The organism is Tritonibacter mobilis, assembly GCF_001681715.1.
Lineage (GTDB): Bacteria > Pseudomonadota > Alphaproteobacteria > Rhodobacterales > Rhodobacteraceae > Epibacterium > Epibacterium mobile.
The window spans coordinates 1-55,634 of sequence record NZ_LNWY01000010.1 but is presented as its reverse complement, the minus strand read 5'-3'; the positions used below and the strand labels follow the sequence as shown (position 1 = coordinate 55,634).

Below are 55,634 nucleotides of genomic sequence, written 5' to 3'. Positions count from 1 at the left end.
GAAGTCATCCAGTGGCATGAGGAGATTTGCGGCGAACTCGTTCGCTTCTTTCTCGATCTGCCGATATTTGCTGTCCCAGCGTTCCATGTCCTCGGTGCTGCACTGGATACCGTCAGGATGATCCTGCCTGTGCAAGAGGTAGTGCCCGAACTCGTGGGCGAGGGTAAAGTTGATGCGCCCCGGCGATGCTGTGTCCGAATTGTAGAAGATGCCCCAGCCCATTTCGCCAGGCGGGGCCTTCATCAAGGCGCCCTCGAATCCCTTCAGCGGGGCACCCTGCACAAGACTTATCGGATCGTCAGGAAAGCGCTGCTTTGAAAAATCGTAGGCAAGCGCTTCAACATTGACCGGAAAGCGGTCGTCGCCACCCAAGGTGTTCAGGATGATGGTCAGGTCGTATGCCCATCGTTGCGGCGACTTCGGCTTGGTCATCCGGGTTTCCCCCACAGCTTTACCATCTCGCGGATTTTTTCTTTGGTATCAGGGTCCATGTGTTTGTATTCACGATAGAACTGCGCATCGACGGCGTCTTCCTCGGTTATCGCCTGCTTTTCATCGAGCAGGTATTCAATCGTGACACCAAGTACTTCTGCAATCTTGGCCAGCTTCTCCGCCGATGGACGCGGCGGGTTCTTGTTCTCCAGTTCCCATATGTAGCTTTTGCTGGAGCCGGTGAGCTCGGCAAGTTTGTCAAGCGTGAGCTTTTGCTCCTTCCGTAAGCGGCGAATCTTCTCTCCCAGGCTGTTGGTCATGTGGCGGCCTCCCCGTCGATCTTATTGTTCGGTAAAGACGTACTTTACGTGCTTGACTTCTGACTTTCAACAAATATATGATGTTCGGAGTAGTCATACTTTTTATGCCTGCAACCCTAACGAACAGGAGGTATGGAAACCATGAGTAAGGGACCGAAGACCCATCACGTCGTGCCGAACCCGGCAGGCGGATGGGATGTGAAGCGTGGCGGCGCATCCCGCGCCAGCAGCCACCATGAAACCAAGCAGGACGCCGTTGATCGCGGACGTGAAATCAGCCGCAACCAGCAAAGCGAACTGCGTATCCACAACCGCGACGGACGGATCGCCAGCAGTGACAGCCACGGTGGCGACCCGTTCCCGCCGAAAGGCTAAAAAGAAAGGACCTGGCCATGCCGAAGGACGAAAAAGGCAAACCGGAAAAAGAGTACACGATTGTTGTGAACGGCCGCGAGAAGACGGTGACGGCGACAGAACTTGGCGAGGACGATCTGGTCGCGCTTGCTTACGAAAACCCGCCCAAGGGCGAGTTGATCTGCTTCACCATTACCTACCGGCGCGGCCAGGGCAACAAGCCCGAGGGCACGCTGGATGAGGGCGATACCGTGAAGCTGAAGGAGGGCATGATCTTCAATGTCACGGCAACTGATAAGTCGTAACGCCGATCTCAAGGCCCTCGAAGAAGGCGGATACGAGGTGGCTGTGAAAAGTGGCCACCTCGTGATCTCCAACGTGCCCTACGTGAACGCCAATCGCGAGGTAAAGCTTGGCACGCTCGTTTCTGTTCTGCAGACGAACGGTGGCGAGACGATGGCGCCGAGCGACCATAAGGCGTACTTCGTGGGCGAGCATCCTTGCGATCACAATGGCAAGACACTCGAAGGCATCAGGCACTCCAGCAAACGCCAGAGCCTCGGCAAAGACATCACGGTAGACCACATGTTTTCGGCCAAGCCAAAAGAGGGCTACCGCGACTACGAACACAAAATGACCACCTATGTGGAGATGATCGCATCGCCCGCGCGGAAAATCGATCCGACGGCTGATGCGCGCACCTACGTCGTCGCAGACTCCGATGAACCTGATCCGGTATTCAACTACCAGGACACAGCCTCGACACGGGCCGGGATCGGCGGTTTTTCCGAAAAGCTGGCGATGAACAAGGTCGCCATTGTTGGCCTCGGCGGAACAGGCTCTTATGTGCTCGATCTGCTCGCTAAGACGCCGATCCGCGAGCTGCATCTTATCGACGGTGATGATTTCCTGCAGCACAACGCGTTCCGTAGCCCGGGCGCACCCAGCATTGAAACACTGCGGGAACGGAACAAGAAGGTCGATTACTTCGCAGCGCTTTATGCGCCTATACGTAAAGGGATCGTCCCGCATCCAGTCTATCTCGACGAATCCAACGTGGACCTGCTGAACGAGATGGATTTCGTCTTTGTGTGCGTTGACTCCGGCGCCGCCAAACGCCCGGCTGTCGAACACCTCGAAGAACAGGGCACCCCCTTCATTGATGTTGGTATGGGGATCGAGATGGGCGACGATGCCCTGGTGGGTGTGCTGCGGGTGACGCTGAGCACCGCCGAACAGCGAGAGCCGCTTCGTCGCCGCGTCGGCATGGGCGAGGCGGACGTAGATGATGCTTACGCCACCAACATCCAGGTGGCTGACCTGAACGCCCTGAACGCGACGCTCGCGGTGATCCGGTGGAAGAAGCTTGTAGGGTTTTACGCCGATTTTGAGGGCGAGCATTCCAGCAACTACACGATTGATGGCAACACGATAAACAACATGGACGGGCGCGATGACGATTAAGAAGATTACCCACAAATTTGTAGATGCGATCCCCGAGCAGACCGAGGAGGGCGTTCTGTACCTCGCCATGGATTACGCAACGGCCGTTCACAAATGCGCCTGCGGCTGTGGCAGGGAAGTCGTCACGCCCTTAAGCCCGACGGACTGGAAGATGGGCTATGACGGTGTGTCGATCTCGCTCTCGCCGTCCATCGGGAACTGGAGCTTTCCTTGCCGGTCGCATTACTGGATCAAGCACAGCAATATCCGGTGGGCAGGTGATATGAGTGATGAACAGATTGCCGCTGGACGGGCGCACGACCGTCGCGCCAAAGGTCGGTATTACGATGCGCCGGAAGCCCCCGCATCAATGGCGAATGCGGATGTGCCACAAGGTCTTTGGCAACGTTTCCGGCGGTGGCTAAGCGGCAAGTAATGGTTAGTACCGACGCCGATATCCTTACCGCGAGAGCAGTTTTGCCCCGAATCCCTTCCGTTGGATGATGTATGGCGGCTGCCCCTACGGCAAAAGACGGTTTATCCAGATGCGCACGCAGCATATGTATCTCCACCCGCCGCCAAAACCCGCAACTTTGCGAAGTCCACTTCCTACGCATCGCTGCCGTTCGTCCAAGGCGCAGCGAATGACTGGCTCCCGCCCATCACGTCCAATGCCCGGAAAAGCAATCACTATAGTCGGCAGCAGCGTCGCCAGCACATCAACCTTGGGCTAAGCCTTGCGGCCTCCCCAGCTCGGCTTCGCGTGTCGCAGGGGAGAACGGCCCTTCGGTCCGTCGCGCATTCGGCCATGCGGCCTCACCGCGGCGTCGCGCTTGGCGTCCCGGTTTGCCCGCCTCGCGAGCACGTCTCTCCCTGGCCGCTCCGCCGGATTGCGCTCTGGTCTGTTTTGGCCGAGGCCAAAACGATCCCGCCGCTTCATCCGTCTCCCGCGTCCGGTCGGGCCGTTTGCCTGCTCGGGTCGGGCAAACCTACCGTCAAAACACACACACACATGAGCGTGGAAGCATATCCTCCGGATGGCCCCCAAATCAGCCCGCCTCAAGGATCGCAAAACTTTTCGGCGAGGGCAGGGCCTTTGGCGCGGGGCGGTCCCGTGCGTGAGCGCGGGCCTGTGTCGGGTGCTGCGCTCGGAAAACTTTTGCGCCCGGCAAGCCGGCGGCTGCGCCGTCCCTGACCCGGACAGATTCGGAAACCAGGCATTCGGCCATGCCCCCACACTCCCGTGGTGGCTCTACAACCGAATACTGGAGACCAGACATGGCGTACGATCAAGCGAACACTTACGAGACCATCGAGCTTCTCGGGCTGACGGAAAAAGACGCACAGCTGCCGATCCCGGACGACCACATCCTGACCGACCGCATCATCCGCGAGAGCTTCGAGGCTCTTCTCGGTCAGCTGCGCGGGATCGGGCTCGAGGCAGAAATCGAACCGCTGGCCCATGGGCTCGCGACGATCCTGCAGCGCCGCAAGGTGGCACTTGGCAAGGAGGTGGACCGCACCGCCGACAAGATCGGGGCGCTGGCAAAATCCCATGACGGATCGGAGATCGCCGAGACCGCGCTGGAAGAAGCGCAGGTACGCTTCCTGCAGCTGCGCGAGATCGTCAGCGCCATCGAGGTGATGAGCGAGGCAGCGGCGGAATGCTACGAGATCGAGACCGGTCACGCCTTCATCCCGGCCGCCGGGTCGCGCGCAAGCGTCCGGGCGCAAGAGACCGGGGCGGTCTTCGAGGCGCGGCAGCTGCTGGAGCAGCACGACCGCGAAACCGCCGAGAAGTCGAAAGTCGAGGGGGTGCCCCTGATCGTCTCGGGCGCCACCGACTGGACCGATGTCGATGTGATCTTCAATACGCTCGACAAAGTTCGCGAACGGATCAAGCAGAACCGCAACCAGGAGATCTTCCTCTGCCACAAGGGAGGCAAGCACGGGGCGGAGATGATTGCGGCCCGGTGGGCGCGCGCCCGCGGGGTCGCGCAGGCGCGCTTCGATCCGCGCTGGTCCGCGCACGGGCGGGCGGCACCGTTCAAGTGCAACGACGAGATGCTGGACGACAAGTTCGCGGCGACGGGGGTTGTACTCTTCGGCGGCAACGGGGTCGCGCTGAATCTCGGGCAGAAGGCGGAAGCGAAAGGCCTGACGGTCATGCGGGTTGCGGACCCGGCGAAGAAGGCGTCGCAGGATTGAAGAGAGAGGGTCGTGCTTGGCGCGGCCCTTTCGTCATGTCTCATGGCGCGTGCGATCGGTCACACTTTTTCAGCAACTCGCGGCGGCCAGCACCGTCATCCCTCTACCCAGCCCGTCAGAGTTCGGCCCATCCGCATCGATACGGGCTGGGGATGGTGCGCACCTCGCACATCATCAGCAGCGCAAGACCGAGGGGGCGAAACGTCGCACATGAGGCTGAAGACCTGCACAACCCTCGGGTGGTGTTTCGGAACATCGCATCCACGCGGGCGGGCGTCATCAGCACTCCGGCCAGGTTCGGCAGGACGTGGACGCGGATGGTGGCGACTGCGTGATGGCACAGGTCAATCGGGTCCCTCCTTTTTGCTATGCATGTGGATCGCACGGGGTCGGCCCGTTCGTGCCCTCAGCTCACGCTTCGGCAAGCACAAATACGGCTTCCACGGCTGGCCGCGGACCCTCCGCATTTGCGCTTGCGACCGGGCCTCTTGCCCCCGTGCCGGGTGATCCCCATCGCAACAAGGAGTAACCCAAATGACCAACCACTACGTCGCCACCGTCCCCGTCAAGTTCACCGATACCGATGGCCAGGAGCGCACCCGTTTTCAGCGCGTGGGTGCGATGTTCCGCAACACCCGCAACGGGGACGGCTCGGAGTTCTTCAGCCTCAAGCTCGACTTCCCGGTCGCGGTCTCGGAGCTGGTGATGTTCCCACCGAGCGCGAAAGATCCCCAGGACTGAATCCTCTGACGAGGATGGGCCGCCCCGGGACGATCTTGGGGCGGCCCTGTCCCTGTTCCAGGGATGCCGGTCCCTGCGCGTTCAACGGACGCACTCCCCCCGGAATGATCAGGTCGCGACAGACCGGCCAGTCAGCCTCAAGGGGGCCATCCACAAAAACCTATCGGCCAGGGCCTCCCGGTTTTTGCGGCAGAGATTTGGGGACCCAAATCTGGCCCTCCTTGACCCTGCCTGTCCGCCCTGTCGGTGGGGTTTGCGCCCGCCCGCGGTTCCGTCCGAACACGTGGCGTTCGGCCAGGCCGTCGGGCGGGGCTGGCGGACGGAACCCCAAGGACAGGTGGGTTGCCCGGTGGTGAGGGCGGCAGAGCCGCGTCCCTGCGGGCCGCGGCGTGAAGCGGACACCAAGGCTGCCTGAGCCTGAATGCGACGTAAGTATATAATTGACAGCGCGGTATATTATCGTAAGGTAGGGGCAGCCTTGGTGGAAGGTGGCAGGAAATAGGGGGTCTTTCTTCGCATGTCGCGCTCAAAACGTCTCACAGATGCGGACCGCATGGAGATCGTTCGCGAAGCTGCGGAAGGTGTGTCTACATCCGTGTTGGCGGAGCGGTTTGGCGTGTCGCCCCGGGCGATCCAGTACACGCTCAAAGCTGATGCCGAGCGCCAGACGGATGCCGCGATCCCGGTCTCCGCTGTCAGCGTGAAGGTGACGGCTGCGGAGCTTGAGGCGCTCGATGAAGTGTTGGCCGCGGCGGGGATTGAGAGCCGGGCCGAGGGTCTGCGGCGGCTCATCCAAGCGGCTGGCGGAGTGTTCGTTCCGGACGTACAGATAGCAACAGAGATGGCGCGCTACCGCGCCTCTCTGCACGAGGTCGGCAATGGGGTCGCGCAGATCGCCAAGCAGATGACGCGGGCCAACCGGATGGGGCAGGGGGCGGTGGGGGGCACGAGTGCCGAGTTCTCCGAATTGCGCCTCGCGCAGATGCGCGGGCTGGCGCGGTTCATTCTGGATTCCGCTGACGAGATCGACCTGCTCCTGCGCCGCCGTCGCGATGCCATGCAGCTGCAGGCCACGGCCGCGCTGAGGGAGTTTGCCCATGCGGCTGAATGATGCTGTCCATGCCGTTACGGGCGAGGTCTTCCGGGATGGCTGGAGCCGCGTCCGGGGCTCGATGCAAGGGCTGCACGTGGCCAAGCAGAGCCAGCTTGTGCGCGCGGCTGCGGGGCATCGGCCAGCGGTCTTCAAGGCGATCCGGGGCGGGGGCACGCATACCAAATCGCAGCTCGCAAACCAGCTCGATTACCTCACCACCAAGTCCACCCATATCGTGGACAGTAGCGGGTTCCTGGATGGCAAGACGAAGCTCGAGGCGGGCGACATCAAGGACCTCACCGAGCGCTTTGCGAAGCGCTGGGATGCGGGCTTCAAGCCCAAGCTGGGCCAGGCGACCCATATGCTCATGTCGTTCCCCATCGGCACGCGCGGGGAGGATGTGCGCGACATCGCGACGGATGTGGCCGAGCGGTTCTTCCAGACCGACGCGGGGCATTTCGACTACATCATCGCGGTGCATGAGGACCGCGATCACCCCCATGCGCATCTGGTGCTGAACCGCCGCTCGCAAGAAGGCGAGTTCTTCTTCCTCGGCCGCAATCACCGCTTCAACTATGACGACTTCCGCCTCGCCATGGTCGAGGAGGCCGAGAAGTATGGCGTGCGGCTGGAAGCCACGCGCCGGGTGGATCGCGGGGTTGTGCATTACCCAGCCCGGACCAGCGAGGTCTACGCCGCGAAAGAAGAGGGGCGCGCACCCCGCGAGCGGGAACGTGTGGGGACCGACCTGACCCGGACGCTGGCGGAAATCGCCAACACCAGAACCGTCTACCATTCGCTTGCCGCGGAGGCTTCGCGCGAGGCCCGCGAGGATATTGCCGCAGCCCTCTTTCGCGCGGGCGAGGTGCTGGCGCATGGCGGGCAGGTGGACCGAACAGGAGATGTGTATATGGCCGAGGATCAAAGCTTTGAGGATTTGAAAAGCCTCTATGCGGAAAAGCTCGCGCGGGTGCAGGGCATGATCGCCGAGAAGTCTGACGCGGAACGTCCCGTGCTGGAAAAGCGCCTCATCGAGATCCAGACGCAGGTCCAGCACATGCAGCCCTTGGGGCTGCGATCATCCACACTGTCAGAGACCCCCTCGGAGGGCGGGATCTATTCCGAAGCCAATATTGACGCCAGCCAGCGCGAGCGTCTGGCAGAGCCCGATCTGAGATCGCGCATTGACGCGTCACTACGGGGCACGGGCATCAGCACATCGGAAGTGGTGGCCCGGATCGAGACCGGGGCCTCGAGCGCTGCACTGGAGCATCAATGGATCGCCGATGATCTCTCGAAGGTGGCCGAGGCGCGCGATCTGAATCTCGAACGCCGCGCCGATCTGGAACAGGCGCGCGACAGTCTCAACGATGTGCATGTCGCGCTCGGCACGCTCTTGGAACGGGAGAACGTGCTGCGCCGGGATGGTGTCATGGAAGCGGAAGCGGTCAGCGAGCGGTTCCATTATCATGAGGGCGCGGTGCGGGCGATGGAAGGAACAATCCGTCAGGAGATGCGCGCCGACGGCCTGACCGCGCAGCAGATCGAGGACCGGGATTGGGAGGTTGTCTCAAAGGCGGAGCGCCGGATCGAGACGGAGCAGCGCGCGTATCTCGAGGCACACCCGGATCTGCTCGCACGCCCTGGCGATGTGATTGACCGGTCTGAGCCTTACAGGGAGACCATCACCGATGCGGCCCGCGCCAGCGAGATCACCCGCGAGGTCGACCGGATCATGGAGGGACGCGACCTCCGCACGCCCTTTGCAGATGCTGTCACGGATGAATTCAGGGAGCGCTATCCGGACATGCCGTCCCACCTCGCCCGCGGGCTTGGCGCGACCTATGCCGCCGTCGTGGAGATACGGGACACGGAGGCCATCAATCAGGTCCGCCGCGAAACCGAGATGCGCGACGGGCTTGGGGTTGGCACGCGCGACGACATCCTCGCAACCCGCGATGGAACGCCGATGCAGTCTGATCGTGCCGACCGCCTCGCAGACGAGATTGCGCGTGTCCTGGACCATGAGCGGGCCGGGGAACTGTCCGCGCCCTTCGAGACCGAGGCGGAGCGGGACGCCTTCCGCGACGAGATCGCGCGGGTGCTGGATGACCGTCAACTCGAGCGGCTCACATCCGGCGATGCCGATGCGCTGGACAAGGTTCTCGAGGACCGCCTCGACCGTCTCTATGTTGCCAAGGTCTACCTGCAATCGGATGCCGCGACGGCCAACACGGAGGCCTTGCGTCAGCTGGTCGATGAACTGGCCGATGCTGAGTATGAAAAACACCGGGCGACAGACGTGGATGGTGAAATCGAGCGGGGCCAGGTCCATTGAGCGCCGCCATGGGAAAAGCGCGGATCGCCACGGGCGTCCTGCTGGTGACGCTGGTGACCGCCGCCATTGGCTATACCATCGCCTCGGCGGTGCTGACCTACCAGGACCTTGGCTTCGGGGCGGAGATCGACTTTGCCTATATCGCGCAGAACTATCTGGCGATCCTCGATCGCCGCCCCGAGGATGCCCAACTCATCCACCTGATCATCGGCAGCTTCGCCGCCGCTGGTATGATGCTGAGCCTCGCTCTTTCGGGATCGGCCCTCACAAAATTTGGGCAGACCCATTGGCAGACTGCGCGGGAGATGAAGGCAAACGGGTTTTTCGGAGCGCCCGGCACCGGGTTCATTCTCGGAAAGCTTGGGTCGCCCGGCTCCCGCGCGAAATACATCTGCTCGAAAGTCTTCCCGCACGCGCTGATCGTGGCCCCCACGGGCCGCGGCAAGACCACGGGCTTCGTCATTCCGAACCTACTGACCTGGCAGGGCTCCGCCGTGACGCTCGATGTGAAGGGCGAGTGTTTTGTGGCCACGGCGCGCCACCGTGCTGCCCAAGGCGACAATGTCTATCGCTTTGCCCCCACCGATTGGGAGGGCAAGCGCACGCATCGTTACAACCCGCTCCTACGCATCTTCGAGCTGAAAGATCCCGCGCGCCAGCAGATGGAATTGCAGCTCCTGGCGACGCTCTTCCTGCAAAGCGATAATGACCGGGTGCAGGGCCTCCTCAAGGGTGGGATCGATCTCTTCGTGGCGTCAGGGCTGCTGGCCTTCCAGCGCAAGCGCCCGACCTTGGGTGAGATCTACCGCATCGCCGCGTCGGGCGGGAACAAGCAAAAGGAGTATTTTGCGCGCGGCCACGAGGTGGAGAACAGGGCCGCGAAACTGATCTTCACGCGGCTTGCCTCGACCAACAACGACACGCTGACCTCTTACGTCTCGCTCCTGATGACCTCGGGGCTCGACCAATGGCAGAACCCGGCCATCGATGAAGCGACGGCGGTGTCGGACTTTGATTTCCGGACGATCCGCAAGAAACCCTTCTCGGTCTATCTCGTGGTCCAGCCGCTGATGGTGAAGCCCCTCGCGCCGCTGATCCGGCTCTTCTTCTCCGATCTCCTCTCCGCCATGCAGGAAAAGGACCCCGGACCTGACGAGCCTTGGCCGGTAATGATCATGCTCGATGAGTTCAATCGCTTGGGCAAGATGCCCATCGTGGTCGAGAGCATCGAGACCTTGCGGACTTATCGCGGACATTTGGCTGTGGTCACACAAACCATCCCCGCCCTCGATGAAATCTACGGCGAGAACACCCGCCGCGCTCTGCAAGGCAATGCCGGCGTGAAGCTTTACCTGACGCCCTCCGATGAGAAAACCGTCGAGGAGCTGAGCAAGGCGGTCGGCAAGACCACCAAGACTGTCGTCACGCGCTCGCAATCCATCGGCAAGAACCCCTTCGAAGGCCGCAGCCAATCGACACGGACCGAGGAAAGCTCGCTGCTCCCCGAAGACGAGGCTCGCCGTCTGCCGCTCGATGAGATCGTCATGGTCATTGACGCGCAAATGCCGGTCCGCGCGAAGCGGATTCAATATTTTGACGATCGGCTGTTCAAGGCGATCCATGCGGCGCAGTCGGGCGAGTTGCCGTTTCCGAAGCCTGGGGGAGGTGGGTCGCAGGGTACGCTGCCGCTGAGTGCGCGCGCCATGCCGATGACGCCGCCTGCGAACGGACCAAGTGGGTCTGAAACTGACGCGGTTGTAGAGAGCGCACGCCAAGATGCTGGCAGTCAAACGTCAGGGCAAACCGACGTCGCTTCAAAAAAGACCGCGCCTGTCGTTCAAGCTGTGATCGCTGAGGAGCTGCGCCAGATGGAGATGGATTTTGGGAGCCAGGTTGCGGATGCCGAGGCTGCGAGCGTCGTTGATGAGGTGCAGATGCGCTCCGCCGTTGATGGCTTGGACGAAATGGAAGAGATGCTGCGAGAGGATGATGGTCAAAAGCTGGTTGCTCGTTAGGGTGGCGAGGGTGGTATGTCGGTCGAGCGGGCGGGAACCGGTCTTTCGCTGCAGGATAAACGAATGGCTGCTTTCAGAGCTTTCTAAGATAAACGTAAGAGGATAAGCTGGCGGTCCGCCCCCCCGCCAGCGTGACCGGTGCCGTTTATAGGCCGCCTGGTCTTGGAGCTTGTGTGTGTGCCCGCATAGCCCGAAAGCTTGAGCAATTTAGTTTAGGCGAAGCTCTGCCTTCAGTATACTTCTCGCGTGCGTTTCTTGTCCAGCGCGATGGACAAGTCAAAACCCTTCCAATCCGTGAACCAAAATGGCGAAGCAGATTTGATGGCGCGGAAATCTGTGACGGAATGCCCATAAACCCGCGCGAGGCGATACTTGGTTCGAGCCGAAACGAAGGGACAGCACGCGATATCAAGATAGGCCATCAAGGGTTCCGACTCGTTGTGAACATAGGCTGCTCGGCTCTTGACTCTGGTTACAAGCGCCTCTTCCAAAGCTTGACGAAACCTCGAATACCTCCGTTTTCCTGTCGCATAGCTCAAACCAACAGTGACGGCGAAGTAGTCAGTCTCAGAGCTTGCCTTGTAATTTTTGCCTTGACCGCTGTTGTCCATTCCGAAGTATCCAGCCAGCGCTTCTTCAGAAACGAGATACTCCCTCCCAAGTTTTCGTAACGCCAAAATTAAGTACATCACCTCAATGTTAGGCTGCCCTTTCGTAGAGGTTCGCCGAAGCTGCCGCGCGACATTGTCAAAAATGTACTTGAAGACTTGGTGTTTAAAATCTCGTCCAATACCAGATTCGTTCATCTGATCGACCATTATGGAAATCAAACGGGCAAGGCGTATCGAAATATTCACTCTTGGGTCGGCAGCGTAAATGAAAAACGAAAACTCCAATATTCCAATGAGGGCTTGAGTCAGTTTTCGGTCATCTCTCAGAGGCACTAGTGTTTGTTCGTTTTTCCGGAAAATTGTGGAGGTGTTTCTCTCTAGTGCCGCAAACGAGTAGTTTAAGATATCCTTGTACTCTACGCCGGTCTCATCAAGGATGCTCTTGAAACCTACTATCAGGTTGTTGGATCGAACTCTCGGAGTGTATTTCTTCACCAACGTCCCAGTACCACTCGGGTACTCGACTTCGTTTTCATAGATTTCGATGCACTCTCCGAGCACAACACGAACACGGTTCTTCGCAATCGTGAGCTTTGTGATAATCGGCTTTTGTATGACAGCTGATTTCGATGCGTTGACACTTAGCTTCAGCTCTTTCAGTGCGATCCCAAGCTGTCTCTCAACATGACCCAGGTCAACTTGAGATGTACAAAATATGAAATAATCATCCACGTACCGGAAAGCCTGATAGTCCACCCGGTGCCTGTAGCCATAGACGTCGCCCATCGATTGCTGAAAGCTCCTGTCAGCGTACTGCAAAATGATCTCAGCAAAGATCCGTGAGAACTCCGGGCCAATAACGATGCCGTTGGTCTCACCTTGGTTCATTTCCTGCATGAGCCGATCAAATCTGCCGCCAAATGTTTTTTTGGATTTCTCCATATAGTCTTTAGCTGCGGCAGTTCCCAAAGTGCTCCAAGGCAGCGAATGTGTGTAGATGCTATCGAAGCATTTTGATATGTCTAATCGAAGCAAAAGATCGAACTTTTTCTCAGCGTTATGATACTTGTAGTGCTCGAAAAACTTGAAAATATTGCTGTAGCTTCTGTAGGAGAAAAACGAACCGAGGTTTTCATATTCCTTTGAGCTTTGCTCAACAGAGTCGGTGGTTCTTGATTGGCGTTCCTGGAACAAACGATCAGAAAATTTCACTGTTTTTGCTACCGACGCGGGATGCCTAATTGAAAGGTCACTTAGCCCAGCATGGTAAAGTATACTGGCACTGTTCAAGTGATAAAAATGTGCAACAGCTATCTGATTTCTTGGGTGAATTACGGATAGCCTACGAAACTCGCGTTCCTTGTGCGCGATATCAAAGCCATAAGGCTTCGTGCGCATAGCATAGTCCGAAAGCTTCCATTTTCTAATATGTTTTGTTTTCCCGTCTCGGACTATATTGCTCTGCGTAGGGTTCTCAATGAAGTTTCGAGCGTTTCCCGAAGGTGGCGAAGCCACTGGGTGCTTTCGGCAGGTTTTGAACAATAAATGGATGACTTGGTCCAATCGATCATTTGGGCACTCCCATACAACGAAAGTCTTTCGACCATTTTGCTCTAGCCTCACATCATACCTAGTAACAAAGTCGAAGAACCCTCCGTTGCTGAAAGTCGGTGGAACTTCGAATGGATGAACGTCAGAGAGTATGGGCCTGTGGTAGCTATAGTTTGCCGGGATTGAGCGCTTATTGACCATACTTCCAAGCCTTTGTTATCTCTTCAAATTCATCTTGCCGATGAAACCGGCGGAATATTCTTTCAGAGTAGCCTTTTTGAAATGAGTACTGTTGAAGCTTGGCTCTTAGATTTGCACTGTGTGTTTGCTTGCGAATATGGGTAGCGAGCGCATCGTCTAGTCTCTCAAGTTGTGACAAGTCTGTCAGGTGTGGATTGCTGAAGTAGATGCCCACAAAGGCATTTTGTTTGCTATGCGTTAGCTGCGTGTTTCCGGTGAGGTACTGCACACGTTTGACGAGCAACCTGTATGCCTTCTTAGATTTCGTCGCCCGTTGTCGATTGTATCTCGTGAAACACGCGTCGAGCCTTTTCTTGTATTTCTGAAACTTTGCGTCACTCATCAGAACCGTACACGAAGTGCTCCGCACGTTTCGGAACTTGTAGCCTAAGTACGTCAGCTCAGTAGCCGGAGGAGCTTGTGTAGATTTGCTGGCGTTAACGACCAACCTCTTGCGCCTAAGTTCTTCGACAACAGCCTTTCGGTAGTCGTCAGTTGTGGAACCTTTCGTTGGGGCGAAAAGTACGATGATGTCGTCAACATAGCGCGCACAGAAAGCGACTTCTTCGAGTGTCGATATGCGGTCATCAAAATCCCGCATGTATAGTTCTGACAGGATGGCGCTAAGGCCTACGCCACGTGGCAATCCCCGTCCAGGTGTTCCTGCAACCTCGGCATAGTCCCAAAGAAGGCGTTCGATCAGACGCATTGTCGTTGCGCTTAGGAGTTGATCAGACTTCAGCTTGGTGAGCAAAACAGAGTGGTCAACCGACTCGTAGAACTCTTGCACGTCCAGTTTGACCACGTGGTACGGAAATCCGTCACTCAAACAGTCGCTCAGTTGCGTTACAATTTGATTTCTATTCGCTTGCCTTACCTTGTAGATTCTGGAGATGTTGTTGGCGATTTGTTTGATCGCATAGTAGCTCTGCGCATAGGCATCTACGGGTGTTTCAGGAACGACATAGACAGGCTTTCCACTGGGGCCTCCCACCCTGCGTATGCTAATCCTAAAGCTCTTCTTTGATATTTCATCCGAGACTTTCGCTAAACATGAAAGCAACTCTTGATCCCTTGCTTTCCTAGCATTTTCACGATCTTCTTTGAGTGCGTCAAAAATCGCTTGGTCAGCTACCGAATACTTGTGTTTGTGAGTGGCTCTGAAGTGTTTGGTCGCCCTAATGCAATCTTTTAGCTCTTCGGTGGCAACTAGAACGGAAGGAAAGAATTCGAGGCTTTTGTTCGAACCTCGCCGATTTTCGATTTCCGTAATTCTTCTTAGGTTCTTAGGTGAGAACGATTGATCAAACACGTAGTCAATGGCCCAAATGAGTGGCGAATACGGCAATCACACTTCAAAAGTGTGCAAATTGCAACCAAGTATCGCGACAGTTTGCCAACAAGTTCGGACTTCAAGATAAAGGCTGAGCCAGAACACTGTTGAAAATTGACAGCGGCCATTCGATCCACCGAAGTTGAACGGCAGGTATGGGCCGTGAGAGACTTGGGCGATCGGTCAGTTCCGACCGCAACATTGCTTGTATTTGCGGCCCGACCCACAGGAGCATGGGTCGTTCCGCCCGGGCCGGGGACCGGCGTTGAACGGCATCTCGGAACGATTTGCGGGCTCCATGCGGGAAAGCTCGGGACGAGACTGATAGAGTATCGTCGCAACGCAGTTTGGGATCAGATTGGGTGCTTCAAGGTCGATTTCGTCGATCTCCTCATCCGTGAACTTGCTGTGGCCAGTGTATATTTCCTGAAGCGCCATCAAGAAGATCATCGTCGTCCGCGTCTCTTCGTCGGCCTGAGCGAGCAGTCGATCCCAAGCATCCGGTCTTAGCCCCATAGCGCGAGTGAAGCCATCGATCCAAGGCTCCCACATCACCTCATCACTGTTGGGGTCAACCTCGTAGATGGGTTCGATCCAAGGTGAGCGGGTCATCGCCTCCGCAACCGAGTTGTAGTGAGCCATGACCGCACCGACCGTGGCTTCGGCGGTTTTCTGATCGGGAAAATTTGCCTCACCTGTCTCTCCCCAGACATGGGACATCCATTCCGAGGGCGGGATCATATCCGGGCAGGCAAGAACACCGACTACGTAGCCATCAAGTTCACTGAGCGTCATGGGCATGTTCTCGATGGGCAGCGCATGCAACCGCGCGCTGAGACGCTCGAGTTCCTGATCGGACTGGTCCATAAATACCTCCCGGTGTTGCTCGGAATTTTTTACTCTGCGCGACGCCAACCCGCAATCCGCGCGAAGCCTGCTTCAAGCTCGGACAGGAAGATTGCTGCAGGCACCCCGAATGTCCGCAGTGGTGAAGCCGCGACGTAGCATCAGATCGTCGCGCCAACGTCTGCAAAGGGCCGTCACCGTCTTCCTAGACGACCCAACCTTGAAAGCTGCGCAAGCATCCGAGCGCCAGTCCCGGTCCCGTCGCCGGGAGGAGCTGCCGTAGGCCCTCCCGCAGTATTGGGTCGGCTTGGCAACGCTTGCACACCAAAGAATTGTCGCGCGCGCAGAGCTGCATACTCCGCGCCAGTCGCACCTCCGATGGCGTACCGGTTGTAGACTTGTTGGCTGCCTGCGAGCCCTCGGGCAAAGGCATAGCTACCGCCGAAGCCGGCCGAGAGTGCCGGCACCATGATGTTTCCAGAAATTGCTCGAACCAGGAAGGGCGTTGCTATGATGAACCCCTTTGCCATCAGCACCATCATGAAGAACGGGATGAGCGCGCCGATGTTGGAGGCGCCTTCCGGGTCGCCCAGCTCGGCAAGTAGGGCGCGCGAGACACCCGTGATCGTTGCGAACACACCGGCAACGACAATCGGGTACATCGCAAAGGAAATCAGCGCCGAAAGCCAGCGCGCGAAATAATCCTTGGTCACTTCAAACAGTGTCAGGAAGATCATGACCGGCGCAATCCCGATCAGAAGAGCGATCATGAGCCGCGACGCGACCACGATGAACGCGGCTAAGCCGCCGAGGATCGAGAGTAACAAAACCCCAAGGGTGTCCAACAGGGCTCCGGCCATCCAATTCAGTTCAGAGCCCGCAGCATTCAAATACTCTCCGAGCGCCGCGATCAGGTCATCGAACTCCTCTGCAAAGGTGCCGGATGGGCCGGGTGATCCGCCGCCGACTGAGGCCACGAGCGATCCGGCAATGCTGTCGATCCCATTCAGGATCGCCGCAGCAAGGATGTTGAACTGCACCCAGTTGGTTGCAAATGCGCCTATCAGTCCGATCTTCACGGCGAGCCAAAAGGCCGTGCGCCCGTCCATGGCGCGGTATTGGTAGATCGCGTTGATGAAAACCAGAATGACAACCAGTGTGGTGCCGAGTACGAGCATCGTTCCGACTGTTGCGGCGACCGCGCCAAATTGCGTCTCGGCAGCGGTATTGAGATAGCCCTCAGCCGTTTCCACGAAGTAGGTGACGACGCTCATGGAACCCTACCAGTTTCCAGCAGCTTCGCAGATTGGCATGGCTTCGCGCCGAAGCTCATTTGCCTGCCGTCGGTATTCTGAGGTCGCTTCCACGATGTCCCAGTATTCAGATGCGGCGAAATGCTTGACGAAGATGCCTTCAGCTGAGTCCCAAGACGGATACCGCGTCGGACATTCACAGCTTTGGGCTTCAACGATGCGTTGCAGGCTCTGCGCACGATAGATTTGCTGAATCAGCAGCCGTTTGTGGGACTCGCGTACATCGATGTCTTGCATCCACTGTGGCTCTGGAGGCTGGTCGGGACAGACATCTGGCTGGTTATCGAGCGTTGGGATCAGGTTCCGTTCAGCGACGCCAGCGGTTGCGCCAAGAACAACCAGCAGGCCTGCCGTCGCAATGACCCGCATCATTCTGAAGCCACGTTCGTCGCCAAAGATTCACGCTTCAAGAACGTGATATAGCCGTAGTCACCGGCTTCAGCTGTAATGACTTCCCACCCCTCCGCGCCGCGCTCATTCAAGGCGCTTCGCATCGCGTCGTAGTCCTTTTGCTTCTTCACCTGGAAAAACAGGATGTCGTATTCAAAGGTCTTCATGGAGAAGTTCCAATCTCGGTTGCGCCGGGAAGGTAGAATTCGGTGATGCCGCGTTTGCCGTCATGGCGACCGACCTGGATGATCACATCGATGGAATTCTCGATGTACTGGATCATGTCGGCATAGGTCATCGGGATCTCGGTTTTGAGCGCGGCGATCGCGAGCCGCTGTACGGCGAGTTGCGGGGTTTCGGCATGCAGCGTGGTCATGGACCCGCCGTGTCCGGTGTTGATGGCTTCCAGAAAGGTCATGGCCTCCTTGCCGCGCACCTCGCCGAGGATGATCCGGTCGGGGCGCATGCGCAGCGTGGCGGTTAGAAGCACATCGGCGGTCTGGAATTCTGCGTCGCGATTGGCGATGAGGGTCACGGCATTGGGCTGGGTCGGCAGAAGCTCGGCGGCTTCTTCGATGGTGACGATGCGTTCCTCGACCGGCACATGGGCGAGGATCTTGCGCGCGGCCACGGTCTTGCCGGTGGAGGTGCCGCCCGAGACGATCATGTTGAGCTTGTTCTCGACGCAAAATGCCAGCGCATCATCGATCACGCCCGCGGCCACGACGGCGCGCAAGGCGCGCTTCTTTTCCACGCGCAGGTCTTCGAGCTTTCGCTCCTTTCCGTAGAGGAAATCGAGCGCAATGCCCTCGAGTGGCAGGCTTGAGAAGAACCGCAGGCTGATCGACATGGCAGAGAGCACGGCGGGTGGCGTGATGACCTGAGCCCGGATCGGGCGGCCCTTGTAGGTGATCGAGACCGAGACGATGGGGCGGTCCTTGCTCATCGTGGTATTGGCAGAGGAGGCGATCTGGTTGCCGAGGTCCCTGACCTGAACGCCCGTCAGCCTTTGATCCAGCGCGCGCATGAAGTGATCGCCCTGGAATTCGCCCCAGCAGGTGCCATCAGGGTTGATGCAGATCTCGATGACATCGTCGCGAGCGGCGGCGTCGATCCGGTCGAGCGAGGTTTCGAGATAGCTCAGCGACATGGGCTCAGAATATCTCCAGATCGCGGTCGACCATGACCGTGACGCGGGCGCCCTGGTCGACATAGATGACGGGGCCGATGGAGAGGTAATCGCCGATGACGCTGTCCGTCGCATCTGCCAGATCATCGCCCACGTCTTCGAGAACGTCTGCGGCAGTCTCATCCTGGACCTCGGATGCGGCGGCACTTGGTGCGGCGGAAATCAGCGAGATCAGGGCTGCCGACCCGAAACGCTCGGCAAAGCGCGTGTCCACGAAACCTGTGACACCGGAACGGCCCAGTTCATCGCCCCCGAACGAGCTGATCTGGACGGTCTCGTTGTCGGGCAGGATAATCCGATCCCAGGCGATCGTGACGCGGCGCTGCGCGATATCGACGCCGGCGCGGTAGCGCCCGACGAGACGGGATCCGCGCGGGATCAAGAGGCGCGCGCCATCAACGCTGTAAACATCCTCGGACACCACGGCACGGGTCTGGCCGGGCAGGGAGCTGTCGAGGGCGGTTTCCATGACGGCCTGGATCATGGTGCCCTGTAGAATCGTGTTGGAGGGATTGGCGATCACCTCGGCCTGCGTCACCGTCGAGGGCAGCGCCCCGTTCAGCACGAAATCCGTCACCTCGCCAAAGGTGCGCTCGGTCAGTGCCGTCTCATTGGCGCCCGAGGAGCCGCCAAAGGCGATGGTGGGCGAGGTGATGCGGCGCTCCTGAAACGCGCGTTCCTCGGCCGCGCGGCGTTCAAGTTCCGCGAGTCGCCTTGCTTCCTCTTCGCGGCGCAGCCGTTCTTCTTCCCGCGCCCGCAACTCGTCCTCGGTGGGCCCGATGGGTGCCGGAAGGGGGCGGTTGGCTTCGAGCTGTGCGAGTTCGAGGTCCATGCGGAGTTGCTCAAGGCTGCGATCCCGCGCCGTCAGTTCGTCCTGGAGTCGTTGCTGTGCGGCTTCCGAGGCGGCTTGGAGCGCAGCGATCTGAGTGGTCAGCGCGTCGATCGCCTCTGCGGCGGCGGTGTCTTCCTCGACGACAGGTTCGGGAGCGTTGCGCAATTCCTCGATCTGGGCCTGCAAGGCGGTGACCTGTGCCAAAAGCTCCGCGTTGGGCTCGACTGGATCCGGTCCGACAAACACAACCTCGGGCTCGGGCGGGGGCAAGGTCTCGATAGCGCCAAAGCCATCCCCTTCGTTTTGGAAGACGTCCGGAGTGGCCGTCGGCAAGGCTTCCTCTTCTTCGGGCTGTGAGAGGAGATAAAGCAGGGCACCACCCGCGCCGATGACGAGGACCACGACCAGCGCGAGAAGGGGCGACCGGCGCTGCGCCGCTATGGGCGCGCGGGCACTGCCTTTCTCAAGGGCGGCGAGGCGCTTTTCCAGCTCGGTATTCTCGGTATCGCTCATGAGGCGGCCTCCGTGGGCGGGATCGCCTCGATGCAGACCACCTCTTCGCCAAGTCGCAGGACCCATTGGCGGTTTACGCCGCTGACGCGGATCACGCCGTCTTCAGGAGTTTGCGTGTTGACCGTGCGCTCGCGGCCGCCCGCGTAGCGGAAGATCGCGGGCACAGGCCCGTTTCTTGGAAAGGCGAAATACGTGAACGTCCCGTCATCCCAGATGCGCGTTGGCGTGAACTCGGTCCGCGCGCTTGCACCGTAATTATAGTTCGGCGCTTGGGCCGCGATGGCACGTGTGGGCCGTGCATTGTCGTCCGGATAGCGGAACTGGACCACGTAAAAGGTCGGACTGCGGGTCTCCTCGACGTTGAAGTAATAACTGCGCTTGTTCGTGTAGACGGTCACATTGGTATGCACCCCGCGCGCCACCGGCTTGATCGCGAAGGCCTGACCGCCGGGCACGCCGTCGATCTCGAAGCCTTCCGTGTCGCCCGCAATGATCGAGCGGATGCTCTCGCCTTCCCCGAACTCGACCGTGGTCACATGGGTGAGCGACACGCTGAGGCGGTAGACCTGACCTTCTTGATATGTTGCCAGCCGCACCCGATTGTCATTGGGCCCGCCACGCGGGATGGCTTCGGCGAAAGCAAGGCCGGGCAACAGGGCAATCAGCAATATCAAAAGTCGAGCAGGGAACAAATTCAGTTCTCCAATCTGTCGGAGCGGATGGAATATTCGCGCACGGTGAAGCCGAAGGGGTTGGTCCAGACCTCGTCGATGGACCGGCGGGTCTCGGGACGGAACTCGAAGAGAAGGGTCGCGGTGAAGAGCCCGGTTTGGACGCCATTGATGGAGGTCAGGCGCTTGCGCAGGCGGACGGTGGCGCGGTTCGTACCGATCCGGTTGATGCTGAGGATTTCCACATCAAGCCGGGCATTGGGGCCATAAACTGTCGGCGGGTAGTTCTCATTGGCGCTGTTCCAGATCTGGCGCAGTCCGCTCTCGGCAGTTCCGTCGGAGCGGCGCAGGACGTTGCGGATGCGCAGATCGTTGTCGAGCTGGTTATAGACCTCCCGGTCGGTCACATAGCGGAACACCTCCGCCTCGATGATCGCCTGGTTGGCCGTGACAGACGTCGCGCCCACCGAGGCCTCTGGAAGCGCAAAGCCCGTCTCGGGATCATAGGGGACAACGACGGGGGGCGGGTCGACATCGAGGATCGAGACAGCCGCGGCGCTCAGACAGCCGATGACACCGAAGACCAGGCCGATCAGGCCAAGGCGTTGCCAGAGCCGTTCGCGGCGCAAGGCACCGTAGACCAGTTCTTCTTCGATGATTTCTTGTTCACTCGCCATCTGTCACAACCCTTGATCAGTCTGCCCGCAACTCTGGCAGCGTGAAGTCCATAAACCGCTGCTCCTCGGCGATGGTGGCGGCATCGATCACACCGCCGGTGCCGTCACCCACGGTCTGCACGGCTTCGAGCTGCCACATGGCGACAAGCGCGATTGCCAGTTCTGCTGTGATGCGCGTGTTGAGATCGACGCTTTCCTTCAGTTCATCCATGTCGTCGATGAGACCGACCAGCCGGTCGACTCGTTCCAGCGATTGGCCCGCGTCTTCATAGCTGTTCTGGGCGGCGGCTGAGACGAGCGCGCCGGTTGTTGCCTGCGTGGCCACACGGTTGGCCCCGGGATTGCCGCTGGTGGCCATTTCCGAGAGCGTGTCTTCATCGAAGCCGAGATCGGCCAGCACCCGGTCCATCTGGGTTTCGATCTCCCCCGCGCCGGAGCCCGAGAGGCCCGAGAAATCCCCAGTCTTGATCGCCTCAATCGTGGCGAGGATGTCCCCGAACTCCTGGTCGAGCAGACCGTTCAATTCATCTTCCATTTCCGTCCGGATGATTTCTGGAAGCTCGGCAAGGCGGGTGAGGGCCTCGTAGGTTCGTTGCAGCTCCGCGAGTTGGTCCGTGAGAAGGCCGAGCTGTTCGCGGAGCTGCGTCAGCTGCTCGTTCTGCAGGATCTCGTCTTCGATCATCTGCCGGAGCTGCTGGATGTTTTGCGCGATATTCTGGGTGTCGACGACGGGTACACCTTGTGCTGCGGCAGGGGGTAGGGCGCTGAACTGCAAGCCAACGCCAAGTGTCGTGGCCAAAGCTGTCCTCAAGAGCAGATGTCCCATCATTCAATCTCCCTGATCGTAAAATCCATGAACGCGCCTTCGGCCATGCGGGCGCTGGCCTGGGCCAGCTCCTCGGCAGAAAGGACGCGGGTGCGTGCCGCCTGAAGCCGGATGCGGGCGGCCACGAGACGCACGAGTTCGGCGCGGGCATAAGTGTTGAGCGCAACGCTCTCCTGCACATCCTCGGTCTCGGAAATCCGTTCGACGATATCCGCAATACGCAAAGCGGCTTGCCTGATCGTGGCTGGTGAGTTGCTGCCATAAAAGGCCGCCCCATGACCCGTGAGCGAGAGGTTGGCATTGGCGAGAAGCGCCGGATCGATCGTGCCAAGCGCATCGATCCCGCCGATACGGCTCAGATAGAGATTGTAGCGCTCCGGGATAACCTGGACGTAGTGCTGGGTCTCGCGGAAGGGTGGGACCCCGCCATACTCGAAGACCCGGCCGGATCCGGCGTTATAGGCCGCGAGGGCGTTGATGATGTTGCCATCGAATGTGTTGAGCTGGGTCGCGAGATAGCGCGCGCCGCCATGTACCTGCAGGTAGGGGCTGTCATAGTATTCCGGGTTGATGCCGAGATCGCTGGCCGTGCCCGGCATGATCTGGGTGAGACCATAGGCGCCGACGGGAGAGCGTGCACCGATGGTGAAACGGCTTTCCTGCCAGATCAGCGCTTGCAGCAGCGCGCGCCATTGGACGGGGGAGAGCCCTGCGCGGCCAACACCCGCAAAGCCGCTGGTCTCCTGGGCGACCCGGATGATGAGCTGCTCGATGTTCTCAGACGCATCCCCGAACATCTGCGCACCGCCGGGATTGGGGTCGATCTCGCCCGTGCCATAGACGGCTTCCACGGCGCGGTCGGGATCGCCGCTGCCGCTTTCCAGCCCCGAGACCATGGCGGGCAGGCCCTGACCGCCGAAGCTGGTCTGGGCATCGAGGATGCGTCGGAGGGTTTCCAGCTGCTCCCGTTCGATCTCGGCAATGAGTTCGCGCACGGCAAGCTTGTCCACCTGAACGGCCAAGTCGGCCTCGCGATCGCCGGTCTCGACGATGTCACGCGCGGTCAGCCCACTGTCATTGGTCGGCACACCTTGAGACAAGGCGAGACCGGGCAGCAGGCAAAACGCCAGGATATGAGGTAGGCTAGACTTCAACGTCGCCCTCCGGCGCGCCGAGCGGTGCGAAGTGGCAATCCTGGGCTGTCACTGCCGTCGAGGCGAGAAAGGAAAAGCAATTGGCCTGCGGCTCCCGATACTGGGTGCAGGAGGCCAGCGCGCCGAGCGCAGCCAAAGCGATAAGAATACGGATCATGAAAGCCTCCAAAAATCTGGGCGGTCGCGGTAATCGGCGCCGACAAGCGCTTCGCCCTTTTCCATGCCGCCAAGGATCGTGAGATTGGGCCCAAGGGCGCTCAGATCGGCATCGACGACGATTGAGCCCTGATCGTCGCGGATCAGTGCGAGGCGACTGTTGCTGCCCGTGTTGAGAAGGACGTCGAGCTCCTTCTCCGTGAGGTTCAGCATTGCGTAATCCGCAGGCTGCGCGCGGATATTGGGCAGCAGGATCTGCGTCGGAACGGCTTCGACGATGGTCTTGCCGGTCCGGGTGCGCTCAAGCTGGCTTGCGTATTGCGTCATCATCACCGCGACAGTGTTTTGCTTGCGCGCGGTCACCAGCCAGTTCGACAGCCGCTCGGCGAAATATGCGTTGTCGAGCGCCTTCCAGGCCTCGTCGATCACGATGATGGTGGGGCGGCGGTCCTCGATCTCGCGCTCGACCCGGCGGAAGAGATAGGAAAGGACCGCCATCCGTTCCTTGTCGGCCTCGCTGTCGAGAATACCGGTCAGATCGAAACCCACCACATCGCCCTTGAGCGAGAAGGTATCCTCGAGGCTCTGCCCGAAGATCCAGCCGTAGCGGCCGTCCTCAGACCACTCGAGCAGGCGCTGGTGCAGATCGCCGCCGTCATCCGTAGACACAAAAAGCGATGCGAAATCCCGCCAGTTCCGCAGGGCCGGATTGGTGGCCTGGGCATTCTGGCGCACGACCTCCTGGATGCGGCTGGTCTGCGCCGGGGTCAGGGGCTTGTCAGCGCGGTAGAGCAGGGTGGCAAGCCAGTCCGAGAGCCATGCTGTGCCGCGCGCATCGGTCTCGGTCCAGAGCGGATTCAGACCCGTGGGCTGACCGGCGTTCAGGGACGCGTAGCGCCCGCCATTGGCGCGGACCGCCATCTCCATACCAAGACGGTAATCGAAGACGAAGATCCGCGCCCCTGCGCGACGGGCTTGGGTCATCAGGAAGGCGGACAGCACCGATTTGCCCGACCCGGGCCGCCCCATGATCAGGGTGTGCCCGCTGGTCGGTTCTTTGTCGGGCGATCCCTGCTCGTGATAGGAAAACCGGTAGGCGCTCTGCTCCGGCGTGGGCAAATATGTGACGACCCGGCCCCATGGGGTAAGTGCTGCAGGTTTGCCGAGCTGTGTCCGGTGGAAGGCCGCAAAATCCGCGAAGTTGCGGTTGGTGATGGCGCTGGCGCGGACGCGCTTTGGCTGGTTGCCGGGGTGCTGGCTGAGGTAATGCGCCTTGGCGGCGACCCGCTCGCCGATCATCTTCACGCCTTCGGTCGCGGCGGCATTCACGATCTCCGCGCTGAGGGTCTGCAGCTCTTCGAGCGTGTCGCAAAAGAGCGTCACGACCATATGGTGTTCGCCGAAGCTTTGGCGCTTGGCCTCGAGATCATCGGCGGCGATGTCGAGGGCTTCCAGGAGCGAGAGGGCCGCGTCCTGGCTGGCCTGCATCTGGCGCTTTTGCCGCTTGATGCGGCCCGCCATGAGGTTCGAATTGATCGGCGTGAAGGAATGCGTGACGATCATGTCGACCGGCAGGTTCAGCATGTCGAACATGGTGCAGGAGGTGCCTTCGGAGTATTCCCCGATGGTGAAGCTTTTGCCGTAGCGATGCCCCACCACGCCTTCCGAGAGCTCGAAATGGTCTCCGTGAAACGTCACGCGGGTATTGGCGACGTTGACGGACAAAAAGCCGTAGGTATTGGCAGGGTAGAGCGGCAGCTCGGTGCCCGTGTTGAGCGCCCCCAGAAACCCCACCAACTCCCCCGATGCGGCTGACAGGAGGCGCGGCTTAAGCTCTGCGAGTCCGGACAGGAAGACGTTCACGGCCTCGCCCAGGCGCTGCAGGCGTTTGCGGGTCTCCTCCTTCAGTCGGTCCGGCGCGCTGCGGCCGAGGTGCGGCAGTAGGCTTTTCGGAGGCGGGCGGTGAATGACGGTGAGCGTCAGGGTCTTGTCGCGGAGCCCGCTGGTCTCGAGTTTCGCGCGCCAGCGCCGGTCTACCTCGCCCGCGAAGCTGTCCTCACGGATGGGGTCGAGATCAGGTTTGATGGCCTTGGAGACCTTGTGGACGTAATAGCTGAATTCCGGCCCGAGCTGCGCGACGATGCGGGCAAAAAGTGCCGTCACCTTGTCGAGATAGGCATCGTCGGTCGTGTAGCTGTTGATCCCTTCGAGCCGGATGCAGCGGAAGAGCTCGTTGACCCGGGTCCGCACGGTCTGGTCGTCGACGAGGCTCACATAGGGCAGCATATGCGCAAGCCGGGTCTCGCGCGCATACCAGTCTGGCGTCATTGTGCGGACATCGAGCGCAGCATCACGGGCGTCATCACGGGGCATAGCTGTCCCCGCCATGGATGGACCTGTTGCGCGTGGGCGGTGTCTCCTGCAGGGCCGTCATCATCACGTCGATGAAACGCGGATCCCAGTCCGCGGCCTTCCAGAGAACCGGGTAGAGCAGGGCGGCCACGCCCAGCACCGAAATGTGCTGGACCCAGACGAACAAGAGCACCGAGCCGAAAAGCCAGACCATCGCGTACATGATGGGCAGGCCCAGCAGCTTCGGCGGGCGCACGAGGCCCAGAAAGAGAGGTGAGCGCTCAGCCACCGGCGAAAACCGCGGCGACGATGGTGGGGGCGGCCGCAACACCAGCGATCCCGACGAGGACCCAGAGCGCCTGACGCAGATCGATGATATTGAAGAACCAGCTCAAGAAAACGCCAAGGACCGCGAGTGTGGCGATCACGACGCCGAGCGGGCCGGTTAGAGCATCGACAATGCCCTGCAACAAGCTTTGGATCGGGGAGAGATCGATGCTTTGGGCAAGGGCGGGCTCGGCAATGAGCAGGAATAGCGCCAGTGAGGCGACAAAGAGGTTTGAAATCTGTCTCATGAATTTGATCCTTCCAATCGGGCCACGACAGCCATGACGCGGGCCACGTGGTTCTGGGTTTCACGGTAGGGGGGAATGCCGCCATAATGGCGGACCGCATCGGGTCCGGCGTTGTATGCCGCGAGGGCAAGGCGTGGATCGCCGAACGTCTCCAGCATGATCGCGAGGTAGCGGGCGGAGCCGTCGAGGTTCTGCAGCGGATCACGCGGGTCGACGCCCAGATCACGCGCCGTCGCTGGCATCAATTGGCCAAGGCCAATGGCCCCTGCACTTGAAATCGTATCCTGGCGGTAGGCGCTCTCAACCTCGATATTGGCCCTATAGAGAGCCAGCCAATCCGTCACGGAAAGCCCGGCGCGACGCAGGCCAGGATGGCCGGCATAGCGCAAGGCCGTGGTCTGAATCCCGGAGAGAACATCGGCGCGGGGCAGGGGAGTCAGGCGGGCAAGGGCCGCGACTTGGACGCCCTCTTGCTCGGCCTCTACCTCGCCGAAGATCGCGATCCCATCGGAGGCCGAACCCTGACCGATGCCGTCATTGTAGTTCCGGGCAAAACCGCTCTGAGACCGCGACGGGGTCAGAGAGCCGTCGCTCTCCATGACAAGGACTATTTGCGCTGAGGCTGGCGCGGCGACCAGCCAGAGACAGACGAGGTTAGTTGCCAGTGCCCTTGTCTGATGGGGCTTGGTCTGGCGGGGCGAGTTTATGCGTACGGCTTGTCCCCGCCTCAAGCGGCAGATCGACATGCGCAAAGCCAAGGCCAATGAAGAATGATACCACGCCGGAGATCGTCTTGAACTCGCGGATCTTGATATCGTTGTAGGTCGTCCGCGTGCGAGCGGTGACGAGGAGCTTTTCCACGCCGTCGTCAGAGACCACACGCATGATCCAGACCCCGTAATAGCTGGGACCTTTCTTATGTGCCGACTCCTGGCACAGGATTTCTGCGCTATAGCCGCTTTCCACGAGCTCGCGGAACCTGGCTTCCGTAACCACATTTGGTGCTTCGATGTCCCAGTTCATGGCCCGGCTCACGCTTTCTCCAATGGCGCAACCCCAGGCATTCCCACTTGAAGCCCAGAGTTACGATAGTATATTATCAACCGCAAGATGTAATATCGTGCTTTGGCTGTAGTTTGGTTGCGCAAACACTAGTCTCGGCCAGTGTCCGCGATCAAGGAGATAACAGGTTTGAGAAACCCAAGGTTGACATGCCTGCTCTCATTGCAAGCTATGGCCCTTCTGATCTGCGTTCCCGGGCCGGTTTTGGCGGAATCCTGCTTCGCCCCGCCCCGCCCCTTCCTGCCAAGTGATTCGCAGGCCGCGCGGGACTATGCGGCTATCATCCGCAGCGATTTTGAAAATTACGTCCAGGATATCCAGAGCTATTTCCGTTGCCTCGACAGCGAACGCGCCCGCGCTTTCGAAGAAGCGCGGGAAGTCAGCGAGGACTATGGCCGATTTCTGCAATTGGTAGGGGATTGATGGGCAACCTCGGGAGCATCAGACTAGCAGCCCGTGGAAACCAGACGCCGATAACACTCTCAAATATCTACTTTTTAGATAACAGATTTCATCCGCTAGCGACGTCACAAAAGGTATGTGACGCGTGGCAAAGACAATCAGAAGCAAAGGGCAGGTGGCACTCTGCCAGGCGTTGGTCGACGCGCGTAAAAGCGCAGGCTTGGGCCAGGACGACTTGGCGGACAGGCTCAAGTGCCATCAATCTCTCGTGGCGCGCCTCGAAAGCGGCGAACGCCGGATCGACGTCGTCGAACTGGTCGTTCTGGCGCGCGCCATCGGCTTTGACCCGTTCGATGTTTTGGCGATCGTCGAAGCCGCCACGGAGTCCGACCACAGAATTTGAAGCCAATGAATTGTTGAGAAGACGGGAACCCATTTTCCCGGTCAGATGATCATTCCCTCATCGAAGACCAGGTAGCCAACATCAACGAAGCCCGGCGCGCGGTCGTAGTGAACGCTCTGCAACCCCACGCCGCAATTCGCAGCGCCGCAGTGCAGGAAGACAGTAAACAGTGAACGATGATAAGGGTGAGGGCGTCGCGATCGCCAATCTGATCGGGACCGATGGGTGCAGTGTTGTTGGTTGGGTATATCGCTGGACTAAAGGCGCGCATGCAGTGATGTGGGACGTCCAAGGGCCCCAGCCGGTGTCGGAAATCCGGCCGGATATAAGTGACGAACAGAAGCAAGAAATCGACTTCGACGCGCTGACGAGGATCAGAAGAAGCGACGACGGGTGAACAGAGCGAACCCGCGGTGTTTGCCGAAACGCCAAACAGCATGTGGACCGCGACGCGTATGCGGTGCGGTCGTGCACGCCAATGAAGCCGTCTTCCCTGACAAATCTACGTGGCGGCAGGTCAGTAGTTCACCTGCTCGAACCCGTAGTTGCCCTCATAGTCACGCCAATCGACGAAGACGGATCGGTGATAAATGCCAGGGCAATGCTCAGCCCAGCGTTCAAGGCCTACGTGAGCCGAAGGAAGAGCTGTGACGGAAGACCTTTGCCAGGCGAAGTCACCTTGGGTCCCGTAAGTGCCGAGAACCACGGTCGCGCTTCGGTTACAGTCCCCATCGCGACCGGACTCGTGCTGTCGCGCATACCGTACATCGAAGACGCGGATGGACCGGACGAAATTGAATTCCGGACCGCTGATATCGATGTCTGCGCGATCTTGAACGAGCCGGAGGGTCCAGTCGGTGGGAACAAGGTCACGGGCATCTGAAGCGCGCCAGGCAACCTCAATTGGGTCAATGGAATCGCGCTCTGGAAAGGATTGTCGCGGTCCAGCGCTGTTGTTTTGGAAGAACGCATCAAAGATGCGGTTTGCACTGTTTGATGATGGAGCGGCCTCAATGGACGCGCCCATGGGACAGCGCCAGATTTGCAGCGGCGGTTCCACCGGCCAGGGCGTAATCCGCCGGATGAATTCGGCGCGGGCTCGGGCGCAAGGGACGGAAGCCGGCCAGCCGCCAGACAGGCACAGGAGGATCGCGCAATCGATCGGGTATGTCTGCGCGCGGGCGGGTATAGGTAGCGAAGAACTTGTCACGGTCAAAGCGACTGCGACCGAGGGGAGGAGTTTTTTGAGTAAATGGCGCATTCTGAGGAACCTCCATGACCGGAGTCCAGCATACATACGATAATATACTATCGCAACAGGAAGTATAAAGACGCATAATGAAGTTTATGTTGTATAAGTAGTAACCTCAATCTCACGTTCCCACCGCATTATGGTCGCACATAAAGGTTAACCTGTTCGGGACAACAGTTAGTAACCGCAGGACACTATCACCAAAGGTTATTGATCGAAGCATCCGCTGAAACCTAAGGTACTGTACAATGATGTATTCTGTTCTGATTTCCGTAACGCTTTTCCTGGCTACCGCCTGTGTTCATTTGGTATTGCTGAGTTTCTGTTCCGGGAGAATGACGTCTATCCCAATGCGGCCGTCTACTCGGGTTCTATCGATTGTAACTCTGCTGTTCATCACTCATCTGTTTCAAATAGCACTCTTCGCCAGTGGATTTTGGATCGCCGCAGAGGTGCTCGAAATCGGATCTTTTGAAGGCGAAGGAGTGAATGATGCGCTTGACTACCTCTACTATTCAGCAGTCATATACACTTCGCTCGGGATCGGAGACATCGTCCCGACCGGACATCTGCGGTTTCTCACCGGTGTCGAGGCACTGAACGGGCTCTTGCTGATCGCCTGGTCTGCGTCCTTCCTGTTTGCGACCATGAACCGCCTGTGGGACTGGGAGCCTTGCGTCGAGCAGAATGACGAGCAATGAGGCATCCGTTGCCAGGGGCTCAACCGATCAGCGGATTTTCAATGCAATGATGCCGAGCGATGCGGCGACAGCTGAACTGCTCAAAACTGCAAGTTTTGCCGTTCCGGCGATCGGGGTTGCTTCGAAGGCTGCGCCAATGATGAACAAGCTCATGGTGAACCCGACACCGGCCAGCAATGAGACCCCGAATACATCACGCATCGAGGTGTCGGGCGGGAGTGAACCGATACGCAGGCGAAGCGCCAGGACTGTTCCGCCAAGAAGTCCCAAGGGCTTTCCGACAATCAAAGCCATTGCAATACCGATGGCCACTGACTTTGCCTGTGGGTCAGCGGGAACAAAATCCAGCACGACACCGCCGTTGAAGAAGGCGAAGATTGGCACGACAAAGAACAGAGCAAACGGCGAAATGCGTCGCTCGGTCCGAATGGCTGCGTTTGACGGAAACGACGACAGCGGCAGAGACAATCCGACGATTGCCCCTGCAACCGCCCCTTCAAGGCCCGTCATGATCAGTCCCGCCCATAGAATGCAGCCGAAGGCCATGTAGGACGCAAGCGATGCCTTTCGGGTTCGATTGAGTATGAACAGACCCGCCAGGCCGCCAGCCACCATCCAAAGCGGCCAAAGTTGATCGAACTGTCCGTAGAACAGAGCGATGACAGCCACTGACCCAAGATCATCGAATATCGCGGCGGCCGTCGCAAATGCGATGATCGCAGGACCAACCCGACCTGAGAACAGAGAAAGGAGACCAAGGACCAGAACAATGTCTGTCGCAATCGGGATCGCCCACCCACGAAGGGCGACAGTATCTCCGGCGTTGACACCAAAATAGATCGCTGCCGGCACGATCATGCCCCCTAGTGCCGCACTTGCCGGAAGCATGGCCGCACCGGGTTCGGACAGCGCCCCACGGGTCAGCTCGTGATTTGTATGAAGGCCGATGAGAAAGAAGAAGACCGTCAGAAGGCCCTGATTGATCCACTCGATCAGAGGGGCTTCGATTGCCCAGGTGCCCGCCCCAACCCGCAGAGGCAGGTGATGCACAATCGCGTAGATGTCCGCCAGCGGCGAGTTCGCGGCCACCATACCCAGAGCAAGACCGACGAGCATGGCGAACCCCGCGCGCTGCCCATCGCGAACCGATTGTGTGACATGATCCGTCAACTGTGGCCGGGCCCATCTTGAGGTGCCAGCCAACGCGACAGGTAGGCGCGTTCGAACAGAAAGACGCCGAGGATCGCGAGGGCCGCATAGGCGACGATGGCCGGATCGCTCTGCAGCTTCATGGCGGTGAACGCGACGAGAACAATTGCATCGAACCCGAGCGCCGTAAGAATGACGACGCCAGAAGCGCCGATTTCCGTCCGGCGGAAGCGCCAGACACCCCAATGTACAACCATGTCCATGATAAGGTAGAAGAAGGCGCCCAGCGAGGCGATGCGGCTCAGATCGAAGAACACGGCGAGAAAGGATGCGATCACCACCGTGTAGACCAGTGTATGCCGCTGGATCGGTCCGGACATGCCGAAATGGCTATGCGGGATCATCTTCATATCCGTCAGCATCGCAAGCATCCGCGAAACAGCAAAGACGCTGGCCAGCACGGCAGATGCCGTTGCGACGATTGCCAGAAGAACCGTCAGCAGGAAGCCCACCTGCCCCAGTGCCGGTTCCGCTGCCTCGGCCAGCGAATAGTCCTTGGCGGCGATGATCCCGTCGATGGTGAGGCTAGAGCCGACACCGAAAGCCACAAGCAGGTAGACGACGACGCAAAGCGCAATCGAAATCATGATCGCGCGCCCTACGTTGCGGTTGGGATCGGTGATCTCGGCGCCGCTGTTGGTGATCGTCGTGAACCCCTTGAACGCAAGAATGGCAAGCGCGACCGAGGCGACGAAACCCATCGGGCCGAAATCCACAGCGTCCTGCGACGCGGCAGCGAATTCAAACCCGCTCGACCACAGGGCGGCGATGCCGAAGAGCGCGATACCGCCGATCTTGATTGCGGCCATGACCATCGAGAACAGCCCGATTGAACGGTTGCCCGCGATGTTTACGAGGAAGGCGAAAAGGATTACCCCAACAGCCAGGACGGGCACCAGCGGCCCGCCCTCGATATTGAAAGGGCGCAAAAGATAGGTGGCAAAGGTCCTGGCGACGAGGCTTTCCGCGATCACCATGCTGAGCGCCATTAGAAGCGCCGCACCTGCTGCAACGGCCCCCGGTCCGTAGCATTTTTGGAGGATCATCCCGATCCCCCCTGCCGAGGGCCAAGCGTTGGACATCTTGATGTAGCTGTATGAGCTGAACCCGGTGACGATCGCACCGATGATGAAGGCAATGGGAAAGAGCGGCCCGGCCAGCTCGGCGATCTGCCCTGTCAGGGCAAAGATCCCCGCGCCGATCATGACGCCGGTCCCCATGGCAACTGCGCCGCCCAGCGTGATGGAATTCTTCTTGTAGCCGTTGCTATCGTGGTCGTGATTCATAACGTTGCTCGTCACTTTCGTTTCTTAAATCGGCCTTTGCTAGGTAGTCGTGTGACTAGTCTGCACATCAGGAAAGTGGCGACGCAGACCATTCAGTGCTTGCGCGAGCTCGAGGTGATCGACGATAGTATTGCCCCCGGTCTGGCGCACATCGCCGGTACGTAATGCCTCAACTGCCAACAATATCATCGCAGCCGTCAAATCTGCCTGATCGCCGCCTTCGAACAAGTGCGAACCAATCTCATTGTCATCGCGATCGAACGCAACCGCCGCCATCCGTGTTCTTATCGGGCCGATTGGCGGCAGCCAGTGTGAAAACTCTGCAAGTCGCAGCGAATGTCCAGCCATCCAACGTCCGAGCCCAAGCCATTTGGACACTGCAAAAAACCGTGTGACAAGTGGCGGATCGCCGGCCAGGTAATGGCGAACACAGCCTTCGCGTCCGTTGGGGAAAATGCCTTTATCTGGAAACGCCACATCTAGGGCCATCCGCGGCGCCTCGTTCTGCGCGAAACTGAACTTCCAGGGGTTCGTGCCAGGAAGAATAGACCGGCCGGTGGCCGGGTCGTCATAAGGCTGTCCAAGCGCCCGAAAGATCCACTCAGCTGCCGCCTGCCCGTAATGACGGCCCATTCCTAGCTCAAGCCCAACACGCACCGTTCGCACCCGTGCATCCCTCGTCAGATCTGCGCCCATCAATGTGCTGAGACCCGGTACTGTCCCCACGCCCGTGACCAGCCGTCCGCTTTTCCCGTCAGCAGCCTTGGCCAGACCGTCGACATAGTTCGGCGTCGCGGACGTATCGAGAAACGTGCCGCCCCTGGTGAGAATTTCCGCGACCAGTCTAGGAGGCGTCGCTTCGGTAAGATTGATGACGATAGCGTCCTCGGGAAGCGCACGGGCCACCCCGTGATGCGCCACGTCCAGTGTCATCGCGACAAGGTTTGGATGTGCAGAGTCGGCCGGTCGGCGTCGTCTGGAAACGGCCCATATCTTCCATTCTCCGTTAGCGGAAAACAGCCTAATGAGCCGCTGTCCAACATCTCCGGACCCGCCGAGGATTACAAGATTCCTCACCTCGGTCGCCCGTGTGGTTCTGGTACTATCAATTCGCAATCTCGTCATCCAATTCCGAAGCCGAACTCATCCTCCAATCAGGGCGCAGACTGCGGAGTGGCGCCCGGTCTTCAGCGAAGACCGAGCTTGCTTCGCTCTCCCGATTGGTCGCTGGCTTGCCTGCGCCCCGAGACTGCGGGCTTGGACGACCGCGTTCACTGCGCAGCAGCCTCACGCAATCGAGGGAGAAACGCGGGAACATTCTCTGCATATCTCTCCCATGCCTCGCCAAACCGGGTCCGACTGTCGGCCTCCTCGCTCTTGGCAAGTCGCGCATACATCCAGACCAGCACAGGGAACATTGCGAGCGTCAGGATTGTCGGCCATTGCACCAGGAACCCGGCCATGATGAGAACGAACCCTATGTATTGCGGATGCCGCATCCTTGCGTACGGACCGGTGACGGCCAGTCGCCCGGCCCGCTGAGCGGCCCAGAGATGGTGCCAAGCTACCGAGATCAGCCAGAAGCCCCCACCGATGAATACCAAGCTGAGGAAATGGAACGGTCCGAAATGTGGGTTCGAACTCCAGCCAAACATCATTTCCGGCAGGTGCCCGCTGTCATGGGCGAACCAGTCAATCCCCGGCCAGTTGGATTGGAGCCAACCTGACAGGAAGAAGATCGTCAGCGGAAACCCGTACATTTCGACAAAAAGCGCGACGATGAAGGCACTGAAGGCTCCGAAGCTTCGCCAGTCGCGCGATGTTTGCGGCTTGAAGAAGCTGAAAGCGAAAAGGATGAAGACCGCTGAATTGATGAACACGAGCAGCCAAAGGCCGTAAGATGATCCCGGGTCGGTCATTTTTCGTCATTTCCTGACCGGTGACCACCATGTCCGCCATGCATGAAGAAGTGCATGCCGACACACAGCAGTAGCGGAAGCCAAAGAAGCCAGTTGCTGGCCAAGATATGCGCGCGATGCTCAAAACCTAGCAGCAAACCGCCGAGCACAAGTGCGACGATCAAATAGACCCCCGCGCGGGATTTCCAGAAGGACGGTGGATGAGCATCCCCGCCAGCTTCGTTCTGATTTTCGTGATCGATATGTTCATGCATTGTGTTGTTCCTTTTCAGATTTTAGCGCCACGTAGGCGGAGTGAATTCAGCACCACCGAGATCGATGATGCGCTCATCGCGAAAGCCGCGAACATTGGGCTGATCAAAATGCCAAAAAGCGGATACAAAAGGCCGGCGGCGATCGGCACACCACTCGCGTTGTAAATCAATGCGAAAAATAGATTTTGGCGAATGTTTCGCATCGTTGCTCGCGACAACCGACGTGCTCTGACGATGCCGTCAAGGTTACCTTGCACCAAAGTTATACCGGCGCTTTCGATGGCTACGTCCGCGCCTGTTCCCATAGCAACGCCCACGTCTGCTTGTGCCAGTGCGGGAGCATCGTTAACACCGTCGCCGGCCATCGCGACTTTCTTTCCTTGCCCCTGTAGATCCTTGATAATTGCAGCCTTGTCTTCCGGCAGAACATCAGCTCGAATCTCATCGATGCCCAGCTTGGTTGCTACGGCTCTGGCAGTGCGTTCATTGTCGCCCGTGGCCATAATGATTCGAAAGCCCAATTTATGCAGAGCTTCAAGCGCATCGGGCGTCGTTTCTTTGACCGGGTCGGACACGGCCACAAGCCCGGCAAGCGCGTTGTCCACCACTACAAACATCACTGTTTCACCGTCGTCTCTTCGGGAATTGGCCGTCTCGATCAGATCGCCGGCATCAAGCCCGAGGTCTTTGACCAGTCTGTGATTGCCGAGGGCCACCGTATATCCGTCAACCACGCCCGTTACGCCCTTACCGGTGATAGCTTGGAAATCGCTGGCTTTGGCCAAAGCTACCCCGCGTTCGTCGGCTCCGGCCACGATGGCTTCTGCCAAAGGATGCTCGGATCCTTTTTCCAGGGTAGCAGCGAGGCGCAGTACCTCTTCTTCCTCATGTCCCGCCTCAGGTAAAACTGCAACAAGGCGCGGTTGACCCATCGTGAGCGTACCCGTCTTGTCCACGATTAGAGTGTCGACCTTTTCAAACCGTTCCAATGCTTCCGCGTTCTTGATCAATACGCCTGCTTGCGCACCTCGGCCGGTGGCCGTCATGATTGACATTGGGGTCGCCAGACCCAACGCACACGGACATGCGATTATCAAAACCGCAACGGCTGCGACTAGAGCATAAGACAGGGCCGGAGCGGGTCCCCATATGGCCCAACCGATGTAGGCCAAGACTGCAATCGCAATAACAGCCGGCACAAACAATCCTGCCACTCGATCCGCGTATTTCTGGATCGGTGCACGTGACCTCTGAGCGTTTGAGACCATTTCTACAATTTGGGACAGCACGGTGTCCGACCCAACGCGCGTAGCTTCAACAACCAGCGATCCGGTCCCATTTATGGTTGCTCCGGTGACAGTGTCGCCCACAACCTTTTCGACGGGGATTGGCTCTCCCGATATCATGCTTTCATCTATGGACGAATGCCCTTCCGCCACAACACCGTCGACGGGCACTTTGTCACCGGGTCGGACCCTAACCTTGTCGCCGACCTTTACATCATCCAGAGGCACCTCCGCCTCGCTGCCATCTGCGTTTAGGATGCGCGCGGTCTTGGCGGCCATATCGAGGAGTGCCCGTATCGCTTTGCCGGTACCCTCTCGCGCGCGCAACTCCATAACTTGACCCAACAAAACGAGTGTTACAATTACTGCTGCCGCCTCAAAATAGACACCAACGTGGCCTTCGCTGTCCCGGAAACCATCAGGGAAAACTTCCGGCGAAAGAACAGCCACCACGCTGAACACCCATGCGGCCGAAACCCCCATGGAGATTAGGGAAAACATGTTGAGATTCAGAGTTTTAAACGAATTCCAGCCCCGTATCATAAACGGCCAGCCGCACCACCATACAACTGGGGTACCCAACACCAATTCAATCCAAAGCGTCGTTCGCTCACCGAATATCTGGCGGACTTCAGGGAAACCAACATATGGTCCCATCGTCAAAACAAGCAACGGCAGCGTAAGAACGGCACCGACCCAGAAGCGTCTAGAAAAATCGTCGAGCTCGGGGTTGGGGCCATCTTCCACCATAGCTGCGTTTTCCAGTTCCAGACCCATACCGCATATCGGGCATGAACCGGGATCTGTCTGGCGTACTTGCGCATGCATTGGACAGGTGTACACGACGCCGTCGTACTCCAGTGGCACCGTATCGTACTCGGCACCTAGTATGTCATTAGCGCCAGAGTGATGGTGCGCGCTTTGCCCGTGTTCTTCAATCTCCGCTTCGGGCACCAGATGCATACCGCATTTTGGGCAGTCGCCGGGCTCTCTCTGACGCACTTCGAGGTGCATCGGGCAAACAAAGATGCTGTCCTCCGTCGCGGCGTTTGCGGTTTCTCGGTGTGTGTTCATTGTCGAGAGTCCATTTGTTTTTGAAAGACGTAATCAGTACCGCTTGGCGAATTTGGCGCTTTGTAGTGCCCAAGCCGGGAGATCACTTTGCCAACTTCCATGATCGGAAGTTGGCACTCTTTCCCGTTTGCCTCGCAGAGACTATGCTTTGGCTCAATTGTTCTGAGGTACTTGCCCGTGCTGCTTTGTAGCTGCACTTGGCATCCTCATCCGCTCGATTGGAGCGGCAATTTCCGCTTCAGTGATGGCTCCATCGCCGTCTGCGTCAAGGTGCTGAAACCTGTCAACCGTTGTCTCACGGATCATCGCAGCATGAAGTGCCTCGAACTCAACGAGCGACAGTACACCATCGTTGTTTGCATCAAATTCGTTTAACTTGGCAAGCATCACTTCTCTGCCTGTTTCTGGAGATGACATGACCCTCATGCCAGGCCCCATCATAAACTTCATCACGGATCGATCCTTATCCATTGCATTGTCTTGAGCATGACCGCCCATCATTGCATTGTGCATGTGCGTCATCATACCCATCATGTTCTGCATCATGGCAATTTGGCCCCCGGCGTGCTCAGGTGCATCGCTCTTGGCAGCTCCACCGCTGCTATGGTCATGTTGGTCCTGGGCCAACAGCAGTCCTGGGGTTGCGAGCGAAATGGCAAGTGCGGTGGCAATCGTGGTCATTTTTGTCATTGGATATCTCCTACTGGTTCAGTCGGTCGCGAAGAGAGTGAGAATTCATCGCAAGCCCACCGTTTTAGCGTGTGTGCGACCGTCGTCACTTTCTCGGTCTTCAGTCCCCGAAGTGTTTCCGCGTGACCTGACGATCTCGCTTTGCATGCTGGTGCTCTTGCGACAACAGCACGCGGCAGTCTCGCCTGGCTTCGGGGTGTTTGAGTCGGTGTATGTCTTTTCTTCTTTTTCCATCACGGAGATCCTGCTAGGTGGTTTCAATCCTGTAGACGCCTTATCCGCAGCATCGTTACCAAGATTGCACCCCTTGGGGATCATCGAAGAAAAATAGAAGTGTTCACTGCCCTTGAAGAGCGTGAGCTACTCAGGTCCGCCTTTCTCTTGGCGGACGAAAAAGGTCAAAAATCGGCTTTTTTGGAATTGAGTATCGGGCTGTGGTAACCCTAATGCCTTCGCTTTGCAAAAAATAGGCTGGGTTACTGTGGTTTGTCGTGATTGCTACATAGCAACCCGCCCCAACCGAGCAATGCCACTGCTCGGGAGAAGCGAAGTTAAGCGAGGAGTGCTCAAAATATTCAAGCAGGTGTGTCTCGATGCTAGGCTTTTGCGTGTGTCGATCACCAACCGCCTCGACATGTCCGACGCCGCTAAGCAGCATGGCGAAGATGAGCAATCCAACTGTCACCAATTGTAAGCCGTTATTTCGCAGCAATTGGTTTATAGATGGGCTCAACATACCGTCCTCCTAAGATAAAAAATCTGACATATCTGAGGATTAAAATTGTTGATCTAGATCAATTGTCATCCCGTCTTCCCGCGTAAGTTACGGTTTCCGGGGTTGGCCGTGAGTTTAGATATTCAGTGTCTACATTCGGAGTACGGATATGGTTACCCGACTTGCTACTCATGAATGTCTCAGGGTGGTGGCCTAACAGTTCTCCAGCCAATGAGACCGTCCATGATGACATGCACGCTCAATTTGAAACCGCTCAAGATCACAGTGCAAATGAGATGGAACTGGTGTATTCACAAGTGGGAGGCTTCCAGTATTATACTTGCAAAACTTGAAAGACAGCTAAACTCCGTACATCCAAGCCGGCACTTTATCCATATAGACTTGGACCGAACGCACGCCATCAGTGTTTTCAGCAGCGACTCTGATCGCTTGCTTGACAGCCTCGCCTTCCGCGGTGCCCCAGACAGTCACATTTCCGTTCTCTACTTGAAGATTAACGGAGCTCACCGATCCTCCTGGTGCTGTTGAAATGGCGGCTAACACCTGCCGTCGCAGGACTTCGTCTTCCGGTTTAGGTACAGGCAGCCTTCCGTTTCTAGACAGCGCAATGGCTTGTATAAGGTCTGCCCTAGATACAATACCAACTGCGACGCCATCCTTTGTTACGGGCACACGCTTTATGCGGTTCCGTTCAAGGGTTAGAGCGATGTCCTCCACTTTCGTATCTTCATCGACCGTGATCATATTGCGGGTCATCACGTCAGCTACACGCGCACTGCGTGTTTTTATGTAGTCCAATGCGGCCCCTTCGTTGGATAATAGCTCCAACCACCAAGAGCGGTGCCGCGCTTGTCTATCGCGCATTCGCCGCATCAAGTCGCCTTCGCTTATGAGACCTAAAAGCCTTTGGTCATCATCCAGAACGAGAATCGCGCTGATACGGTTGTTCAACATCAACTCCACGGCTTGATCGATGCTTCCTTCTTCGGAAATTGAGACAATATTGTTTGTCATAATATCTTTTGCTCTCATTCGATTTTTCCCGATTTGTCCTGTTTTCTAGTTTTAATTTTCCCAATAGGCCCTTCGATATGCGCTCCTGCATCGACGTGAAGCACCTCACCAGTGACGCAGAAGCATAATCGCTGAGCTGACCTCATCGCCTGAGATACTGCAGCGCCAAGGCGCCACGCTGGCGCTTGCAGATAAAAGAACGCCGAAATTCGTCAGCTCGAACGCAGTGCGGGTTTGAGTCGGACCGGCAGAGATCGCGTTCACCCTGATTTCGCCCGGGCTGAGTTCGTGCGCGGGGTAACGCACGCTGCCTTCTAATGCCGCTTTCACCGGCACCATGACATTGTAGTTCTCGACGACCGGCTCTGCACCAAGATAGTTGAGGGTGAGGATGCTGTCGCCCTTCGTCATCAGCGGTTCGGCCAGCCGTGCCATGCGGATCAGCGAATGCACGGAGACGGTCTCCGCCTTGGCAAAACCCTCGGCCAAGGAATCGATCAGGCGACTGTGCAGATCGGCCAGCGGAACCGAGCTGATGGCATGGAGCAGGAAGTCGAGCCGTCCCCACCGCTCCGAAATCCCCGCACAAACGGCTTCGAGTTGGTCCGGGACCGCGAGATCGCGGGGCAGAACGATCGGTGCCTCCAGCCGCCGGGCAAGTGGCTCCACATGCGGCCGGGTACGCTTGTTGCCATAGGCGATGGCTAGTTCGGCTCCCGCTTGGCGAAAATGCATCGCCGCGGGCGAAGCTAGGCTGCGTCCGTTGGCAATTCCGATGACAAGTCCCTTGCGCCCCGACAGGCCGAGCAATTCACTCGGATCGCAGCATTCCGCAAAACAAGGTGTGACAGCGACGGCATCCTTGCCCGAGCGTGGGCAGGTTACGGAGGAAGAGCTGGGGACACCTGCATCGGTCATTTCGTGTCGCCGTCCTTCGCATCTGGGTCCCGGTCGGTTTTGTCCTGAGCTGCCTCGCGCTGTCTCCGTCGCGCATCTCCAGTCAGCGGGTGCGCGCGTCCGCCATGGCCTTTACTGCCATGGCCGTGACCAAAGAGATGCATCGCGATCATTCCTGCCAAGAGCAGAAGCACGAGCCAGTTTTCGGCGATCCACGCCATCACTCAGTCCTTGTCTCTCACTGAGAAACCTGCGCCGGGCACGAACATCGCCTTGAACACTGCTGCAAATGCGTGATCGCGGGCTTGCCGCAGCGCGCCGAGTCTGGACCCTATCCGCTCAAAAGCTTCCCGCTCTACCGCCACAGACGGGTCGTCTTTTGGTAATGGCTGGCGCCCTGGGCGGATGGCCTCGGCCATGGTTTCCACCGCGGCCATCCATGGATTGTAGCGTGCCGAGAACATCAATCGGCTCCAGCGCATGGGGTGAATGTTTCGAAGGGCTTCGGCGGAGTACGGCGTCGTCATCGCCCTGATCCAGGGTCCAGCGAACAAATCATAGGCCGCTTCGCCAATGCGGGAGACCTGAGCAACGTTGCGAAGTGCGTCCTCGGGGTGGACTTCGCCTAAATCGGATACCTCGCGCGGTTTGAAGCGAACCGAATAGGCCGGTTTACGGCAATCGGGATCGCCAGTTGGGTTGTCGATCTGCATTTCGTAGAGACCCGGTTCCAACCCCTCAATCTCGTCGAGGCTTTCGAGGATCGCGCAATGTTCAAGGCGCGCGACAGAAGCGGAAACGAAGATACCCAGATGCCCGACATGCGGGTTGATCAAGTAGACGATGCGCTGGCCGGCAGCTTTAAGTGCGGCGGTATCGCCATAGACCTTCGGAATCCAGCCAAGCGCCTGGGCCGGTGGCGTGATGTTGTCGCCCTCCGAGGCGAAGATCACGATCGGGTTCTGGATGCGTCGCAAATCGGCGGTGCAGCCATCGCAGATGCGCAGCTCGCCGCTTTCGAGCTTATTTCCGATGAACAGGTTTGCGGTGATCGCGAGGATTTCCTCACGGCTCAGTGTGTAGAAGCCGTTCCACCAGCGTTCGAACTCCAGGAATCGTTCGCGTTCGCCGTCCACGTTGGTGAAGAGATGCGCATACTTCTCCCAGATTGCCTTTTCAGGTTGCAGGTTCTCGAAGTTCTGCGCGAGCGACGCGCCATCGAAACGACCGTCGCCCAGGTCCGCCGCCATATGCGCAGCCCATGTACCGCCGACGAACGCGCCCATCATACGCATCGGGTTGGTACCGGCCTCACCGGCCCAGTAGGAGAGCGGCGAGCCGTTCAGGACAATCGGTCCCGCAAGCCCGTTGCAATCGGCAGCGAGCAGCGTGATCGCCCAGCCCGCCTGGCAATTGCCATAAAGAACCGGTGGATGGTCGGGATGGCGCTGTGCGATTTCCTCAACGAACAAGCGCAGAGCATGGTGTACATCGGCAATGGTCTGGCCCGGCTCGGGTTCAGGATAGAACACGACAAAATAGACCGGGTGGCCTTCGTGCATGGCGATACCAACTTCGCTGTCGCGTTTGAAGCCGCCAATGCCCGGGCCATGACCAGCACGCGGGTCAACGACGACTACCGGAGGTTTGGCCATGTCGACGCAATCGTCCCAGCAATCTTCGCCGATTTCGGTGATCCTTAGGAGCGCGTAATTCGCGGAGCGCTCGAAGCGACGTGCGTCAAGAACGGTTTCATACTTGAAGTCGAGCAACGGCGGCATGCCCCGACGCTCGTGTTCAATCATGTTGTCTGCGCGTTCGCGAAGCGTGTCCATGAACAGCACCCAGCGTTCGAACAAATCCCTAGGATAAGCCGACGATGCGTGGACCGGGCTGGCGGCTTGCGGAGTCACAGGCTCTGTGGCCGGCGATACGCCATGCTCGACAACCGAGCCTTTTTGGGTTTCAGCTACGGTTTTAAGCTGCGGCTTGCGTGATCTGGTTGTGGCCATCTTCAATTCTGTTTAGCGAGGAAGTTGAACAACGGGCCAAAAATCAGCGCCACAAACCAACCGTAGAGGAGTGTTTCGGCAACGCCTAAAAGGTAGCTGCCCAAGCTGATCCCGTTGACCCATGGCAATAGCTGCATCCAGAGGCGAGACATTTCCTGGCTCGGGAAAGCGAGGTCGAACAGCACGCAGATCGTGAAGGTGATCGCGAAGAAAATTCCCAGACTCCAACCCAGAGCCTGAATGGGGATGTGCGCAGTACGGTGCACTTCGGTGGCTGTGGTCATGGCGAGGCCTCCATTGTCAGTTTGCGCCTCTCGTGGCGCATCATGAGGAAGACGCTTCGGATCCGTATACATTACACGTTCCCCACGCTACTTCGCCGGAGAGTCTTTTTCCGCATCATCAGTAAGCGCGGTCTTGCTTTCGGGGCGATCGGAATTCGTCAGGGCGACGCCGACAAGTGTCACCAGGATGCCAAGTACCGCAAGATATCCGATGGTTTCGCCAAAAAACGTGGCACCCATGGCCAGCCCGAACCCCGGCACGAGGAAGGCGAAAGCGTTGGCGTGGCTGAGTTCCGTGGTCCTCAGGATTTCGCTCCAAAGCCAATAGGCGAAAGACGACCCCAAAAGGCTGATCGCGAGCAGGATTAGGATGAATTGTGGCGAGAAGGTTACCGAAAACGGATCCTCAAACAAAACCGCTCCCAGCATTAGGGGCAATCCGCCGATCAACATCTGAAAACCCATCGCCATCAGAACATCAACCTGGTCTGCCAGCGCACGGATTAGAACATTACTGACTGTGATGCCGATCGCCGCAACAAGGATGTAAGCAACCCCTAAACCAAAACCGCCCGCCGCAGGAAGTCCCATTTGCGGTGCGGCAATCATGATTATGCCGATGAATCCCAAACCAAGACCAGCCTTCCCCCGAAATCCCAAGCGCTCATCCAGTACCACAGCCGCAAGAGCGGCAGCCATCAGAGGCTGGGCATTTGCAAGCACCGTGGCGATCCCTGGAGAAACAAATTCTGATGCCATGAACATGCCCAGAAATCCAAGTGTGGTAGCTCCGAGACCGATGCCGGCAATGGCGAGAAAGGCCTGCCTGCCCTTTGGCCAAGGTCGACCAAGAACGAGTGCGATAAGGACAAGCGCTGCTCCGGCGAGAAAGGCGCGCAGGGTGGCGAAAGTCAGATGCGGCGCATAGGCAAAGCCCGCGACGATGAGCGGGAAGCAGACCGCCCATAAGAACATCACCAGGATGATGAGTGATGCCTTGCGGACCGTCATTCAGCGGCGACTTCCTTGTGAATGGGAGCATGAGGTTTGTTCTCCGCACTACTCGTTTCGCTGCTCGGATCCGGCAGCTTGCTTTTTGCTACTTCAATATAGTTGCGCGTTGTCGGCACAGCGTCCAGCCGGTGTGCGAGCTGAATCTGAAACACCACGAGACGGTTGTGACGGAACCCGGCCTCGCAGGCCGCAAGATAAAACTCCCACATTCGGCAGAAGCGCTCGTCAAAGAGCAACGCCGCCTCGTCTCGCCGCGCGAGAAACCGCTCTCGCCACGCTTTCAGCGTTTCGGCATAGTGCAGACGGAGAACTTCGATATCCGTAACAACGAGGCCTGCCTGCTCGATCTCGGGTACAATCTCCGAAAGCGATGGTATGTAACCCCCCGGAAAAATGTATTTCGCGATCCAGGGATCAGGCGCGCGCGGCCCCCGACTGCTGCCGATTGTGTGCAGCAGTGCCACACCGTCCTTTTCAAGCAGTGCCGCAAGCTTGGCGAAGTATTCTCTGTAGTGTCCTGCGCCAACATGTTCGAACATGCCGACGGACACTATCCTGTCAAACCGGCCAGATTGGTGGCGGTAGTCACGCAACTCGAACCGGGCGCGGCCAGCGAGTTCCTCGCGAAGGGCGCGCGCGGCGGCGTGAGCTTGTTGATCTGCGGAAAGTGTCAGACCGGTGACATCCGCTCCCGAGGTGCGCGCAAGATACATTCCTAGCCCGCCCCAACCTGACCCGATATCCAGCACTCTCTGCGCAGGTTCTATCTGCAGCTTTGCCGCGATGTGCCGCATCTTGTGTTTCTGTGCTCCCTCGAGGCTGTCACGAGAATTCTCGAAATAGGCGCAAGAGTACTGGCGCTCGGGATCGAGGAACAGGTCATAGAGATCGTCGCCCAGATCGTAGTGATGTGCCACGTTACGCCGTGCCCGGTTTATTGGGTTGTGCATCGCCAGCCGTCTCATCGCCATGCGCATGCGATGGCTTGCCCGCCACAACCAATGTATCGGAGCTTCGTCGGCATTCCGCAGGCAAAGCGCAAGAAACTTGTAGAGATCTCCAGTTTCCACGCTGAGCGCGCCATCCATCCACGCCTCTCCGACGGCCAGGTAGGGGTTTAGCGTAATCCGCCGCAAGGTCGGCCAGTCGTGGATTGAAATGGTAATCATTGGCATCCCGCTGCCGTAGGCCCGCACTTCACCGTCCGGCAGATGAACGTGAAGCGTCCCCCGTCGGATCAACTTGTGCAGCGCTCGGTCTAGAAGCCAAAGAGCCAGCATAGCCGAGTGATCTTGTTTCAATAAACCTTTAGCTTTTTGATGTTCCATGGTTTTAGCCACGTTGTGGCAAGCTTTCCCAAATGAAGAACTCAAACCGGTTTGCCGATGCTGGTCTCTCGGTATTGATTGGTTGATGCCTTGTGACCCTAGAGAGTCGCGCTAAGCCCATACACAGAGTCTCTAATCGTTGTAGCCTTGGGAAGTGTCTTATAGATCTCGGAAGGACGCTTCCTCTATGTCTGTGCCTTAAGGTTGACAAGCTCATGAAGGTTAGGTTCCAGTCTCGGACAAAGAACGGCTTTCCAGCATTTCTTGTTGCCAAATCGGAACAGGAATTCGAACTGCGCTACCGTAGACGTTTCTCCAATGTATGGATGCTATCAGGTCGCAGGCGATGAGAAAAACTAATGCTACCAAGGCGAAGGTGATGAGAGTTCCGAACATGTTAATCTCCTCTAAGCTAAAGGCCCTTGTTGTCTTCGATAGAGAAGACGTCGAAGCGAACTGTTCGTTACAGAAAGACTTGATGCCAAAGTCGAGGATAGGCTTAGGTAGCGCATGAAATCTTACAAAAACGTTTGGGCTTCTAGCCCCGCATTTTTACAATTTAGTTTCGCAACGACGCAGAGGCTCTGGTCCAAGGATGCTGTTAACCAATGCCTCGGCTACGCAGCGGCGCGCAAGCACAAGGATTACGTGGGCGTCGTTGTGATCGAGTTCCAGAGAATTTGCTACAAGCGCTAAAGCTTCGTCTTCGATTTCCACCCTTCGGAATAGCTCACGCGCGATCGAACCGACATCAGCTTCTAAAGAGTCGCTGCATTTGCATAGTAGTTCTGTGAGTAAATGAGCTGTTTCACCCGTACTGCTATTTTCACTCTTCGCTCGTGGTTCGAATGACGGTGGCACGACCCTTATCTCCTCCTGACATATCCCTTAGTGGAGGACGCGCTTTGAAGAAATGTCTTACAACGCCGTGTTATTCGGTGGGCGGATCCTCTTCGCAATCGGTTTCCTCAACCGGGTGTTCGCATCCCTCCGGTGGGCAGGAACAGTCTTCGAACCCGTGGCGACAGCATGGCCCACAATGGGCCAACAACGCATCTCCCAAAGCAGCTCGGGCGCGGTGAAGACGAACATTTAATGTCCCTGGCTTGATCCCCAAGTCTTTTGCAACCACACTCCGTTCGATTTCTTCAATATCGATGCGGCGGATTAGATCAGCATCGATCGGTCGCAGTTCTGTGACCAAACCTTTGACGCATTCACAAATCAAACTCATGTCTTCGATAGGATCTTCGGTGACTGTTGCAAACTGAGTCTCTCGCGAAACCGCATCTTCGAGACGCTTGGATCTAGCAAGTTTCCGATAATGATCATTTAGCGCGGAGCGTAAAACGGCGTATAACCACGCGTCCATGCGATCCACTTCGCGTAACTGTTCTTTACGTGCAAGAACCCGCATGCAGAAGTCTTGCAAGACATCCTCGGCGTCGGACCTGTTCTCCAGTCGCTTCATCAAGAAGCCGAGAAATGCTCCTCTGTTCGTTGACAGCGTCGCCTCCGGACCAGTGCTTTGTGAACTGGTATTTCGGGGCGGCTGGTTGGTAGACTTGTCCACAGTCTTGCTCCCTCTGTTTAAATGGGTCCAACGTCTCTTGCAGTGCTAACTTCAAATTCGGCTTGATACGTGGACACCAACGCAGAAACTAAGTTTTATTGGACCCATCAAATACCTCAGCTGGTTTCACTATCTTGGTTGATCCATTAAGTACTCGGCCATGGCTGCAAGATCTGCGGTACTGAGAAACTGGGTTCCATGTAAAACGACTTCTCCCATGGCGTTGCCAAAAGCATCTCCGGATGGAGTCAGACCGGTCTTCAATGCATAGGCCAAATTGTCCGCATCCCATCCTTGTTCTTTAAGCGAAGATGTATCGATCGCAGGCGCTTTACCTCCACCTGGGATCAAGTCTGAACCAGCGAACTTCTCAGTTTCTTCTTTACGCCCTCCAGCCAAGTTGCGAGGTGTATGGCAAGCACTGCAGTGAGTCGCTCCTTCGACCAACCATTTGCCACGATTCCAACTATCGCCTTTGCCCTCCACAGGTTCCGTATCAGGGTCGTGCATAAATGCTGCGCGCCACAACTTTAGACCAGCACGCTGATTGAACGGGAACATCATACTTGGCGCGACAGACGGTTCCGCTACCGGTGGCACAGTTTGGAATGCCGCCCAGAGATCCGCGATGTCCTGATCTGAGAAGTCTGCATAGAACGGATAGGTAAATGCGGGATAATAGGGCTCTCCCTCCGGAGATATGCCCTGCCTTACCGCGACTGCGAACTGGTCGATTGTCCAACCCCCGATCCCGTGAACAAGATCTGTAGTTAGATTTGGCGAATACAATGTGCCAAATGGCGTCTCCAGAGCTACACCACCTGCCAGAGGTGCGCCGCCCTCTGGGTTGGTATGGCAAGCGATGCAGCCGGATGCTCTCGCAAGATAGGCTCCATTCTGAACATTGCCGTCCAGAGCCGCCAGTGAAGGCGACGGAGTTCGGGAAATTGGCCAAGCCGCGAGCCCAACAAAGCCGATGACCGCAAGGGTGGCAAGCAATCCAAGGCCAATAGATAGGCGCCTCATCTTAGTTGGACTCGGCGCGGAATTTCGTATGACACGCCGAACATGCTTGACCGACTTTTGCAAAGACTGCGTCGGCTGGCATCTGCGCAAGCATCTCGATGTCTATCATGCCATTCATCGTTTGCCCCATCATGCCGCCGGTCCCCATCATGCCGCCGGTCCCCATCATATTGGTACTAGCCCCCTCCTCAGACACTGATGCCGCCAGACCATTTTCGGCGGCTTGGGCGAGACCTTTGCCAAGGTTCTCCAGTTGCATAGCAAGAACTTCAAATTGTTCCCAATCGGTCCATACATCGTCTTTCGCCTCGGAGGGCATGCCACCGCTCCCTTCTGGGAAAAGCTTCGTCATTGCCTCACCGGCATGTTCCTCGATGGTGCGTGCGTAGTCTCGGATAGCTTCAGCGTTATATTCGACGTTACCGCGCATCATCGGTGTAATCGCCTTTGTCGCCTTGCTCATAGCCACCATGCCGTCCATGCGTTCTTTTACGATACCTGTGGCGCTGCCATGCGCCCAAACGAGACTTGCGGCGGAGACCGCGATTAGTGAGAGTAAAAGGGTGGTCTTTTTCATTTGTTTATCTCCATGGGGATTGTTTACTGAGGGTGAGATGCTTCAGCTTCGCGATCACCGGATCACATCGAAGTTGCGGTTTGCGCCACTTGGAGGATTGTATGCCCCGGTCATGGTCAGCATTGACCTCTCGGTAATACATGTGCCGAGACCTCCAGTGTTCCGTGCCTGAAATTTAAGAAAACAGTTGGATGGTCGCCTGGGCTGAGATCTTGTTTGAGATCAGTTAATCGCGCGCCGATATGGGAACTCGAGACGTCAAGTATTTCCCCTTCATCAATGCCAAATCCATTCTGCGCGATCGTCGAACCTACGAGATCTTTGAAGTATAACTCACCGCCCGAAGATACATCAGATGCGACCCCATCCAGGAACACCATCTCGGCCGAAGTGTTCTCGAAGACCATCTCAATCTCAGCGTCGCCATCTTGAAGACCGCTGGTAACACACAGTTTGCTTATGTAGATGCCATAAAGACCTTCCAAGGACTGCTCGACGCCATCCGCGTGTGCAGGCAGAGTAGCTACCGTCGACCCAATTAGTCCCATCACCAAAACATGCCGGGTAAAGCGCATCATGGGGTTCCTTCGATTTCAAAGAATTGTGGGCGACTATACCGTTGCTTCAAGTTCAGCCCGTGGGTTACTCTTCCGCATTGCAGCAAGAAACTCTCATACTCCCTTGCTCGCAGCCTGACATCGGACGAATTCTGATAGTACAGAATGAGTTCCCGGAAAGGACTGGAAAAATCTTTGAAGGCCGCAATGACTGCCACCAAGGCGCCAAGTGACAAACGGCCTTCAATAACAAGCCAGCCCCCAATCGAGTAAAGCAGAAAAGGCGTCAAAGACATTAGAAAATTACTGATTGCCTTTTGCAAATACTTCGCGCGCTGCAATTCAAGTCTCGTGTTTCTAAGCTTGTGGGCCGCTGAGAGTGTTTTGCGAGTGATGTATCGGCTGGATACATCACCGGTTTGCTCCCCGAGAACGTCTCCGAATGCGCGAACAGCGCGAATGCGGAGTCTCATCCGTTTGTTTACCCATCTTTGCAAAATGGGTATGATAAACAGTTGAACAGGTACTAATGTCATCGCTGCGGCTCCCAATATCGGGTCTTGGATGAACATGAACAGCAGGACAGTGACTAAGGTGCCGCCTTGAAATACAGGCGTCGCCAGAACATCTCCCGCAAACCCGCCGATAGGTTCAATTTCACTCGTCGATAGTGGGATGACTTCGGTTCTGCGCTGTCCTTCCGGTGCGCGTCGCCACGCCCGGTAAAGCACCAGGCGCAGCCGCAAAAGCGTTCGCTCTCCGATCTCCCCCTTCCTGACGTTAATACAGTACTTGATCGCGCCGCTCACGATCAGGGAAATAAGATACAAGACAGACAAGAGTCCAAGAAACTCTAGTTGTGTGTATTGAGAGTCAAAAACATCAATGGGGAAATGGTTTGATTCGATCGCACCGTTGACAATACGTTTTGGCAACTCAAGTGTCGCATACAGTACTGGTTGTGCTAACAAACCAAGAAATATAACGGTAACCTGTTCATGCCAGCGCAGCCCTATCAAGCGGCGAACAAGAGCAAACTCCCTACGATCTTCAATAGAAAATAGCCTGTTTTGAGCTATACTTCTGATAATCTGAGCAAGGAATATCAGGAAACCTAATAGCGTAGCGAGAGGCGCAATTACTAGAATAAGCTGCAGCGCCACATGCAGCCACTGGGGAGGGTTTTCAATGATGTGGAATCCTAACAGGTCCGCAATATGATGTGTCCAGCCGAAAAGACCAGAAATTGTAAACGCGTCGATTTCCAGAGCCGTACTCATTGGGTGTCCTTAATTCGGCCGGCAGAGAAGCGGCCCTGGAACCTAAACATCACGTCTATTGCTTCATAAGCTCTGTTACGATGTATTTTCCGTTGACTTGCTCAACGACAAAATGAATTTGAGTACCTTTACGAAGACCTTTCATCATCGAAGGCTTCGCAACTGCATAACCCATTTCCATCGCTGGCATGTTGATGTTTTCGAGTGGGCCGTGGTTGATGGTCACAACATTCGATTTGCGATCCAAGTTCGTAACGGTGCCCATCGACATGTCGTGGTCGCCGCCCGCCAATGACGCTGTTGCGGCAATTGCCAAAGCGGCTGCGAGTGAGAGAATTTTCATGTTTTGTTTACTCCTTTGTGATGTGGAAGATCGGTTGCTAGAGTCCAGGCTTTCTTGATTTCAAAACAGGCAAGCTTTGGAGTTTGGCTGAAAATCACCGAAGGATTTCACTCTGACTATCGGGTTGAGCCCGACGGCTTTGTTGAAGTTGGCAGTGTGAACGGCCCTGGCGTTTTTACCTTCGATATCCTGTGCTTTGCTTGGCTTTGAGCCGTGATCACGTCATGTCGATAAAGCTAAAAATCCCAAACAAATCAATACTACTAGGCCAGTTTGAAATGTATCAATTTGTAAGGTTTACACCGACGAACACGACCGATAGCTATCGTTCAGAAGAGCTATCGTTCAGAAGATTGAAGAAAGAGACCTATGCGGCTGGAATGGATGACCAAGATAATTTGCGTCTTGTCGCTCGCTCTTTTAGTATTGTCGCTCACTCCAACTCTGTCTGTTGCTGTTGAGAACTCGCCTCTAACGTTCCAGGAAATTTGCGCGGAAGATAACTCAGGGCATGCTGCGCTGGTTACTGATCAGCAAGAGCGTCATGACACTGCGTGCTTTGGCTCGATGGCGCACTGTTCGATTATTTCCACAACGCCACCGACGCCTTATGCGCTAGGTCTTGTGACAGCTTTTAATGCTCAGAAGCTTGTGGCGCAGAGCGCCGAGAGTCGCACACTGGAAGTGAAGTCGCCCCCTCCGCGTTCCTGAAATCCCTTGCGATCTGCAGGTTGCTTCGTGCGTGTAGTTAACTGCGAACAGCGCTTAGTCCCTGCATCTGCATGCTTTGAGGGCGGTTGCCGGTAGGCTTTTTCGCAACGCCGAAGAAACCGGTCGCCCGATCTCAGATCTTGCAATTTAACAGACTCTAACAATCTCACTTATAAGGAGAAGAAAATGCCGCTCTTTAGCGCAAAATTCCTTGCACGCTCAGACACTGCTTTGAGTACATCGGAACATATCTCTACAGGCCTTTCGCGGCGCGAGTTCGGTCTGGCGGCAGCTGCAGCTCTCGCAATGCCAACCGCTTTGCAAGCTCATCAAACGCCGAAAATTACTTCTAAGGGTACGTATGACATCACCGTTGACCGGGTGCGGATTGATACAGGCGATTTCCGCACGAAGGGTGTTGGCTACAACAATAGCCCGTTCCCGACCGTCCTCCGCTTCAAGGAGGGTGAAGAAGTCACGATCAACGTCAAAAACAATCTAAACGAAACTACCTCGATTCACTGGCATGGGTTGATCCTACCGTTTACTCAAGACGGCGTACCTGGGATCAGCTTCAACGGGATCCCCCCGGGAGAGACCTTCACCTATCGGTTTCCGATCACCCAGGCTGGCACCTATTGGTTCCACAGCCATTCCGGGTTCCAAGAACCGGACGGTGCGTACGGGGCCATTGTGATCGAGCCTCGCGGAGGTGAACGGGTGCGGGCAGATCGTGATTATGTCGTCCAGCTGGCCGACAAGCATCCGCACCCCGGCAACAGGATCATGCGCAACCTCAAGCGAATGCCTGACTACTACAATCGGTCGCAGCGCACGCTCCAAACACTCATAAAAGACTCGCGCGCTGACAGTCTGCAAGCAGCCCTGCAGGAACGCGGGATGTGGGGCAGAATGCGCATGATGCCGACCGATATCGAGGACGTTCAGGGGTTCACGGCGTTAATCAATGGCCAGAGCACGTCGCAGAACTGGACCGGCTTGTTCCGTGCGGGTGAGAAAGTTCGACTGCGTTTCATCAACGCGTCCGCGATGACCTATTTCGACATGCGGATTCCGGGGCTCAAAATGACCGTGGTCCAAGCGGACGGGAATGATGTTAAGCCGGTCGAGGTAGACGAACTCCGTATTGCTGTAGCCGAAACATACGATGTCATCGTGCAGCCGCGTGAGAACAAAGCTTACAGCATTATCGCGGAATCGGTGGGACGTACCGGCATGGTGCGGGGCACTCTTGCACCAAGAGAAGGTATGGCAGGCGCTGTGCCGACGATGCGGCCGAAACCGCTTCTCACCATGGCCGACATGGGCGGTATGATGGGTGGAATGGGCATGGAGGGTCATGTGATGCAGAACATGACCGGTATGAACCACGCCAACATGACCGACATGAAGAAAACTGATATGGACGGCATGGATCACTCCAACATGGAAGGTATGGATCACTCCAACATGGCCGGTATGAACGACTCCAACATGGCCGGTATGAACGACTCCAACATGGCCGGCATGGACCATTCCAACATGGCTGGAATGGATCACTCCAACATGGGCGGCATGTCGGGACCCAGCAGCGTCGACCCCACCTATGTCAATGGTAGTGGTTTGATACCCAAGGCCTACAATGGTGGGAAATTCCTGTCCTATGCCGATCTGACGGCCGCGCGGCCCAGATACAAGTACAGAAAACCATCGCGCACCATCGAATTGCGCCTTACCGGGAACATGGAGCGTTACATCTGGTCGATCAACGATGTGAAGTATAGTGACGCGGAGCCGATTGTCCTGAATTACGGAGAACGCGTGCGCATGCGATTCATCAACGAAACGATGATGGCGCACCCGATGCACTTGCACGGCATGTGGTCGCTCGTGGACATGGGCAAAGGGTCTCGGAACCCCATCAAACATACCGTCAATGTGAACCCCGCCATGACCGTGGACATGGATGTCGAGGTTGATGAACCCGGGCAGTGGGCGTTCCACTGTCACCTTTCATACCACGCCGATGCAGGCATGTTCCGCAAAGTCGTGGTGCGCGGCAGACCGGCATAAGTGCCTCGAATACGAAGGAAAAGATCAATGCAAAACATAAAGATAGCTAGCGCTGCAGGCATGATGCTTGCAGCCGCTTCGACGGCTCAAGCCGAACCGCTCATCTACGGGTTTCAGGCGGAGCAGTTCGAATATCGAGACGGTGACAACGGCGAAAACGTCTTTGTCTGGGATTTCGATTTCGTCGTTGGAACAGACGAGTTGAAGTTAGTTTGGCGGAGCGAAGCTGAAATCGTGGAAGGGTCTGGCGACTTCGAAGGCTTGGAAAACCAGCTGCGGCTACAGTTCCCGATTTCGACTTTCTTTGACGGCGTTGTCGGTGTCCAGGCAAGTACACCCGACGGATTACCGGATCGGTATAATGCGGTGCTAGGCCTTAAAGGTCTTGCTCCTGGTTTCCTAGAGGTTGATGCTGACTTCTTTTTGTCCGATCATTCGTTCTTTCGATTTGAGGCGGAGTATGAGGGTCTAATTACCAATCGACTCATCTTGACGCCTAGCATCGAAGTAACGGTTCCCCTTGAGGATGATCTTGCTTATGATCAAGCTTCGGGTGGTGCAACAATCGAAGCTGGGCTGCGGCTGAGCTATGATTTGATTGATCGTTCCTTCTCACCTTACATAGGGGTTAACTACGAAAAGTCCTTTGGTGGGACGGCTGATCTTATTCGTGCAAGCGGAGAAGAAAACGGCGTTACCTCTATTGTTTTTGGGACGCGTCTGATGTTTTAACGCGAAACCGCCCCTTCTGAACGGAAGGGGCGGTTCAATCCGACTGTATCAACCGTCGGTCGCAAGTTGATCTAGGAAACAATCTGCATCTGTGCTGGAAAAGGAAGACTCAGATTCTACGCGATATTGACCTTCTCGTATCAAACTTCCTCGATTTCAGGTGAGCCTGCTCTCGGACTGAGAAAACTGTCGATGAAAAGAGGATACTTCAGCGACGAACATATCACTAGCACGAAAGTACACTGAAACTGCCGTTCTGAACTGCGATACTAAGGTACGCCCGTGCAAAATGGTGATTTTGGTCCCGAAAATCGACTGTATCCTCCAGACATGGCAGCCTGCTCATATGCAAAACCTATTTTCAGCCAACATGCCTGGCTTGCGGTTTGTGATAAATGTCATGGCTTTTAGCTTGGTCGCTCTAGTACCGGTCTTGCTGATTTATGTCATGCGTACGCCTGGATTTTCCTCAGCGTTGATGGACGGTGGGCCGGCGCTGTCGCGATTTCTCAGACAGGTTTTGACAAACGGGCTACCAGTTATCTTTATCGTTAACTACGTCGGCTTCTTCCTGTTTGCGGTGTTGAATGAGAAAGGCACCAATAGCCGTGATCCGGCGATATTCATTTTCTTCGATGTCGTAATTCGCGTCGCTCTATTTCTCGTTCTCCACGCCTTTATTTACGTGCTTTCCGCCGGTTGGTTCGGCTCATTTGGAGGCAGTCGGGCGACGGCTCTTTCAGTGGTTGCGCCCACACTGGCGCGGTCCGCTTTGTTTGAAAACATATCCGGGGTTTACCTGTATGCCACTTTGGTTAGTGCACTGCCGCTCTATGTTACGGCAGCCGGAAAGTCCCCAATTCTGAGACCTTTCATTGGTTTGTTTCCAAAAAGTATCGGCGCGGTTTCGGTTGCTCTGCTCGCTTTTTTGTTAGCCGCTGTGTGTCTGACGGCTATTGCAGCCGTCATCCTGCGTCTTCAGAGCTAGATTGCCGTCGCGCTCTCATGTAAGCGGGATGCGCGCCAAGCTTTGACTAGAGCCAGGATCCAGAGCCCCGCCAGAACGAAACTCCAAAGCGCGTTCCAACTCGCCATAGACAAGCTGAGGAACTCCCAAGCGACTTCGTCGCACATGACCAAGGCTGATGGTGCGGATGATGCAGAGGGCAGAAGGTCCGCAGCTGACAAGTTTGACATGTCAATACCAGAGCCTGTGCAAGATGTCGGACCCTCCCACCAACCCCGTTCGACGCCGGTATGAAACATCCCGATGCTCGCTGTCACGAACGCAGCGACAGCGCCTGCCATCAGTAGCAGTAAGATGGGCAAACCAACCAAGAGAAGCACGCCAATAGCGATGGCAATCGCGTGAGGGTACCGCTGCCAAATGCACATCGCGCATGGTGCGTAGCCCGCTGCCTGAAACAAGAAGGCAGCCAGCAAAAGAAAGGCCGATCCGCCGGCAGCGATCAAACCAAGTTGTTTCGAAGACAGGATCATTCACTTTCCTTTCGCCGACAGGCAGCACGCCGGTTGAACCCGGTGTACCCCTCAAAGTACGCGCCGCAGTTGCCGATTTCGCGGCAACTGCGAATTCATGATCAGTTCGGCATCATCGCGCCGATTGCGTACATCCCATCCTCGCTCTGAACGAGCATGAGCGTCACCTCGTCACCGGCGGCCACCGCGCCCATCATCTGGGCGTTGTCGAGCACCGTCAGATCCATCGTCATTGCCGGCCAACCGAGGGAGTGGACAGAACATGG

The 55,634-nt window shown here is 57.3% G+C and carries 60 protein-coding genes (1 of these 60 running past the window's edge); 16 read left to right on the top strand and 44 right to left on the bottom strand.

What is annotated here, in order from left to right:
- Positions 1-432, bottom strand: partial view of an ImmA/IrrE family metallo-endopeptidase gene (locus UB90_RS10775; protein WP_065331961.1) — the 5' portion only. 480 nt of this gene lie to the left of the window's left edge; 432 of the gene's 912 nt are visible here — the first part of the coding sequence; it begins with the start codon at positions 430-432; the stop codon falls past the left edge of the window.
- Positions 429-752, bottom strand: coding sequence for a helix-turn-helix domain-containing protein (locus UB90_RS10770; RefSeq protein WP_065331960.1), 324 nt, complete (start codon positions 750-752; stop codon positions 429-431). Before UB90_RS10770 ends, UB90_RS10775 begins: the two co-directional genes overlap by 4 nt.
- A gap of 141 nt (positions 753-893) precedes the next feature.
- Between UB90_RS10770 and UB90_RS10765 the strand changes: the two genes are divergently transcribed.
- The 9 genes from UB90_RS10765 (at position 894) to UB90_RS10725 (ending at position 10,944) form a co-directional block, all read left to right on the top strand.
- On the top strand, positions 894-1,127 hold the full coding sequence (locus tag UB90_RS10765) for a DUF2188 domain-containing protein (protein ID WP_065331965.1): 234 nt from the start codon (positions 894-896) through the stop codon (positions 1,125-1,127).
- Between the two features lie 17 nt (positions 1,128-1,144).
- Positions 1,145-1,411, top strand: coding sequence for a multiubiquitin domain-containing protein (locus UB90_RS10760; protein WP_065331959.1), 267 nt, complete (start codon positions 1,145-1,147; stop codon positions 1,409-1,411).
- Entirely contained in the window at positions 1,386-2,570 is a 1,185-nt protein-coding gene (locus UB90_RS10755) for a ThiF family adenylyltransferase (protein WP_065331958.1), read from the top strand. The genes UB90_RS10760 and UB90_RS10755 overlap by 26 nt, the downstream gene beginning before the upstream one ends.
- Entirely contained in the window at positions 2,560-2,985 is a 426-nt protein-coding gene (locus UB90_RS10750) for a DUF6527 family protein (RefSeq protein WP_065331957.1), read from the top strand. Before UB90_RS10755 ends, UB90_RS10750 begins: the two co-directional genes overlap by 11 nt.
- An 842-nt stretch (positions 2,986-3,827) precedes the next feature.
- The gene (locus UB90_RS10745) at positions 3,828-4,757 is read left to right on the top strand and encodes a DUF2493 domain-containing protein (protein WP_065331956.1); all 930 of its coding nucleotides are present in this window, start codon (positions 3,828-3,830) and stop codon (positions 4,755-4,757) included.
- 534 nt (positions 4,758-5,291) lie between these two features.
- On the top strand, positions 5,292-5,498 hold the full coding sequence (locus UB90_RS10740; protein ID WP_007120662.1) for a hypothetical protein: 207 nt from the start codon (positions 5,292-5,294) through the stop codon (positions 5,496-5,498).
- Positions 5,499-6,015: 517 nt separating this feature from the next.
- On the top strand, positions 6,016-6,609 hold the full coding sequence (locus UB90_RS10735) for a helix-turn-helix domain-containing protein (RefSeq protein ID WP_065331955.1): 594 nt from the start codon (positions 6,016-6,018) through the stop codon (positions 6,607-6,609).
- Positions 6,596-8,929 (top strand): relaxase/mobilization nuclease domain-containing protein, encoded by a 2,334-nt coding sequence (locus UB90_RS10730; protein WP_065331954.1) that lies wholly within the window; start codon positions 6,596-6,598, stop codon positions 8,927-8,929. The genes UB90_RS10735 and UB90_RS10730 overlap by 14 nt, the downstream gene beginning before the upstream one ends.
- A gap of 8 nt (positions 8,930-8,937) precedes the next feature.
- A complete protein-coding gene (locus tag UB90_RS10725) occupies positions 8,938-10,944 on the top strand; it encodes a type IV secretory system conjugative DNA transfer family protein (RefSeq protein WP_065331953.1) in 2,007 nt (668 codons plus the stop codon).
- A gap of 230 nt (positions 10,945-11,174) precedes the next feature.
- Here the strand turns inward: UB90_RS10725 and drt3b are convergent, their stop codons facing one another.
- The 18 genes from drt3b to UB90_RS10640 all read right to left on the bottom strand — a co-directional run bounded on the left by drt3b (position 11,175) and on the right by UB90_RS10640 (position 27,196).
- Complete coding sequence (gene drt3b / locus UB90_RS10720; RefSeq protein WP_065331952.1) at positions 11,175-13,307, bottom strand: antiviral reverse transcriptase Drt3b; 2,133 nt, start codon at positions 13,305-13,307, stop codon at positions 11,175-11,177.
- Positions 13,297-14,658, bottom strand: coding sequence for an antiviral reverse transcriptase Drt3a (gene drt3a, locus UB90_RS10715; RefSeq protein ID WP_065331964.1), 1,362 nt, complete (start codon positions 14,656-14,658; stop codon positions 13,297-13,299). Before drt3a ends, drt3b begins: the two co-directional genes overlap by 11 nt.
- Before the next feature lie 204 nt (positions 14,659-14,862).
- Complete coding sequence (locus UB90_RS10710; RefSeq protein ID WP_065331951.1) at positions 14,863-15,546, bottom strand: UPF0149 family protein; 684 nt, start codon at positions 15,544-15,546, stop codon at positions 14,863-14,865.
- 173 nt (positions 15,547-15,719) lie between these two features.
- Entirely contained in the window at positions 15,720-16,799 is a 1,080-nt protein-coding gene (locus tag UB90_RS10705; protein WP_065331950.1) for a TrbL/VirB6 family protein, read from the bottom strand.
- 6 nt (positions 16,800-16,805) lie between these two features.
- Positions 16,806-17,210, bottom strand: coding sequence for a hypothetical protein (locus tag UB90_RS10700; protein ID WP_065331949.1), 405 nt, complete (start codon positions 17,208-17,210; stop codon positions 16,806-16,808).
- Complete coding sequence (locus UB90_RS10695; RefSeq protein ID WP_065331948.1) at positions 17,207-17,395, bottom strand: hypothetical protein; 189 nt, start codon at positions 17,393-17,395, stop codon at positions 17,207-17,209. Before UB90_RS10695 ends, UB90_RS10700 begins: the two co-directional genes overlap by 4 nt.
- Entirely contained in the window at positions 17,392-18,378 is a 987-nt protein-coding gene (locus UB90_RS10690; RefSeq protein ID WP_065331947.1) for an ATPase, T2SS/T4P/T4SS family, read from the bottom strand. The genes UB90_RS10695 and UB90_RS10690 overlap by 4 nt, the downstream gene beginning before the upstream one ends.
- Before the next feature lie 4 nt (positions 18,379-18,382).
- Positions 18,383-19,762, bottom strand: a complete 1,380-nt coding sequence (locus UB90_RS10685; RefSeq protein WP_065331946.1) for a TraB/TrbI/VirB10 family type IV secretion system protein — start codon at positions 19,760-19,762, stop codon at positions 18,383-18,385.
- Positions 19,759-20,454, bottom strand: coding sequence for a TrbG/VirB9 family P-type conjugative transfer protein (locus UB90_RS10680; protein ID WP_065331945.1), 696 nt, complete (start codon positions 20,452-20,454; stop codon positions 19,759-19,761). Before UB90_RS10680 ends, UB90_RS10685 begins: the two co-directional genes overlap by 4 nt.
- 2 nt (positions 20,455-20,456) lie before the next feature.
- On the bottom strand, positions 20,457-21,110 hold the full coding sequence (locus UB90_RS10675; protein WP_065331944.1) for a VirB8 family type IV secretion system protein: 654 nt from the start codon (positions 21,108-21,110) through the stop codon (positions 20,457-20,459).
- Positions 21,111-21,126: 16 nt separating this feature from the next.
- On the bottom strand, positions 21,127-21,936 hold the full coding sequence (locus UB90_RS10670) for a type IV secretion system protein (RefSeq protein ID WP_065331963.1): 810 nt from the start codon (positions 21,934-21,936) through the stop codon (positions 21,127-21,129).
- A complete protein-coding gene (locus tag UB90_RS10665) occupies positions 21,936-23,090 on the bottom strand; it encodes a lytic transglycosylase domain-containing protein (RefSeq protein ID WP_207517348.1) in 1,155 nt (384 codons plus the stop codon). Before UB90_RS10665 ends, UB90_RS10670 begins: the two co-directional genes overlap by 1 nt.
- Positions 23,080-23,247: a hypothetical protein gene (locus UB90_RS22930; protein WP_165610559.1), complete on the bottom strand. Its 168-nt coding sequence runs from the start codon at positions 23,245-23,247 to the stop codon at positions 23,080-23,082. The genes UB90_RS10665 and UB90_RS22930 overlap by 11 nt, the downstream gene beginning before the upstream one ends.
- Positions 23,244-25,619, bottom strand: a complete 2,376-nt coding sequence (locus UB90_RS10660; protein ID WP_065331942.1) for a VirB4 family type IV secretion/conjugal transfer ATPase — start codon at positions 25,617-25,619, stop codon at positions 23,244-23,246. The genes UB90_RS22930 and UB90_RS10660 overlap by 4 nt, the downstream gene beginning before the upstream one ends.
- Positions 25,609-25,887 (bottom strand): VirB3 family type IV secretion system protein, encoded by a 279-nt coding sequence (locus UB90_RS10655; RefSeq protein WP_065331735.1) that lies wholly within the window; start codon positions 25,885-25,887, stop codon positions 25,609-25,611. The genes UB90_RS10660 and UB90_RS10655 overlap by 11 nt, the downstream gene beginning before the upstream one ends.
- Entirely contained in the window at positions 25,880-26,173 is a 294-nt protein-coding gene (locus UB90_RS10650) for a TrbC/VirB2 family protein (protein WP_012187323.1), read from the bottom strand. Before UB90_RS10650 ends, UB90_RS10655 begins: the two co-directional genes overlap by 8 nt.
- Entirely contained in the window at positions 26,170-26,784 is a 615-nt protein-coding gene (locus UB90_RS10645; protein WP_065331740.1) for a lytic transglycosylase domain-containing protein, read from the bottom strand. Before UB90_RS10645 ends, UB90_RS10650 begins: the two co-directional genes overlap by 4 nt.
- Before the next feature lie 43 nt (positions 26,785-26,827).
- The gene (locus UB90_RS10640; RefSeq protein ID WP_065331734.1) at positions 26,828-27,196 is read right to left on the bottom strand and encodes a hypothetical protein; all 369 of its coding nucleotides are present in this window, start codon (positions 27,194-27,196) and stop codon (positions 26,828-26,830) included.
- Between the two features lie 210 nt (positions 27,197-27,406).
- Between UB90_RS10640 and UB90_RS10635 the strand changes: the two genes are divergently transcribed.
- The 3 genes from UB90_RS10635 to UB90_RS10625 all read left to right on the top strand — a co-directional run bounded on the left by UB90_RS10635 (position 27,407) and on the right by UB90_RS10625 (position 28,437).
- A complete protein-coding gene (locus UB90_RS10635) occupies positions 27,407-27,658 on the top strand; it encodes a hypothetical protein (protein ID WP_065331733.1) in 252 nt (83 codons plus the stop codon).
- Positions 27,659-27,782: 124 nt separating this feature from the next.
- Positions 27,783-28,040, top strand: a complete 258-nt coding sequence (locus tag UB90_RS10630; protein ID WP_065331732.1) for a helix-turn-helix domain-containing protein — start codon at positions 27,783-27,785, stop codon at positions 28,038-28,040.
- Positions 28,041-28,209: 169 nt separating this feature from the next.
- Positions 28,210-28,437: a hypothetical protein gene (locus tag UB90_RS10625; RefSeq protein ID WP_065331731.1), complete on the top strand. Its 228-nt coding sequence runs from the start codon at positions 28,210-28,212 to the stop codon at positions 28,435-28,437.
- Positions 28,438-28,557: 120 nt separating this feature from the next.
- On the opposite strand, the gene UB90_RS22465 is transcribed toward UB90_RS10625, so the two are convergent.
- A complete protein-coding gene (locus tag UB90_RS22465) occupies positions 28,558-29,301 on the bottom strand; it encodes a hypothetical protein (protein ID WP_110590686.1) in 744 nt (247 codons plus the stop codon).
- 326 nt (positions 29,302-29,627) lie between these two features.
- On the opposite strand from UB90_RS22465, the gene UB90_RS10610 reads away from it, so the two are divergent.
- Positions 29,628-29,993, top strand: coding sequence for a potassium channel family protein (locus UB90_RS10610; protein ID WP_228711387.1), 366 nt, complete (start codon positions 29,628-29,630; stop codon positions 29,991-29,993).
- Between the two features lie 27 nt (positions 29,994-30,020).
- Here the strand turns inward: UB90_RS10610 and nhaA are convergent, their stop codons facing one another.
- The 21 genes from nhaA to UB90_RS10505 all read right to left on the bottom strand — a co-directional run bounded on the left by nhaA (position 30,021) and on the right by UB90_RS10505 (position 50,352).
- Positions 30,021-31,163 carry a Na+/H+ antiporter NhaA gene (nhaA, locus tag UB90_RS10605; RefSeq protein ID WP_081285567.1) on the bottom strand — a complete coding sequence of 381 codons (1,143 nt, stop codon included), beginning with the start codon at positions 31,161-31,163 and terminating at the stop codon, positions 30,021-30,023.
- On the bottom strand, positions 31,160-32,488 hold the full coding sequence (locus UB90_RS10600) for an APC family permease (protein WP_065331728.1): 1,329 nt from the start codon (positions 32,486-32,488) through the stop codon (positions 31,160-31,162). The genes nhaA and UB90_RS10600 overlap by 4 nt, the downstream gene beginning before the upstream one ends.
- A gap of 39 nt (positions 32,489-32,527) precedes the next feature.
- On the bottom strand, positions 32,528-33,421 hold the full coding sequence (locus UB90_RS10595; protein ID WP_065331727.1) for a hypothetical protein: 894 nt from the start codon (positions 33,419-33,421) through the stop codon (positions 32,528-32,530).
- Between the two features lie 338 nt (positions 33,422-33,759).
- A complete protein-coding gene (locus tag UB90_RS10590; protein WP_065331726.1) occupies positions 33,760-34,407 on the bottom strand; it encodes a methyltransferase family protein in 648 nt (215 codons plus the stop codon).
- Positions 34,404-34,661: a DUF2933 domain-containing protein gene (locus UB90_RS10585; RefSeq protein ID WP_065331725.1), complete on the bottom strand. Its 258-nt coding sequence runs from the start codon at positions 34,659-34,661 to the stop codon at positions 34,404-34,406. Before UB90_RS10585 ends, UB90_RS10590 begins: the two co-directional genes overlap by 4 nt.
- Before the next feature lie 14 nt (positions 34,662-34,675).
- Positions 34,676-37,021, bottom strand: coding sequence for a copper-transporting P-type ATPase (locus UB90_RS10580; protein ID WP_172599769.1), 2,346 nt, complete (start codon positions 37,019-37,021; stop codon positions 34,676-34,678).
- Positions 37,022-37,174: 153 nt separating this feature from the next.
- Entirely contained in the window at positions 37,175-37,711 is a 537-nt protein-coding gene (locus UB90_RS23085) for an EF-hand domain-containing protein (protein ID WP_065331724.1), read from the bottom strand.
- Positions 37,712-38,075: 364 nt separating this feature from the next.
- On the bottom strand, positions 38,076-38,447 hold the full coding sequence (locus UB90_RS22810; RefSeq protein ID WP_131818819.1) for a hypothetical protein: 372 nt from the start codon (positions 38,445-38,447) through the stop codon (positions 38,076-38,078).
- Between the two features lie 339 nt (positions 38,448-38,786).
- Entirely contained in the window at positions 38,787-39,479 is a 693-nt protein-coding gene (locus UB90_RS10570) for a CBS domain-containing protein (RefSeq protein WP_065331723.1), read from the bottom strand.
- Positions 39,480-39,566: 87 nt separating this feature from the next.
- The gene (locus UB90_RS10565; RefSeq protein WP_235859292.1) at positions 39,567-40,379 is read right to left on the bottom strand and encodes an SDR family oxidoreductase; all 813 of its coding nucleotides are present in this window, start codon (positions 40,377-40,379) and stop codon (positions 39,567-39,569) included.
- Complete coding sequence (locus tag UB90_RS10560; protein ID WP_065331722.1) at positions 40,376-40,579, bottom strand: hypothetical protein; 204 nt, start codon at positions 40,577-40,579, stop codon at positions 40,376-40,378. Before UB90_RS10560 ends, UB90_RS10565 begins: the two co-directional genes overlap by 4 nt.
- Before the next feature lie 3 nt (positions 40,580-40,582).
- Positions 40,583-42,370, bottom strand: coding sequence for a DUF3141 domain-containing protein (locus UB90_RS10555; protein WP_081285566.1), 1,788 nt, complete (start codon positions 42,368-42,370; stop codon positions 40,583-40,585).
- A gap of 2 nt (positions 42,371-42,372) precedes the next feature.
- Positions 42,373-42,654, bottom strand: coding sequence for a DUF5676 family membrane protein (locus tag UB90_RS10550; RefSeq protein ID WP_065331736.1), 282 nt, complete (start codon positions 42,652-42,654; stop codon positions 42,373-42,375).
- An 87-nt stretch (positions 42,655-42,741) separates the two neighbouring features.
- Positions 42,742-43,665, bottom strand: a complete 924-nt coding sequence (locus UB90_RS10545) for a DMT family transporter (RefSeq protein WP_065331721.1) — start codon at positions 43,663-43,665, stop codon at positions 42,742-42,744.
- A complete protein-coding gene (locus tag UB90_RS10540) occupies positions 43,662-44,996 on the bottom strand; it encodes an SAM-dependent methyltransferase (protein ID WP_284357365.1) in 1,335 nt (444 codons plus the stop codon). The genes UB90_RS10545 and UB90_RS10540 overlap by 4 nt, the downstream gene beginning before the upstream one ends.
- A 931-nt stretch (positions 44,997-45,927) precedes the next feature.
- Positions 45,928-46,569, bottom strand: a complete 642-nt coding sequence (locus tag UB90_RS10530) for an RNA polymerase sigma factor (RefSeq protein WP_065331718.1) — start codon at positions 46,567-46,569, stop codon at positions 45,928-45,930.
- A gap of 129 nt (positions 46,570-46,698) precedes the next feature.
- On the bottom strand, positions 46,699-47,595 hold the full coding sequence (locus UB90_RS10525) for a c-type cytochrome (protein WP_065325770.1): 897 nt from the start codon (positions 47,593-47,595) through the stop codon (positions 46,699-46,701).
- 1 nt (position 47,596) lies between these two features.
- Positions 47,597-48,172 (bottom strand): c-type cytochrome, encoded by a 576-nt coding sequence (locus tag UB90_RS10520; RefSeq protein WP_065325771.1) that lies wholly within the window; start codon positions 48,170-48,172, stop codon positions 47,597-47,599.
- 116 nt (positions 48,173-48,288) lie between these two features.
- Positions 48,289-48,750 (bottom strand): hypothetical protein, encoded by a 462-nt coding sequence (locus UB90_RS10515; RefSeq protein ID WP_050672440.1) that lies wholly within the window; start codon positions 48,748-48,750, stop codon positions 48,289-48,291.
- Positions 48,747-50,009, bottom strand: a complete 1,263-nt coding sequence (locus UB90_RS10510) for an ABC transporter transmembrane domain-containing protein (protein WP_050672441.1) — start codon at positions 50,007-50,009, stop codon at positions 48,747-48,749. The genes UB90_RS10515 and UB90_RS10510 overlap by 4 nt, the downstream gene beginning before the upstream one ends.
- A 55-nt stretch (positions 50,010-50,064) precedes the next feature.
- Entirely contained in the window at positions 50,065-50,352 is a 288-nt protein-coding gene (locus UB90_RS10505) for a copper-binding protein (protein WP_050672442.1), read from the bottom strand.
- Positions 50,353-51,249: 897 nt separating this feature from the next.
- Between UB90_RS10505 and UB90_RS10500 the strand changes: the two genes are divergently transcribed.
- The 3 genes from UB90_RS10500 (at position 51,250) to UB90_RS10490 (ending at position 54,856) form a co-directional block, all read left to right on the top strand.
- Positions 51,250-53,136, top strand: a complete 1,887-nt coding sequence (locus UB90_RS10500) for a copper resistance system multicopper oxidase (protein WP_081285564.1) — start codon at positions 51,250-51,252, stop codon at positions 53,134-53,136.
- A gap of 27 nt (positions 53,137-53,163) precedes the next feature.
- The gene (locus UB90_RS10495; RefSeq protein ID WP_050672443.1) at positions 53,164-53,868 is read left to right on the top strand and encodes a copper resistance protein B; all 705 of its coding nucleotides are present in this window, start codon (positions 53,164-53,166) and stop codon (positions 53,866-53,868) included.
- Between the two features lie 400 nt (positions 53,869-54,268).
- Positions 54,269-54,856: a hypothetical protein gene (locus UB90_RS10490; RefSeq protein WP_227512160.1), complete on the top strand. Its 588-nt coding sequence runs from the start codon at positions 54,269-54,271 to the stop codon at positions 54,854-54,856.
- Here UB90_RS10490 and UB90_RS10485 read toward each other — a convergent pair.
- Positions 54,853-55,368 (bottom strand): disulfide bond formation protein B, encoded by a 516-nt coding sequence (locus tag UB90_RS10485; protein WP_050672444.1) that lies wholly within the window; start codon positions 55,366-55,368, stop codon positions 54,853-54,855. The two genes, UB90_RS10490 and UB90_RS10485, sit on opposite strands and share 4 nt — an antisense overlap.
- Positions 55,369-55,469: 101 nt before the next feature.
- Positions 55,470-55,634: copper-binding protein (locus UB90_RS23245; RefSeq protein ID WP_169819101.1), on the bottom strand; the 165-nt coding region annotated here is incomplete at its 5' end.

Excerpts from the sequence above, each read along its gene's own strand:
- UB90_RS10770 (WP_065331960.1), bottom strand. The coding sequence starts at position 752 with ATGACCAACAGCCTGGGAGAGAAGATTCGCCGCTTACGGAAGGAGCAA.
- UB90_RS10765 (WP_065331965.1), top strand. The coding sequence starts at position 894 with ATGAGTAAGGGACCGAAGACCCATCACGTCGTGCCGAACCCGGCAGGC.
- UB90_RS10760 (WP_065331959.1), top strand. The coding sequence starts at position 1,145 with ATGCCGAAGGACGAAAAAGGCAAACCGGAAAAAGAGTACACGATTGTT.
- UB90_RS10755 (WP_065331958.1), top strand. The coding sequence starts at position 1,386 with ATGTCACGGCAACTGATAAGTCGTAACGCCGATCTCAAGGCCCTCGAA.
- UB90_RS10750 (WP_065331957.1), top strand. The coding sequence starts at position 2,560 with ATGACGATTAAGAAGATTACCCACAAATTTGTAGATGCGATCCCCGAG.
- UB90_RS10745 (WP_065331956.1), top strand. The coding sequence starts at position 3,828 with ATGGCGTACGATCAAGCGAACACTTACGAGACCATCGAGCTTCTCGGG.
- UB90_RS10740 (WP_007120662.1), top strand. The coding sequence starts at position 5,292 with ATGACCAACCACTACGTCGCCACCGTCCCCGTCAAGTTCACCGATACC.
- UB90_RS10735 (WP_065331955.1), top strand. The coding sequence starts at position 6,016 with ATGTCGCGCTCAAAACGTCTCACAGATGCGGACCGCATGGAGATCGTT.
- UB90_RS10730 (WP_065331954.1), top strand. The coding sequence starts at position 6,596 with ATGCGGCTGAATGATGCTGTCCATGCCGTTACGGGCGAGGTCTTCCGG.
- UB90_RS10725 (WP_065331953.1), top strand. The coding sequence starts at position 8,938 with ATGGGAAAAGCGCGGATCGCCACGGGCGTCCTGCTGGTGACGCTGGTG.
- drt3b (WP_065331952.1), bottom strand. The coding sequence starts at position 13,307 with ATGGTCAATAAGCGCTCAATCCCGGCAAACTATAGCTACCACAGGCCC.
- UB90_RS10710 (WP_065331951.1), bottom strand. The coding sequence starts at position 15,546 with ATGGACCAGTCCGATCAGGAACTCGAGCGTCTCAGCGCGCGGTTGCAT.
- UB90_RS10705 (WP_065331950.1), bottom strand. The coding sequence starts at position 16,799 with ATGAGCGTCGTCACCTACTTCGTGGAAACGGCTGAGGGCTATCTCAAT.
- UB90_RS10700 (WP_065331949.1), bottom strand. The coding sequence starts at position 17,210 with ATGATGCGGGTCATTGCGACGGCAGGCCTGCTGGTTGTTCTTGGCGCA.
- UB90_RS10695 (WP_065331948.1), bottom strand. The coding sequence starts at position 17,395 with ATGAAGACCTTTGAATACGACATCCTGTTTTTCCAGGTGAAGAAGCAA.
- UB90_RS10690 (WP_065331947.1), bottom strand. The coding sequence starts at position 18,378 with ATGTCGCTGAGCTATCTCGAAACCTCGCTCGACCGGATCGACGCCGCC.
- UB90_RS10685 (WP_065331946.1), bottom strand. The coding sequence starts at position 19,762 with ATGAGCGATACCGAGAATACCGAGCTGGAAAAGCGCCTCGCCGCCCTT.
- UB90_RS10675 (WP_065331944.1), bottom strand. The coding sequence starts at position 21,110 with ATGGCGAGTGAACAAGAAATCATCGAAGAAGAACTGGTCTACGGTGCC.
- UB90_RS10670 (WP_065331963.1), bottom strand. The coding sequence starts at position 21,936 with ATGGGACATCTGCTCTTGAGGACAGCTTTGGCCACGACACTTGGCGTT.
- UB90_RS22930 (WP_165610559.1), bottom strand. The coding sequence starts at position 23,247 with ATGATCCGTATTCTTATCGCTTTGGCTGCGCTCGGCGCGCTGGCCTCC.
- UB90_RS10660 (WP_065331942.1), bottom strand. The coding sequence starts at position 25,619 with ATGCCCCGTGATGACGCCCGTGATGCTGCGCTCGATGTCCGCACAATG.
- UB90_RS10650 (WP_012187323.1), bottom strand. The coding sequence starts at position 26,173 with ATGAGACAGATTTCAAACCTCTTTGTCGCCTCACTGGCGCTATTCCTG.
- UB90_RS10640 (WP_065331734.1), bottom strand. The coding sequence starts at position 27,196 with ATGAACTGGGACATCGAAGCACCAAATGTGGTTACGGAAGCCAGGTTC.
- UB90_RS10635 (WP_065331733.1), top strand. The coding sequence starts at position 27,407 with ATGGCCCTTCTGATCTGCGTTCCCGGGCCGGTTTTGGCGGAATCCTGC.
- UB90_RS22465 (WP_110590686.1), bottom strand. The coding sequence starts at position 29,301 with ATGCGCCATTTACTCAAAAAACTCCTCCCCTCGGTCGCAGTCGCTTTG.
- UB90_RS10610 (WP_228711387.1), top strand. The coding sequence starts at position 29,628 with ATGACGTCTATCCCAATGCGGCCGTCTACTCGGGTTCTATCGATTGTA.
- UB90_RS10600 (WP_065331728.1), bottom strand. The coding sequence starts at position 32,488 with ATGAATCACGACCACGATAGCAACGGCTACAAGAAGAATTCCATCACG.
- UB90_RS10595 (WP_065331727.1), bottom strand. The coding sequence starts at position 33,421 with ATGACACTGGACGTGGCGCATCACGGGGTGGCCCGTGCGCTTCCCGAG.
- UB90_RS10590 (WP_065331726.1), bottom strand. The coding sequence starts at position 34,407 with ATGACCGACCCGGGATCATCTTACGGCCTTTGGCTGCTCGTGTTCATC.
- UB90_RS10585 (WP_065331725.1), bottom strand. The coding sequence starts at position 34,661 with ATGCATGAACATATCGATCACGAAAATCAGAACGAAGCTGGCGGGGAT.
- UB90_RS10580 (WP_172599769.1), bottom strand. The coding sequence starts at position 37,021 with ATGAACACACACCGAGAAACCGCAAACGCCGCGACGGAGGACAGCATC.
- UB90_RS23085 (WP_065331724.1), bottom strand. The coding sequence starts at position 37,711 with ATGACAAAAATGACCACGATTGCCACCGCACTTGCCATTTCGCTCGCA.
- UB90_RS22810 (WP_131818819.1), bottom strand. The coding sequence starts at position 38,447 with ATGTTGAGCCCATCTATAAACCAATTGCTGCGAAATAACGGCTTACAA.
- UB90_RS10570 (WP_065331723.1), bottom strand. The coding sequence starts at position 39,479 with ATGAGAGCAAAAGATATTATGACAAACAATATTGTCTCAATTTCCGAA.
- UB90_RS10565 (WP_235859292.1), bottom strand. The coding sequence starts at position 40,379 with ATGACCGATGCAGGTGTCCCCAGCTCTTCCTCCGTAACCTGCCCACGC.
- UB90_RS10560 (WP_065331722.1), bottom strand. The coding sequence starts at position 40,579 with ATGGCGTGGATCGCCGAAAACTGGCTCGTGCTTCTGCTCTTGGCAGGA.
- UB90_RS10555 (WP_081285566.1), bottom strand. The coding sequence starts at position 42,370 with ATGGCCACAACCAGATCACGCAAGCCGCAGCTTAAAACCGTAGCTGAA.
- UB90_RS10550 (WP_065331736.1), bottom strand. The coding sequence starts at position 42,654 with ATGACCACAGCCACCGAAGTGCACCGTACTGCGCACATCCCCATTCAG.
- UB90_RS10545 (WP_065331721.1), bottom strand. The coding sequence starts at position 43,665 with ATGACGGTCCGCAAGGCATCACTCATCATCCTGGTGATGTTCTTATGG.
- UB90_RS10540 (WP_284357365.1), bottom strand. The coding sequence starts at position 44,996 with ATGGAACATCAAAAAGCTAAAGGTTTATTGAAACAAGATCACTCGGCT.
- UB90_RS10525 (WP_065325770.1), bottom strand. The coding sequence starts at position 47,595 with ATGAGGCGCCTATCTATTGGCCTTGGATTGCTTGCCACCCTTGCGGTC.
- UB90_RS10520 (WP_065325771.1), bottom strand. The coding sequence starts at position 48,172 with ATGAAAAAGACCACCCTTTTACTCTCACTAATCGCGGTCTCCGCCGCA.
- UB90_RS10515 (WP_050672440.1), bottom strand. The coding sequence starts at position 48,750 with ATGATGCGCTTTACCCGGCATGTTTTGGTGATGGGACTAATTGGGTCG.
- UB90_RS10510 (WP_050672441.1), bottom strand. The coding sequence starts at position 50,009 with ATGAGTACGGCTCTGGAAATCGACGCGTTTACAATTTCTGGTCTTTTC.
- UB90_RS10505 (WP_050672442.1), bottom strand. The coding sequence starts at position 50,352 with ATGAAAATTCTCTCACTCGCAGCCGCTTTGGCAATTGCCGCAACAGCG.
- UB90_RS10500 (WP_081285564.1), top strand. The coding sequence starts at position 51,250 with ATGCCGCTCTTTAGCGCAAAATTCCTTGCACGCTCAGACACTGCTTTG.
- UB90_RS10495 (WP_050672443.1), top strand. The coding sequence starts at position 53,164 with ATGCAAAACATAAAGATAGCTAGCGCTGCAGGCATGATGCTTGCAGCC.
- UB90_RS10490 (WP_227512160.1), top strand. The coding sequence starts at position 54,269 with ATGGCTTTTAGCTTGGTCGCTCTAGTACCGGTCTTGCTGATTTATGTC.
- UB90_RS10485 (WP_050672444.1), bottom strand. The coding sequence starts at position 55,368 with ATGATCCTGTCTTCGAAACAACTTGGTTTGATCGCTGCCGGCGGATCG.